This window comes from Planctobacterium sp. AWH2_060 (assembly GCF_056158425.1).
Genome location: NZ_JBSWTG010000001.1, coordinates 57,672 through 115,342, shown reverse-complemented (window position 1 = coordinate 115,342; position 57,671 = coordinate 57,672). Strand labels below are relative to the sequence as shown.

The 57,671-nt window shown below is 46.1% G+C and carries 52 protein-coding genes and 1 pseudogene (2 of these 53 cut by a window edge); 22 read left to right on the top strand and 31 right to left on the bottom strand.

Features of this window, described 5'->3' with window-relative positions; genetic code table 11:
- The 5 genes in view from eda to ACXAD8_RS00510 are tightly spaced (at most 25 nt apart) and all read right to left on the bottom strand, a layout consistent with a single transcriptional unit that may run on beyond the window.
- Nucleotides 1–225: the 5' end (the start) of a bifunctional 4-hydroxy-2-oxoglutarate aldolase/2-dehydro-3-deoxy-phosphogluconate aldolase gene (eda, locus tag ACXAD8_RS00530; protein WP_475223935.1), read on the bottom strand. 402 nt of this gene lie to the left of the window's left edge; 225 of the gene's 627 nt are visible here — the first part of the coding sequence; it begins with the start codon at nt 223–225; its stop codon lies off the left edge, out of view.
- A 25-nt stretch (nt 226–250) separates the two neighbouring features.
- Nucleotides 251–1,279 (bottom strand): pectinesterase family protein, encoded by a 1,029-nt coding sequence (locus ACXAD8_RS00525; RefSeq protein WP_475223933.1) that lies wholly within the window; start codon nt 1,277–1,279, stop codon nt 251–253.
- 14 nt (nt 1,280–1,293) lie between these two features.
- On the bottom strand, nt 1,294–2,223 hold the full coding sequence (locus ACXAD8_RS00520) for a sugar kinase (RefSeq protein ID WP_475223932.1): 930 nt from the start codon (nt 2,221–2,223) through the stop codon (nt 1,294–1,296).
- Nucleotides 2,223–3,713, bottom strand: a complete 1,491-nt coding sequence (locus tag ACXAD8_RS00515; protein ID WP_475223930.1) for a UxaA family hydrolase — start codon at nt 3,711–3,713, stop codon at nt 2,223–2,225. Before ACXAD8_RS00515 ends, ACXAD8_RS00520 begins: the two co-directional genes overlap by 1 nt.
- Entirely contained in the window at nt 3,710–5,176 is a 1,467-nt protein-coding gene (locus tag ACXAD8_RS00510; protein ID WP_475223929.1) for a tagaturonate reductase, read from the bottom strand. Before ACXAD8_RS00510 ends, ACXAD8_RS00515 begins: the two co-directional genes overlap by 4 nt.
- Before the next feature lie 258 nt (nt 5,177–5,434).
- On the opposite strand from ACXAD8_RS00510, the gene ACXAD8_RS00505 reads away from it, so the two are divergent.
- From ACXAD8_RS00505 to ACXAD8_RS00465, 9 genes are all read left to right on the top strand, one after another.
- Complete coding sequence (locus ACXAD8_RS00505) at nt 5,435–6,199, top strand: SDR family oxidoreductase (RefSeq protein WP_475223928.1); 765 nt, start codon at nt 5,435–5,437, stop codon at nt 6,197–6,199.
- A gap of 14 nt (nt 6,200–6,213) precedes the next feature.
- Entirely contained in the window at nt 6,214–7,059 is an 846-nt protein-coding gene (kduI, locus tag ACXAD8_RS00500; RefSeq protein WP_475223927.1) for a 5-dehydro-4-deoxy-D-glucuronate isomerase, read from the top strand.
- Nucleotides 7,060–7,063: 4 nt separating this feature from the next.
- The gene (locus ACXAD8_RS00495) at nt 7,064–8,032 is read left to right on the top strand and encodes a TRAP transporter substrate-binding protein (RefSeq protein WP_475223925.1); all 969 of its coding nucleotides are present in this window, start codon (nt 7,064–7,066) and stop codon (nt 8,030–8,032) included.
- Nucleotides 8,033–8,042: 10 nt separating this feature from the next.
- On the top strand, nt 8,043–8,534 hold the full coding sequence (locus ACXAD8_RS00490) for a TRAP transporter small permease (protein ID WP_475223923.1): 492 nt from the start codon (nt 8,043–8,045) through the stop codon (nt 8,532–8,534).
- Nucleotides 8,534–9,832: a TRAP transporter large permease gene (locus tag ACXAD8_RS00485; protein WP_475223921.1), complete on the top strand. Its 1,299-nt coding sequence runs from the start codon at nt 8,534–8,536 to the stop codon at nt 9,830–9,832. Before ACXAD8_RS00490 ends, ACXAD8_RS00485 begins: the two co-directional genes overlap by 1 nt.
- A 57-nt stretch (nt 9,833–9,889) precedes the next feature.
- Complete coding sequence (locus tag ACXAD8_RS00480) at nt 9,890–10,930, top strand: LacI family DNA-binding transcriptional regulator (protein WP_475223919.1); 1,041 nt, start codon at nt 9,890–9,892, stop codon at nt 10,928–10,930.
- A gap of 114 nt (nt 10,931–11,044) precedes the next feature.
- Complete coding sequence (locus ACXAD8_RS00475) at nt 11,045–11,731, top strand: rhamnogalacturonan acetylesterase (protein WP_475223917.1); 687 nt, start codon at nt 11,045–11,047, stop codon at nt 11,729–11,731.
- A gap of 12 nt (nt 11,732–11,743) precedes the next feature.
- Entirely contained in the window at nt 11,744–12,721 is a 978-nt protein-coding gene (locus tag ACXAD8_RS00470) for a family 43 glycosylhydrolase (RefSeq protein ID WP_475223916.1), read from the top strand.
- 142 nt (nt 12,722–12,863) lie between these two features.
- Nucleotides 12,864–13,499, top strand: coding sequence for an RpiB/LacA/LacB family sugar-phosphate isomerase (locus ACXAD8_RS00465; RefSeq protein WP_229527916.1), 636 nt, complete (start codon nt 12,864–12,866; stop codon nt 13,497–13,499).
- A 55-nt stretch (nt 13,500–13,554) separates the two neighbouring features.
- Here the strand turns inward: ACXAD8_RS00465 and ACXAD8_RS00460 are convergent, their stop codons facing one another.
- The 4 genes from ACXAD8_RS00460 to ACXAD8_RS00445 all read right to left on the bottom strand — a co-directional run bounded on the left by ACXAD8_RS00460 (nt 13,555) and on the right by ACXAD8_RS00445 (nt 20,174).
- Nucleotides 13,555–16,080, bottom strand: a complete 2,526-nt coding sequence (locus ACXAD8_RS00460) for a glycoside hydrolase family 88 protein (RefSeq protein WP_475223915.1) — start codon at nt 16,078–16,080, stop codon at nt 13,555–13,557.
- A gap of 20 nt (nt 16,081–16,100) precedes the next feature.
- Complete coding sequence (uxaC, locus tag ACXAD8_RS00455) at nt 16,101–17,543, bottom strand: glucuronate isomerase (protein ID WP_475223913.1); 1,443 nt, start codon at nt 17,541–17,543, stop codon at nt 16,101–16,103.
- A gap of 37 nt (nt 17,544–17,580) precedes the next feature.
- Nucleotides 17,581–19,053, bottom strand: coding sequence for a glycoside hydrolase family 28 protein (locus ACXAD8_RS00450; RefSeq protein WP_475223911.1), 1,473 nt, complete (start codon nt 19,051–19,053; stop codon nt 17,581–17,583).
- A gap of 215 nt (nt 19,054–19,268) precedes the next feature.
- Nucleotides 19,269–20,174 carry a diguanylate cyclase gene (locus tag ACXAD8_RS00445; protein ID WP_475223909.1) on the bottom strand — a complete coding sequence of 302 codons (906 nt, stop codon included), beginning with the start codon at nt 20,172–20,174 and terminating at the stop codon, nt 19,269–19,271.
- Between the two features lie 411 nt (nt 20,175–20,585).
- Here ACXAD8_RS00445 and ACXAD8_RS00440 point away from each other — a divergent pair, with 411 nt between their 5' ends.
- From ACXAD8_RS00440 to ACXAD8_RS00425, 4 genes are all read left to right on the top strand, one after another.
- Nucleotides 20,586–21,983 (top strand): glycoside hydrolase family 28 protein, encoded by a 1,398-nt coding sequence (locus tag ACXAD8_RS00440; RefSeq protein WP_475223907.1) that lies wholly within the window; start codon nt 20,586–20,588, stop codon nt 21,981–21,983.
- Nucleotides 21,984–22,073: 90 nt separating this feature from the next.
- Nucleotides 22,074–24,776, top strand: coding sequence for a TonB-dependent receptor (locus tag ACXAD8_RS00435; protein ID WP_475223905.1), 2,703 nt, complete (start codon nt 22,074–22,076; stop codon nt 24,774–24,776).
- A 180-nt stretch (nt 24,777–24,956) separates the two neighbouring features.
- Nucleotides 24,957–25,880, top strand: a complete 924-nt coding sequence (locus ACXAD8_RS00430; protein ID WP_475223904.1) for a hypothetical protein — start codon at nt 24,957–24,959, stop codon at nt 25,878–25,880.
- A gap of 378 nt (nt 25,881–26,258) precedes the next feature.
- Nucleotides 26,259–27,176, top strand: a complete 918-nt coding sequence (locus ACXAD8_RS00425) for a hypothetical protein (RefSeq protein WP_475223903.1) — start codon at nt 26,259–26,261, stop codon at nt 27,174–27,176.
- 122 nt (nt 27,177–27,298) lie between these two features.
- Here ACXAD8_RS00425 and ACXAD8_RS00420 read toward each other — a convergent pair whose 3' ends face one another.
- The 5 genes from ACXAD8_RS00420 to ACXAD8_RS00400 all read right to left on the bottom strand — a co-directional run bounded on the left by ACXAD8_RS00420 (nt 27,299) and on the right by ACXAD8_RS00400 (nt 33,740).
- Nucleotides 27,299–28,150 carry a DUF3307 domain-containing protein gene (locus ACXAD8_RS00420; RefSeq protein WP_475223902.1) on the bottom strand — a complete coding sequence of 284 codons (852 nt, stop codon included), beginning with the start codon at nt 28,148–28,150 and terminating at the stop codon, nt 27,299–27,301.
- Nucleotides 28,150–28,803: a hypothetical protein gene (locus ACXAD8_RS00415; protein ID WP_475223900.1), complete on the bottom strand. Its 654-nt coding sequence runs from the start codon at nt 28,801–28,803 to the stop codon at nt 28,150–28,152. The genes ACXAD8_RS00420 and ACXAD8_RS00415 overlap by 1 nt, the downstream gene beginning before the upstream one ends.
- A gap of 245 nt (nt 28,804–29,048) precedes the next feature.
- Nucleotides 29,049–29,240 carry a hypothetical protein gene (locus tag ACXAD8_RS00410; protein ID WP_475223899.1) on the bottom strand — a complete coding sequence of 64 codons (192 nt, stop codon included), beginning with the start codon at nt 29,238–29,240 and terminating at the stop codon, nt 29,049–29,051.
- Nucleotides 29,241–29,473: 233 nt separating this feature from the next.
- Complete coding sequence (locus ACXAD8_RS00405; protein WP_475223897.1) at nt 29,474–30,907, bottom strand: YfcC family protein; 1,434 nt, start codon at nt 30,905–30,907, stop codon at nt 29,474–29,476.
- A 100-nt stretch (nt 30,908–31,007) separates the two neighbouring features.
- Entirely contained in the window at nt 31,008–33,740 is a 2,733-nt protein-coding gene (locus ACXAD8_RS00400) for a TonB-dependent receptor domain-containing protein (protein ID WP_475223895.1), read from the bottom strand.
- 477 nt (nt 33,741–34,217) lie between these two features.
- Between ACXAD8_RS00400 and ACXAD8_RS00395 the strand changes: the two genes are divergently transcribed.
- On the top strand, nt 34,218–35,126 hold the full coding sequence (locus ACXAD8_RS00395; RefSeq protein ID WP_475223893.1) for an N-formylglutamate amidohydrolase: 909 nt from the start codon (nt 34,218–34,220) through the stop codon (nt 35,124–35,126).
- Between the two features lie 184 nt (nt 35,127–35,310).
- Nucleotides 35,311–36,228, top strand: coding sequence for a LysR family transcriptional regulator (locus ACXAD8_RS00390; protein ID WP_475223891.1), 918 nt, complete (start codon nt 35,311–35,313; stop codon nt 36,226–36,228).
- Here ACXAD8_RS00390 and rhuM read toward each other — a convergent pair.
- Nucleotides 36,200–36,448: a RhuM family protein gene (gene rhuM, locus ACXAD8_RS00385; protein ID WP_475223890.1), complete on the bottom strand. Its 249-nt coding sequence runs from the start codon at nt 36,446–36,448 to the stop codon at nt 36,200–36,202. The genes ACXAD8_RS00390 and rhuM overlap by 29 nt on opposite strands.
- A 336-nt stretch (nt 36,449–36,784) precedes the next feature.
- Here rhuM and ACXAD8_RS00380 point away from each other — a divergent pair, with 336 nt between their 5' ends.
- From ACXAD8_RS00380 to ACXAD8_RS00370, 3 genes are all read left to right on the top strand, one after another.
- On the top strand, nt 36,785–37,903 hold the full coding sequence (locus tag ACXAD8_RS00380) for a Fic family protein (RefSeq protein WP_475223888.1): 1,119 nt from the start codon (nt 36,785–36,787) through the stop codon (nt 37,901–37,903).
- 282 nt (nt 37,904–38,185) lie between these two features.
- Nucleotides 38,186–39,496, top strand: a complete 1,311-nt coding sequence (locus ACXAD8_RS00375) for a type II toxin-antitoxin system HipA family toxin (protein WP_475223887.1) — start codon at nt 38,186–38,188, stop codon at nt 39,494–39,496.
- A complete protein-coding gene (locus tag ACXAD8_RS00370; RefSeq protein WP_475223885.1) occupies nt 39,496–39,780 on the top strand; it encodes a hypothetical protein in 285 nt (94 codons plus the stop codon). Before ACXAD8_RS00375 ends, ACXAD8_RS00370 begins: the two co-directional genes overlap by 1 nt.
- A 219-nt stretch (nt 39,781–39,999) precedes the next feature.
- Here the strand turns inward: ACXAD8_RS00370 and ACXAD8_RS00365 are convergent, their stop codons facing one another.
- Complete coding sequence (locus tag ACXAD8_RS00365; protein ID WP_475223883.1) at nt 40,000–40,329, bottom strand: type II toxin-antitoxin system RelE/ParE family toxin; 330 nt, start codon at nt 40,327–40,329, stop codon at nt 40,000–40,002.
- Nucleotides 40,329–40,577: a type II toxin-antitoxin system Phd/YefM family antitoxin gene (locus ACXAD8_RS00360; protein ID WP_475223881.1), complete on the bottom strand. Its 249-nt coding sequence runs from the start codon at nt 40,575–40,577 to the stop codon at nt 40,329–40,331. The genes ACXAD8_RS00365 and ACXAD8_RS00360 overlap by 1 nt, the downstream gene beginning before the upstream one ends.
- A 471-nt stretch (nt 40,578–41,048) precedes the next feature.
- On the opposite strand from ACXAD8_RS00360, the gene ACXAD8_RS00355 reads away from it, so the two are divergent.
- Nucleotides 41,049–42,560, top strand: coding sequence for a Fic family protein (locus ACXAD8_RS00355; RefSeq protein WP_475223879.1), 1,512 nt, complete (start codon nt 41,049–41,051; stop codon nt 42,558–42,560).
- Between the two features lie 759 nt (nt 42,561–43,319).
- On the opposite strand, the gene gcvP is transcribed toward ACXAD8_RS00355, so the two are convergent.
- From gcvP to ACXAD8_RS00335, 4 genes are all read right to left on the bottom strand, one after another.
- On the bottom strand, nt 43,320–46,223 hold the full coding sequence (gene gcvP / locus ACXAD8_RS00350) for an aminomethyl-transferring glycine dehydrogenase (RefSeq protein WP_475223877.1): 2,904 nt from the start codon (nt 46,221–46,223) through the stop codon (nt 43,320–43,322).
- A gap of 167 nt (nt 46,224–46,390) precedes the next feature.
- Nucleotides 46,391–46,780 carry a glycine cleavage system protein GcvH gene (gene gcvH / locus ACXAD8_RS00345; protein WP_229527950.1) on the bottom strand — a complete coding sequence of 130 codons (390 nt, stop codon included), beginning with the start codon at nt 46,778–46,780 and terminating at the stop codon, nt 46,391–46,393.
- A 77-nt stretch (nt 46,781–46,857) separates the two neighbouring features.
- Complete coding sequence (gene gcvT / locus ACXAD8_RS00340) at nt 46,858–47,937, bottom strand: glycine cleavage system aminomethyltransferase GcvT (RefSeq protein ID WP_475223876.1); 1,080 nt, start codon at nt 47,935–47,937, stop codon at nt 46,858–46,860.
- Nucleotides 47,938–48,388: 451 nt separating this feature from the next.
- The gene (locus tag ACXAD8_RS00335) at nt 48,389–49,186 is read right to left on the bottom strand and encodes a hypothetical protein (RefSeq protein ID WP_475223874.1); all 798 of its coding nucleotides are present in this window, start codon (nt 49,184–49,186) and stop codon (nt 48,389–48,391) included.
- 244 nt (nt 49,187–49,430) lie between these two features.
- Between ACXAD8_RS00335 and ACXAD8_RS00330 the strand changes: the two genes are divergently transcribed.
- From ACXAD8_RS00330 to ACXAD8_RS00320, 3 genes are all read left to right on the top strand, one after another.
- Nucleotides 49,431–50,291 (top strand): LysR family transcriptional regulator, encoded by an 861-nt coding sequence (locus tag ACXAD8_RS00330; RefSeq protein ID WP_475223873.1) that lies wholly within the window; start codon nt 49,431–49,433, stop codon nt 50,289–50,291.
- Between the two features lie 80 nt (nt 50,292–50,371).
- The gene (locus ACXAD8_RS00325) at nt 50,372–50,809 is read left to right on the top strand and encodes a MarR family winged helix-turn-helix transcriptional regulator (RefSeq protein ID WP_475223871.1); all 438 of its coding nucleotides are present in this window, start codon (nt 50,372–50,374) and stop codon (nt 50,807–50,809) included.
- A 121-nt stretch (nt 50,810–50,930) separates the two neighbouring features.
- Entirely contained in the window at nt 50,931–51,356 is a 426-nt protein-coding gene (locus ACXAD8_RS00320) for an organic hydroperoxide resistance protein (protein ID WP_475223870.1), read from the top strand.
- Between the two features lie 539 nt (nt 51,357–51,895).
- On the opposite strand, the gene arsC is transcribed toward ACXAD8_RS00320, so the two are convergent.
- From arsC to miaE, 10 genes and pseudogenes are all read right to left on the bottom strand, one after another.
- Nucleotides 51,896–52,324, bottom strand: coding sequence for an arsenate reductase (glutaredoxin) (arsC, locus tag ACXAD8_RS00315; RefSeq protein ID WP_475223868.1), 429 nt, complete (start codon nt 52,322–52,324; stop codon nt 51,896–51,898).
- 24 nt (nt 52,325–52,348) lie between these two features.
- The gene (gene arsH / locus ACXAD8_RS00310) at nt 52,349–53,038 is read right to left on the bottom strand and encodes an arsenical resistance protein ArsH (protein ID WP_475232836.1); all 690 of its coding nucleotides are present in this window, start codon (nt 53,036–53,038) and stop codon (nt 52,349–52,351) included.
- Between the two features lie 29 nt (nt 53,039–53,067).
- On the bottom strand, nt 53,068–53,538 hold the full coding sequence (locus ACXAD8_RS00305; RefSeq protein WP_475232834.1) for an arsenate reductase ArsC: 471 nt from the start codon (nt 53,536–53,538) through the stop codon (nt 53,068–53,070).
- A 2-nt stretch (nt 53,539–53,540) separates the two neighbouring features.
- Complete coding sequence (locus tag ACXAD8_RS00300) at nt 53,541–53,873, bottom strand: metalloregulator ArsR/SmtB family transcription factor (protein WP_475223866.1); 333 nt, start codon at nt 53,871–53,873, stop codon at nt 53,541–53,543.
- Nucleotides 53,874–53,955: 82 nt separating this feature from the next.
- Entirely contained in the window at nt 53,956–54,480 is a 525-nt protein-coding gene (locus tag ACXAD8_RS00295; protein ID WP_475223864.1) for a MerR family transcriptional regulator, read from the bottom strand.
- A gap of 16 nt (nt 54,481–54,496) precedes the next feature.
- Nucleotides 54,497–54,937 (bottom strand): hypothetical protein, encoded by a 441-nt coding sequence (locus ACXAD8_RS00290; RefSeq protein ID WP_475223863.1) that lies wholly within the window; start codon nt 54,935–54,937, stop codon nt 54,497–54,499.
- A gap of 20 nt (nt 54,938–54,957) precedes the next feature.
- The gene (locus ACXAD8_RS00285) at nt 54,958–55,542 is read right to left on the bottom strand and encodes a YqaA family protein (protein ID WP_475223861.1); all 585 of its coding nucleotides are present in this window, start codon (nt 55,540–55,542) and stop codon (nt 54,958–54,960) included.
- Nucleotides 55,543–55,580: 38 nt separating this feature from the next.
- Nucleotides 55,581–56,508, bottom strand: a pseudogene (locus tag ACXAD8_RS00280) (DUF808 domain-containing protein).
- A gap of 17 nt (nt 56,509–56,525) precedes the next feature.
- Entirely contained in the window at nt 56,526–57,116 is a 591-nt protein-coding gene (locus ACXAD8_RS00275) for a DUF938 domain-containing protein (RefSeq protein ID WP_475223860.1), read from the bottom strand.
- Between the two features lie 17 nt (nt 57,117–57,133).
- Nucleotides 57,134–57,671, bottom strand: partial view of a tRNA isopentenyl-2-thiomethyl-A-37 hydroxylase MiaE gene (miaE, locus tag ACXAD8_RS00270; RefSeq protein ID WP_475223858.1) — the 3' portion only. 251 nt of this gene lie beyond the right edge of the window; 538 of the gene's 789 nt are visible here — the last part of the coding sequence; its start codon lies beyond the right edge, outside the window; the stop codon is at nt 57,134–57,136.

Here is a 57,671-nt window from a genome sequence, read left to right as displayed (position 1 = left end):
GCTTTGCTCATCCACCACTGTACCCGCACCGACGATCAAATCCGGTAATTGCTGCTTGATAGCCTTTAACACCTGCAACGACGCCGGAGTTCTCAATACAACTTCCACTAAACGAATATCGGCCTGTTGCATGGCAGCGGCAATCGCCAGTCCGTCATCAACTGAGTCAGCTTGGATAATTGGTAACAAGCATTGATCCTGCATAAGAGTTTTAAATGATTTCATTATTTATCGCCAAAATAGAAAAGAGTTAAAAAGTGGAAATATGACCTGTGTCTGATATTTCAGTCAGGTGGTTACGAAGCGTTTGTAACGCTTCGCTGGGGAGCCAGGTATTGTTAAAAACCCAGGCTTCCAAAGAGGGATATTGCGCCGGGACCCAATCAGTTAAGCGCAGATTGTCGCTGGCCCATGGAAGCGCCTGTGGAAAGCTATTGCCGCTAAAAAAGTAACGGTCTCCGTACAAGTTAGGGCGTTCGCGATCCGGATCTTCAGGATAACGCTTCTTAAACAAGGGCTTGTTTGCCATGCGTTCACTAAAGGTGGAATCTAGCAGGTAAAACTGGGCATCATAATGACGACGCCCTAACCAGAACCCCTGAACACCGTCAAACTGACTGTCACTGACCACCAGCTTATAATCCGGGTTCAGTTCGCCGTCATGCCAAAGTGTGGCAGTTTGGGCGTGGTTAAAGAATTCAGAACGTTCAATCAGTGCGGTGCCTCTGGGACATACCATGTCGGTATAACCTGAAAAATAACAATCGGCGTGATAGTAGCGTCCGTCTTTGTTCCACAAACTCAGCGTATCATCACCATCGGCAATCAAACGGCAATTCTTCAGGATAATGCGATCGCTATTGGCAAACCCTCGGACGGCAAACTGATGTTCAGAAGTATTGTGCTGACGGCCATAGTCGTTTTCCACGGTCAGGTTAATCAGACTGATATCGGAGCCATTGATGTTCACCACTGCCGCGCCCCAGTCATTGTCATGATTACTGCGCCAGTGCTTTCTCAGAATGCTTTGTTTAATAATAGTTTTTTGTGCCGATACGCCAATGATGGCCAAATGATTGCGGCTGATAAACAGCTTTTCCTGATACAGGCCTTCGTCCACCAATATGATAGCCCGCTGATAAATACTACTGGCATTAATGGCAGACTGAATGGTCTGATAAGGTGCCAATTTTCCCACCCGCAAAACACCAATATCGCTATCCAATGCCAGGCACTGAAAGCTCAGAACACAAAACAGCAGTAGTGCTAACCTTCTCATTTTGCTCGTCTCCACTACTGTCCAACAAACGAGGTATCAACTGGCACGATAGCGCCCTTGGCCTGGATTACCTGTCCAGCCAGTTTGTTACCCCAGTTGGCACAGGTTGCGTGATCTTGCTGCAACAGCCATCCGGCAAGATACCCGGCATTGAAGGAGTCCCCGGCAGCGGTGGTGTCTACCACTTGCTTAACAGGCTCTGTAGGATGATGATGGGTTTGATTATTGTGGGTGTAATAACAACCATTGCTGCCATCTTTAATGACGATCTCAGCGATGTCATACTTCTGCAATCGTGCCAGGCAAGCACCAGCATCAGAGTCTGCCCAAAGCTGTTGCTCATCATCGATGGTCAACAATGCCAGATCGCACAAGGCGTACATTTGCTCATACACCCGCTGGGTTTGTGCTACAGATTGCCACAGACGAGGACGATAGTTGCTGTCAAACACCAGTTTGACGCCCTGTTTGCGCAATTCAGCCAGTTTATCCAGCAATAATTGGCGATCCGTTTCCGGTAATATCGCCAGGCTAATGCCCGACAAATACAACGCATCAAATTCACGCAACGTCTCGAAAATGGCGTCGATATCTTTGTGCTGCATAATAAAACGCGCCGCGGCATTGTCTCGCCAGTACTGAAAGGAGCGTTCACCATAGGTATCATTCTGGATCAGATACAAGCCCGCTTGACGGGTTTCATCCCGAAGCACAAACTGACAATCCACCCCAAATTGCTGCCATTGACGCACAATGACATCACTGAGTACATCGGTGCCCATGGCGGTAACATAACTGGTTTGCAATCTGTCTTTGGACACTTGCTTCAGATAAACCGCAGTATTCATGGTGTCGCCGCCAAACCGTTGCTGCATGGCGCCCATAACCTGACCAGAAATCTCCACCATACACTCACCCAGTATGGCGATTTTTGCCAATGCCATTACAAAGTAACTCCCTTTTTCCAGATGGCCACTTCGCGAATTTGATTGCGCTCGTTCTTCACCGGCTCGCCGTTACAGGCCGCCACCAGCAAATCAATAAACTCATCTAACAATTGCGGCATACTGGTGTCCGACATCAACCTGCCAGCATCAAAATCAATCCAGTGCGGTTTCTTGTTAGCCAGTTCTGAATTGGTGGCAATTTTTAAGGTTGGCACAAATCCACCATACGGAGTTCCCCTGCCCGTTGTAAACAACACCATGTGACATCCACAGGCCGCCAGCGCACTGGTGGCAATGGCATCATTGCCCGGCGCATTGAGCAGATGTAGTCCCTGCTCTTTAATGATTTCACCGTATTCTAAGACTGCCTGAACTTTGCTTCGGCCCGCTTTTTGGGTGCAGCCCAAAGATTTGTCTTCCAGTGTGGTGATGCCACCACTTTTATTGCCCGGTGATGGGTTCTCGTAAATAGGCTGATTGTGATCTTTGTAATAACGTTTAAAGCCGTTCACCATATTCACCAGGTCGTGAAAGGTTGCTTCGTCTTTGCAGCGGGACATCAGGATGGTTTCTGCACCAAACATTTCCGGTACTTCGGTTAGCACCGTAGTACCACCGCGAGCGATCAGGTAATCAGAAAACTCACCCAATAACGGGTTAGCAGTAATACCGGATAAGCCATCACTGCCACCGCATTCCAGACCAAAGCGCACTTCTGATAAACGCCCCGGTTGGCGCTTGTCCTGGCGCATGGTTTGATATAACTCTTCCATTAGCTCCAGGCCAGCTTCTACTTCGTCTTCCACATGCTGTGTCACCAAAAATTTCAGACGGTCGCTGGAAACTTCAGTGACACCGGAACGAAACGCTCCAACCTGATTGTTTTCACACCCCAGGCCTACCACCAACACGCCACCAGCGTTAGGGTGTCTGGCCATATTTTGCAGCAACACCCGTGTGGTATCTAAATCATCACCTAATTGCGAACAGCCAAATTGGTGCGGAAACACAAACACACCATCAATTTCCATGTCAGGATGTGACTGAATAAAGCGATTTACCATTTGCGTGGCCATGCCATTGACACAACCCACTGTGGGTACCACCCAAAGTTCATTGCGGATTGCCACTGTGCCATTGTCGCGACGATAGATATTTACCTCGGGCGAATCGTCTTGCAGCGCGGCAAAATCTGGCAAATCAGGTACGTAGCTGTATTCCAATTCATCGTTCAGATTGGTTTTGATGTGGTCGGTATGTACCCATTGGCCTTTGACAATGGCATTTAGCGCATGCCCTATTGGCGCGCCATATTTAATAACATTGTCACCCTGCGCAATATCCTGAAGCGCCACTTTGTGACCTTTTTCAACATCGTCAACCAGCTCTACCCTGATACCGTCAAGCTCGACAGTCTCCCCTTTTGCCAACGGTGCCAGGGCCACCATTACATTGTCTTGTGCGTGTAAACGAATAAACTTTTTCATACTTCCCCCCTCTCTAGCAGAGTGGTTAAAGTGCTTCTGACACCATCGCGTAAAAACAGAGTTAACAGTTCACTGACTTGCTGTTGTAAATCTGCCACCTGAGACAGGTCCTGCTGCCAATGCCATTCTGTGCACAATACCTGCTTGACTAATTCAGTCACCGAAAGAGATTCAGCATCGTAGCCTTGCCACCATTGAGCAAAACTGCTGAGCCACTTTTCTCCATCTGATAACGGAATTTGTTCACCCTCTCGCACACCGCGATAAAACAAAATTTGGCCGGCAATCGCCGCAGCCATGAGTTTTGGTACCTTACCCGACTGGGCAACATACTTTTGTAATTGCGGCATAAGACGGGTGTTGAACTTGGTCATGCTGTTCAACGCGATAGATACCAGTTGATGATGAATAAAGGGGTTTTTAAACCGCTTGATGACATCATTGGCGAAACCCTGCAATTCATCTTTAGGCAAATCCAGCGTTGGGATGATTTCTTCGAACATCAGTTGTTCAACATAACGCGCGTACAGCGCATCATCCATGGTTTCGCCTACAGTGTTCAGCCCCCCAAGATATGCCAGGGGTACCAAGGCTGTATGGGCACCATTTAAAATGGCCACTTTGCGTTGTTTGTAGGGATAAATATCTTCAACAACTTTGATATTGAGACTGCTGTCATCCAGTTTTAGAAAGGTCTTCAGCGCCTCTGGGCCCTGGATCACAAACAGGTGAAAATACTCCGCAGTCACCATAAAGTTATCAAGATAACCAAAGCGCTCCTGCAAAGACTGATGTTCGTCTCTGGGGAAGCCTGTCACAATGCGATCCACCAGGGTTGAACAAAAATGATTGGCGGTTTCTAACCAATTGATGAAGCCCTCGTCCAATTGCCATAACTGACAATATTGCAATACGATTTCTTTCAGTTTGTCGCCGTTGTAATCAATTAACTCGCAAGGAATGATGATCAGCCCTGATTCTTTACTACCGGCAAAGTGTTGATAGCGATGATGTAACCATTGTGTTAATTTTGCAGGAAATGCGGCTGCCGGCGCATCGCTTAACTTATCACTAGCGATAAACTCAATTCCCGCTTCAGTGGTATTAGAAAATATCAGCTTAATATCCGGTGATTCAGCCAGTGCCATATAGCGATCAAACTCTTTATACACCGGAATCTCTTCGTTAATACAATCGATGATGCGAATTTGCTCTACCGCCTCGCCAGACTCGTCAATACCGCGAATGATGCTGGTATAGAGTCCATCCTGCGTATTGAGCAACGGCAACGTGTCGTAATCGATGGGACGAATCACCGCAACCCCGGCTTGCAGATCATTCTCTTTGTTTAGATGATCAATTTGCCAGTCTACAAAGGCACGTAAAAAGTTTCCTTCGCCGAATTGCATGATACGGGTTGGGTAATTTTCAAAAGGAAATTCGGTTCGGTTTAATTTTTTCATCGTCAGCCCCAGCTAAATTCACAGGTCATAAAACATTGCCAGCCTATATGCAGAAAGCGTTCGGGTTCTTTCTCCGGAGGCTGATTACTATTTAAATTACGCGATTTTGCCACCGGTAGCAATTATTATTTGACATTTTGCCACCGGTAGCAAAAAATACAACAAGTTATTAAGTTGTTAATCAGATGTTGACGCTGTATGTCTGTGGCATAGTCCTTATCTGTGAAGGCACCCTCAATTAAAAAATATGGAGTTGTGATGAGTTCATCAATGTTTTCTCTCTCTGATAAAGTCGCATTAGTTACCGGAGCCAGTCGTGGACTGGGCCAAAAAATCGCTGAAGGTTTGGCGGCTGCCGGCGCTCAGGTTATTTGCAGTAGCAGCAGAGACAATGGCTGTGACGAAACCCTGCACAACATTCATGAGGCCGGTGGTTTAGCAACACAAATCGCCGCTGACCTAAGTGATGTCGATTCCGTTACCCGTCTTGCCGATACGGCTCTGTGCCAACATGCCTGTATCGATATATTGATTAATGTTGGCGGCACCATTTTTCGCAGCCCGGCGGTTGAATACCCCTACGAACAGTGGCAAAACGTTATGCGGGTAAATCTGGATGCCAGCTTTTTACTGGCACAGAAACTGGCGCCAGCCATGTTTTCTGCAGGTCAGGGCAAAATCGTCAATATCGCGTCGATGCTGTCTTATACGGGTGGCATAACAGTTCCCGCCTACACCGCCAGTAAGCACGCGGTTGCAGGTCTGACCAAAGCACTGGCCAATGAATGGGGCAGTCACAATATTCAGGTCAATGCTATTGCACCTGGTTACTTTAAAACCGACAACACCCAGGCGTTGCAAGACGACCCGGTGCGCAACCAGGAAATCCTGAATCGTATACCTTCGGCGCGCTGGGGCGAACCGGAAGATCTGATTGGTGCCGCCGTATTTCTTTCTTCTCATGCCAGTAATTACGTCAACGGTCATATTTTGGCAGTTGATGGCGGCTGGTTGGCACGCTAAAGGAGTGTAAAACAATGACCCGAACTCACTTTGAAAACCGCTACGCCATTGGCCCCAATGAAGTCAAAAATATGGATACCGGGCAACTTCGCTCGGCATTCCTGGCAGACCAGTTAATGCAGGAAGACGCCATTAGCTGGGTTTACACCCATTACGAACGTTTCATGGTAGGTGGTGCGGCACCGGTACACAAAGCCCTAACGCTGGACACTTTAGACGCACTAAAAGCGCCTTACTTCCTATCTAACCGTGAAATTGGCATTATCAATGTCGCCGGTGATGGCGTTGTGATTGCCGATGAGGTGCGCTACGAACTGGGCAACAAAGAAACACTGTATCTGGGTAGAGGTACCCAGAATGTAAGCTTTGAAAGTGTTGATCCACAACAACCGGCACGCTTTTATCTGAATTCAGCACCGGCACACAAAACATATCCCAGTAAAAAGGTCACCCTGGCTGAAGCCAATGTATTACAGCTGGGTAGCCTGGAAACCTCTAATGAGCGCAATATTAATCAAACCTTGATCAACAAGGTCGTGCCCACCTGTCAGTTACAAATGGGGATCACCTGTTTAAAATCCGGCAGTGTCTGGAATACCATGCCGGCACACCAGCACGACCGTCGCAACGAAGTCTATTTCTATTTTGACGTGCCCGAGTCACAGGCAGTCTGTCACTTTATGGGGGAACCTGAAGAAACTCGTCACCTTTGGGTACACAATGAACAAGCGGTTATTTCGCCGCCCTGGTCTATCCATTCCGGATGTGGCACACAAAATTACAGCTTTATCTGGGGTATGGCAGGTGAAAACCTGGACTACGACGATATGGATAAGTACCCACCCGAAGCGCTTAGGTAAGATTATGATGATTAAAAAATCCCTACTGGCGCTCTTTGTCCTGCTACTCAGCGCCTGTGGTCAGCAATCGGATAAAACCCGATTAACCCTGGCCCACACTTTAGATACCCGCCATGTAGTGCACATTGCGATGGAGCACATGGCTGAACGTCTGGCTCACTATTCCGGTGATACGATGGAGTTGGTAATTTATCCCGGTGGCCAATTGGGATCAGAGCGGGAGCTTGTGGAATTACTGCAAATTGGCAGTTTGGCAATGACCAAGGTATCTGCCAGCTCCTTAGAAGGGTTTGTACCTGAAATCAAAATCTTCAGTCTGCCTTACCTGATAAGGGATCGAGAGCATTACTGGAAAGTACTCAACAGTCCAATCGGTCAATCACTGCTGGATAAAACTAAAATAGCCAGACTCAAGGGCATGGGCTATTACGATGCCGGTAGCCGCAGTTTTTATACTGTCGATGGGCCGATAAATAGCCCTGACGATCTGTCCGGGAAAAAAATCAGAGTGTTAAACAGCCCAACCTCCATGGCGACGGTAAACGCGCTGGGTGGTGCTGCAACCCCCATCAACTGGGGTGAGCTATACGCGGCACTGCAGCAAGGTGTGGTGGATGGTGCTGAAAACAACCCACCCAGTTATCACCTGTCCCGACATTACGAAATAGCTCGCTACTACAGCCTTGATGAACACACCTTTGTCCCGGATATCATTCTGGCCAGCTTACCGGTGTGGGAAAACCTGAATCCGCAACAGCAAGGTTGGTTATCGCAAGCCATGGCAGATTCGGTGGAATACCAAAAGACTCTGTGGCAAAAGGCATCCGATGAAGCATTAGCCACAGTGCAAAAAGAAGGGGTTATTGTCACCTACCCCGACAAAGCGGCTTTTCAGGAAAAAGTGGCGGAATTTCATCAGTCTTTCGCTGGTACGCCGGTGGGAGATCAGATTATCAAAATTAAAAACATGTAGGTAAACCATCATGTCTCATCTATTACATCTGATCTGTCAGCTTCTGGAAAAGCTCTTAATGTTCATGATGGCCGCCATTGTGGTAGCCGTTAGTTGGCAAGTGTTCTCTCGTTTTGCACTGCGCTCCCCAAGTTCAATCACCGAAGAGCTGGCGCGCTTTCTGTTAATTTGGATTGGTATTTTGGGCGCAGCCTACGCTTACAAAACCCGAGCACATCTGGGTCTGGACTTATTTTTGGAGAAACTCAACCCCCAGGCACAACGCAAAGTGCGTTTGTTAATCGAGGTTTTGGTAATGTTTTTTGCCCTGAGCATTATGGTGTTCGGTGGCATTTCGTTGGTGAGCATCACATTAGAGCTCAACCAAATTTCCGCGGCAATGGGTTGGCAAATGGGCTGGATTTACAGCGTCATCCCCTTTTCTGGTGGGCTGATCACCCTGTTTTGTATCAACAACATTAAACAATTGCTGTTCCAGTCAGTCGCTAAAGGAGAACTGTAATGGATATCACTGCACTGATTCTGGTGGCGGTATTTTTTGCCCTGCTGTTCATAAATGTCCCTATTTCTATCTGTATCGCATTGGCCACCTTACTGGCGATGTTGTTTCACATCGACTTCGTTCCCGCCACTACCACCATTGCCCAGCAAATAGCAGGCGGTATTGACAGCTTTGCGCTGTTAGCCATTCCGTTTTTTATTCTGTCTGGTTTGATAATGGGACAAGGGGGCATTGCACGCCGTCTGATTGAGTGTGCCATGGCCCTCATTGGCGCACTGCCGGGCGGTCTGGCACTGGTCAACGTGATGTCCTGTATGATGTTTGGTGCTATCTCAGGTTCCGCCGTTGCTGCCACATCAGCTATCGGCAGCTTTATGATCCCAGAGATGAAAAAGCACGGCTACAGTGAAAACTTTTCAGCCGCTGTTACAGCCACCTCCGCTACAACGGGAATGCTGATCCCACCGTCGAATATTTTGATTATTTACGCCATCGCCAGTGGCGGTGTGTCCATTGCAGCCCTGTTTATCGCCGGTTATCTACCTGGCATTTTGCTGGGGCTGGCACTGATGACCGTCTGTGTAATATACGCTATGCGCAACAATTATCCCGTGGCGGCGCGTCTGCCGTTGAAAGTCGCTATGCAAAAAGTGCTCGCAGCCCTCCCCAGTATGTTACTTATCTTTATTGTGATTGGCGGCATTATCATGGGGGTATTTACTGCCACTGAGGCGGGAGCTATCGCTGTGTTGTATGCACTAGTGTTGTCAGTGGGTATTTATCGGGAAATCGATTTTAAAGCCTTGCCGGGTATTTTACTCAAAGCCAGTGAAACCACCGCAATCGTGATGTTGATCATTGGTGCTTCATCAGCGATGTCTTGGCTGTTGTCTTATGCCCATATACCGCAAACCATCAGCGACTTTCTACTGACTCTGAGTGACAACCCCATCATGATCCTGTTGCTGATCAATATCATTTTAATCCTGGTGGGCGCCTTTATCGATATGACCCCGGCGGTATTAATATTCACACCGATATTTTTACCTGTCGCCATGGAGCTGGGCATGTCGCCAATTCAATTCGGTATCATGATGGTCTTAAACCTGTCTATCGGGTTGGTATCACCACCGGTAGGCAGCGTTTTATTTGTCAGTTGCGCTGTAGCTAAAACTTCTATTCATCGCATCATCAAACCCATGTTACCGCTCTATCTGGTAATGTTTTTGGTGTTGATGCTGGTGACCTATGTGCCTGCGATCAGTGAAATACTGCCAAGATGGTTTGACCTGATGTAATGCACACAAAAACCTGTGATAGACTCGACGAAAAGGCATAAAGCATTGACAATAAAAATGGATAAAAAAAGCAATACCACCATCAACGATGTCGCCAGAGTTGCGGGCGTTTCCAAGCGTACCGTTTCACGAGTCATCAACAATTCGGCTCTGGTGGGAGAAAAAACCCGCGCAAAAATTCAACAGGTTATTGACGAGTTGAATTTTCAACCGGACAAGCAGGCCCGGGGACTCGCTTCCAAAAGATCTTACTTGTTGGGGTTGATTTACGACAACCCGGACGCCCTGTATATCGATCAGGTGCAACGTGGCGCATTGGAAGTCTGTACCAAACTGGGCTTCGAATTAGTGGTTCACCCCTGCCATTGGAACAATGCCGATTTTATTGATGATTGCATCAGCTTTATTCAGCGTTCCCGTGTTGACGGCGTGCTGATTTTGCCACCGGTATCGGAAAGCCGGGAGTTGGCCAAAGCCCTACAGGAAAGAGATTTTCCGTATGTGCGAATTGCTTCTGCGGATCTAGACGATCACAGTAATATCGTGATTTCTAATGACAGGGTGGCTATGTCCGAAATTGCCGATCACCTGTTGGCGTTGGGCCATGATGATATCGCCATCATTTCTGGTCCCCTACACTTTTGCTCATCAACAGAGCGTCTGGAAGGTTTGTGTAGCGCTTTAAAAGAAAAAGGTCACGAAGTACCCAAAGCTCGTATTCTGGAAGGACAAAACAGCTATGAAAGCGGTATAGAGTGCGCCAAACAATTGTTTGCATCTAAACCCTATCCAACGGCTATTTATGCCAACAATGACGAAATGGCCGCGGGTGTCATGCGAGCCGCGAAAGACTGCGATATCGCTATCCCAGAACAACTGTCATTAGTGGGATTCGATGACAATATCATCGCCTCCAGAATGATACCTTCACTAACGACCATTCGCCGGCCGGTTGAACAAATCGCGTCATTGGCCACCAAAAAGCTGATCCGCTCCTTTGCCTCAGAAGCCAGCAATGAGACCCTGGAATGGGAAGTAACACCTTACCTAATTGTTCGTGAATCAACCATTTCACCACCAGAAAAAGAGATTTCCTGAATGTCATTCACTCGCCATAAAACACGCCACTTTAAAGCATTGGTTTTCAGTAAAACACTGCTGTTAGCTGTTTGTCTGATTTGGAGTTCTGGGCTCTTGAGTCAACAGTTGTTTATGGCAGGTGATTCTACGATGGCCATTAAGCACCCAAAAGATCTGCCGGAAACCGGCTGGGGTGTACCTTTCAGCCACTTCTTTTCAGACCAATTAAACATTGTCAATCTGGCTAAAAATGGCCGTAGTACCCGCACCTTCATGAGTGAGGGCTTGTGGCAACAGATATACGATAACCTACAGACTGGTGATTTTGTCATTATCCAGTTCGGTCACAATGACGAGGTTGAACACAAGAAAGACCGATACACCACACCGGTACAATATCAGCAGAATCTCACCAGCATGATCCGCCAGGTACAGGAAAAACAAGCCCATGCGATATTGATGACACCGGTAACCCGTCGTTACTTTAACGAAGAAGGCAGCATAAAACTCACCCACCCTTACAGTGAGTATGTCAGACAGGTGGCGGAACAAACCGGGGTGTTATTACTGGATATGGATACTCTCACCCGCGCCTATTTTGAAGCTCAGGGCGATGCCCAATCCCGCATGCGCTTTATGCATATTGCCCCCGGATTACATCCCAATTATCCCAATGGTGTGCGCGACGATACCCACTTTAATGAATTAGGTGCACGAGAAGTTGCGCAACTGGTATTACAGCAATTGCGCTCACTGCAGCATCCACTACTGCAATACCTTCGGAAAACCGATCCCAAACACCTGAAACTCAGCTACTAAAGGGCATTTATCATGTACAAGAAACATTATGCGGCAGCTGCCGTAGGGATTCTGCTATCTCAAAATCCTGCTATAGCCAACCCACTGAACCTGGGAGAAGGCCTCAGAACCGCCGATCCATCAGCCCATGTCTGGCAAGATGGTCGACTTTACCTCTATACCAGTCATGACATGGAGTGCCAGGCGGACTTTCACATGCAGGATTGGATGGCGTTCTCTTCAGAAAACCTGAAAGATTGGACCAATCACGGAGTCATTCTCAGCCTTGACGATTTAAGCTGGGCGGACAACTACGCGTGGGCACCGGACGCGGCCTACAAAAATGGTAAGTATTACCTGATATTTCCCGCCGGGACGGGCTTTAAAGACAGGGTAAATCCGGAGAAAAGTACCAAATGGATGGGTATTGGCATTGCCGTCAGTGACTCCCCCACCGGTCCATTTAAGGATGCAATCGGCAAACCCTTGTGGACCGATCCCTATGCCAATGATCCCAGTCTGTTTATTGATGACGATGGCACAGCCTGGTTGTATTTTCATGGCAAAAATCACGACTACTATGTAGCAAAAATGCAGGATGATATGCTCGCCATCGACGGGGATTTTATCAAAATGGATATGGGCGGCTATGAGCCTAAAATGGAAGGCCCCTGGGTATTTAAACGCGGCGACTTTTACTACTACACCATGCCGGAAAATAATCGTGTACTCACCTATTACATGGCCACCTCACCCACCGGCCCATGGCAATATAAGGGCGTTATCATGGAGCAGGAACATCAGGCCAATAATCATCACTCAATTGTGCAATATCAGGGACAGTGGCTGTTATTTTACCACCGTTGGTATCAGGCCACTGACTCAGACTGTCACAAAAGACAGCGCCATTCTACGGCCGAATACCTGTATTTTAATGAAGATGGCACCATTCAGCCTGTAAAACGCACAGACAATGGTATCCGCGATTTTGCCGACAAGGTTATGAAGTAGCCGTCTCTTCGCCCTATGCCGATGACAGCGAACAAGTCGATTGTTATGGGTTATTCCGGGATTAATTTGCAACATAATGCCACCGGTGGCATTATGTTACCTGAATCAAATCATTCTTTTTTAACACTCAGGAGTTTGCAGTATGAAAATCGCCTTAATGAACGAGTTTAGTCAGGCCGCCAAAAACCCGATTGTACTTGAACAATTAGAAGCTGTTGCTTATGACCAGGGCCACAGCATTTTTAATGTGGGCATGGACGGTGATAATGACCACCGTTTGACTTACATTCACCTTGGCATCATAGCCAGCCTGTTGTTAAACAGTAAAGCCGTCGACTTTGTGGTTACCGGTTGTGGTACCGGTCAGGGCGCTTTGATGGCAGCAAATGCTTTTCCCGGTGTGGTCTGTGGTTATTGTATCGACCCTTCTGATGCTTACCTGTTTGCCCAAATCAACAACGGTAATGCCCTTGCCCTGCCCTTTGCCAAAGGCTTTGGCTGGGGTGCGGAGTTGAATATTCGTTATATCTTCGAAAAAGCCTTTACCGGTGTAACAGGCCAGGGCTATCCGGCTGAGCGCAAAGAATCACAGGTAACCAATGCCGGTATTCTCAGTCAGCTCAAACAAGATGTGGCCAAAGATTATCTTGAAGCACTGAATAGTATCGATGAAGAGTTGGTGAAACAGGCTGTTGGTGGTCCGCGTTTTCAGGATTGCTTTTTCACCCATTGCCAGGATGAAAACATCGCTGCGTTTGTCAATAAATTCGTAGCCTGAAGATAAGAAATCTGAGAGGGGGTAAGCGCCTAAAGCGCTTATCCCCTTTTTTAGTTTAACGCACAGGTTGCAGCATTTGCTGGATGGCAATACCGGCTAAAATGAAGGGGCCGGTGCCTTTCGGGTCATTCTGCCAGACCGGCTCAGACATATAATATTGATAGCTACCATCACGGCCAAAGCCTAATCCAGCCACATAACACTGATTGGTCATACTGATCTCACCATTGTCATGTACCAGCACAAATTCGCTGATCAGTCCTTCATAGGCCTTTTCTGCAACAGCCTGATACTCAGGCGCAATGTAACCATTAGCTACCGATTTCGCCAGAAAGTACACAAACATGGCACTAGCACTGGATTCGCGGTAATTACCGGTCGCACCTGGCATATTCATAATTTGCCACCAGGTGCCGGTTTCATCCTGACTATTGCTCAGAGCCAACGCCAACTCTTCTGACATGGTGAGCAGTGGCATACGCAATTGTGCTTTGTCTTCAGGAATAATTTCCAGCACATCCACCAGTGCCATGGCTAACCAACCTAAACCCCGCCCCCAGAAATGAGCAGACAAGCCGGTTTCGGGATCGGCCCAGTCTTGCTGTTTGGCTTCATCCCAGGCGTGATAATACAAACCTGTTTTAGCATCTTTGAGATAATGGTGGGTAAGTTCAAATTCTTTAACCACTTCTTCCAGACTGTGACCATCTTCAAACATCAAACTGTATTCCGCCAGGAACGGCATGCCCATATAAACGCCATCTAACCACAACTGGTGAGGATATTTTTTCTTGTGCCAGAAAGCGCCCTCCGATGTTTTCGGATGGGACACCAGTTGCGCCCTTAAGATATCAGCCGCTTGTTTGTATTTTTGTTCCCCGGTTTCTTTATACAAAGCCAGCACCGAACGACCAGGAGCTACCGAATCAATATTAAAGTTCGACTGCTTATAGCGTTTGATGTTGCCATCATCGCTGATAAAGCTGCCTGTAATTTGATGCAGAGCCTCTTTGTATTTAACTTCATCGGTGGCTTTCGCCAATTCGTAAAGCGCATAGGGATAAAGCCCGACAATATCATACTCAAACTTAGGCGGTCGCTGTCGATTCACATCCCAGCCGTCATACGCATAAACAAAGCCCTTGCGCTGTAATTCACTGTCCGCCAACTGTTGACTCCAGTAAAGCGGCTTTTCCAATGCGGGGGATTGTTGTTTTGCGGCTATAGCGCGCTGTGTTTTTAATCTAACTCGTACCGGTTGCGTTAGCTGTTCAGCGGTGTTGTTCAGATATTCAATAAAGGCTTGCTTATCGGCAATACCACTTTGAGGTTGCCAAACAGCCGCAAAAGAATAGGTTAATTGTGCGGCCATAGGCTCGGATTCGGCACGCTCCTCTGGCGATAAAATCGCCAGATAATTTGCCTCATCCTGGGTAACCTCATCCAGCAATGTACGCGGAAAGAATACCGCCATGCCCAGCATACTGCCATCCAGTGCTTGCTTTCCCCAACTGGCAATATAGGTATAAGCCGTGCCAGTAATGTCAGTATTACCCTGCAATAATTCGGTGTCTTTATGTTTTACCACACCCACTGCCATTTGCGACACAGACTGTTGAAAGTCCAGTGTTACATTCACCAGCGGGCTACCAGCCTGCATGGCAAAGGTTGCCGCCAGATCTTGCTCCCCGGCGGGACTTTTCCAGCCCTGATAATCAATGCTGAAGGCGGATTGTAAAGCACTATTGTCCAAAATAGTGGCTGTGCGTTGGCTGGCATCACTGATCAGATGTAACGTCTCATCCTGCCACAGGCCGAATCCGCCGGCCCCTAATGAGCTTCCTACTTTGAGGATATCCATGCCCCAATCCTGCATATCATGGTATGAAGCATAGCCGTCCTGCCCTACCTGTTGCAGTGCCACATCTGTTGTCAGCTTACCGAAAATATCAAAGCCATTGCGGTGATCCAGATAAATGCGATAACCAACCTGATCAGATTCAATACCTGGACCTTCGTAACGTATCCAGTTTGAATGGTCCGTATAGTGCTCCGGTGGGCTTACCTGTTGTTGATTAACAAACTCACCACCCACATATTCTTTAAACTGGGTATCGGTATATTTTGAATGGGCCTGCCATTCGCCACCTTGTTTTGTGGCTATTTCCGCCTGTGTGCGTTTCACCGGTGCAGAGTTTTGGGCGCTGTGTGTTATTTCAATATGCCGGGTTTCAGCCGCCTTCAAAGGCACTACGACATAAAGCCCGTCGGCATGGCCATCTAAATCTTTATCGGCCTGCTCCGCTTGCAGCGTTTCGTTGCCGCTACTCACGTTAAGCTGATGCGACTCGCCGTTCAGACCCAGGTCATAATAACTAAAATAAAGTACTTCATCCGGACGGGCAAAATCCGACGGATTGTGCAATTCGGCAATGGCCACAAGCTCAGACTCTTTGCCAGTAGCAGGCTGCGCAGCGTTATCACTCGCCTGTATTTGCTCAGCATTGTTACATCCTACCAACCCGGCGCATAGGATGACCGACGATAACACCAGGGTAAGCGTTGAGGTAGCAAATTTCATAATCTTCTCCCAGCAATTAATTAAAACTTGTACGCCTTTTTAACCAGGCCATAAGTCAATTGATAAGCAATCTGTTTTGCTTCATCGAAGCTAATTTGATGATTACACACCAACTCAGCCAGGTAGCGACAATCCACTCGTCTTGCCACATCGTGTCTGGCAGGTATAGACAAAAATGCCCGGGTGTCGTCGTTAAAGCCAACAGTATTGTAAAAACCGGCTGTTTCGGTGGTTTGTTGCCTGAAACGCAGCATGCCAGCCGGGCTGTCGTGGAACCACCAGGCTGGTCCCAACTTCAAACTCGGATAATGCCCAGCTAGCGGAGCTAACTCACGGCTGTAGACGGTTTCATCCAAGGTAAACAAGATAATATTAAGGCGAGGATCATTGCCGTATTTTGCCAACAAAGGTTTTAAGGCATTGACGTACTCAGTGCCTGTGGGAATATCAGCGCCCTTGTCCCGGCCAAAACGATCAAACACCTGTTGATTATGGTTGCGGTGTGCGCCGGGGTGAATTTGCATCACCAGGCCATCTTCAATGCTCATACCCGCCAATTCGGTCAGCATTTGCGCGCGGAAAAGCTCTTGTTGTTCTTCATCGGCCTTGCCATTAATGCAGGCAGCAAACAAGGTTTCGCATTCTTGTTTGGATAGATCGGCAGTGCACGCCGTCGGGTGCCCATGATCAGTGGCCGTAATACGGCCGACCTCTTTAAAATACGCACGACGGGAGCGAATGGCATCCAGGTAACCCTGCCAGGTTTGGGTATTTTCGCCGGTGATTTCACCTAACTTTTCAATATTAGCGACAAAATCTTCTCGACTGGCATCCACTACATCGTCCGGGCGGAATGTACTCACAACCCGCTTTTCCATTTCCGTACCGGCAATATTGCGATGGTGCGGCAAGGCGTCAAGAGCGCCCTCTGTGGTAGCAATGAGTTCAATATTGAATTTATCCATCAGTGCCCGCGGACGAAATTCCGGTTGCACCAGCTGACGGTTAATTTCGTCGTAGTACTCCATGGCGTTTTCGCTGCAGAGCTTTTCATCAAAGCCAAATACGTTGGCAAAGGTAGAATCTAACCAATAACCCGACGGAGTACCGGCAAACAGAAAATAGTTTTGGGCGAATATTTTCCAGATTGCTACCGGATCAGCCTCTCTGGATGCCTGCAAGTCGCCTTTTAAGCCATGCTGTGGAATGCCCAGTGTTTCCAGTGGGATGCCCTGGCTATAAAGCATACGAAATACATAATGATCAGGCTTAATCAGCAGTGCGGTTGCATTGTCAAAGTTCTGATTTTCGTCAAACCAAGAAGGATCAGTGTGTCCGTGTGGGCTGATGATGGGCAGATCCTTAACGTCCTGATAGAGTTCTCTGGCCACAGCCACCACATTGAGTTCACTGGAAAGCAGACGATCCGGATGTAAATTAAGTTTAGTTCTGGTTTGACGCATGATGCGATCCTATTGCTAATGGCCCTAACGGCCTTGTTTAACTGTTTGAAATTAACTGTGCAGCGTCAATCGTCTTGCCGGCGATACTGACATTGTGTAATTCAAATTGATTGATATTCCTGACAATTGAAGATTTCGGCGACTCATTGAGAAAGTGGCAATTTTTCAGGGTCAGGTCATAAATGGGCTTGCGTTCAAAGCCCTGAATATTAAAGGGACGAACCAAAATGTCCCGGCATACCAGGTCTTCTATCACCACATCTCGCACGGTGGGATCAAATTTCCCGGCATCGCCTTCTTCGTAATAAAAATTAATCACTATGGCGGTTTTGGCTCTGCCCACGGTAATGTTTCTGTAGCGGAAATGCTCAAGATTACCGCCTCTGACAGAGTTAGTTTTGATACGAATAGCGCGCTCAAGATGCGGACTATCCATCACACAATTTTCTACGTAAAGATGATTCACGCCACCGGAGATTTCACTGCCCACTACAACACCTCCGTGGCCTTCTTTCATGTTGCAGTTGGCGATCACAAGGTTTTGGCAAGGCGTATTTAAGCGGCGTCCGTCGTTATTGCGTCCGGATTTAATTGCGATGCAATCGTCACCGGTATCGAAAATACAGTTTTCGATAACCACATGATCACAAGACTCGGGGTTACAACCATCATTATTGGGTCCGTGACTCAGGAACTTCACTTTGTTTACCGTCACGTTTTTACACAACACCGGATTCAATAACCAAAACGGGGAATCCTTAATAGTGACACCTTGCACCAATACGTTTTGGCAATCGTAAGGCTGAATAAAGGGCGGTCTCAAAAAGGCTCCGTCGGCGTACTGACGCTGTGCTACCGGAACGCCGTCTTCCACATCCTGCATCAGCTTTTGTCGCGCGGGTTTCTGGTCTTCACCCGGGATCAGATCCCAGTGCTTTTCCTTATGCGGACCTTTCCAGGGCCACCAGGTTTGGTTATCAGCGCCACCAGAGAGAGTGCCCTCCCCCGTTATCGCAATGTTGGTTTGTTTATAGGCATAAATAAGCGGTGAATAACCCATTAACTCCATGCCTTCCCAACGAGTAAACACTGCAGGCAAGTAACGCTCAGGCTCAGGTATAAAGCGAACATCGGCGCCCTTTTTAATCACCAGGTTTACATTGGAAAGCAGGTGAATAGGACCGGTGGGATATACGCCCGGCGGTACAATGACTTTGCCCCCTCCCTGTTGATGACAGGCAGAAATTGCACTGGCGAAAGCCTGAGTATAATCGTCTGATTGGTTCTCTGGCTGATAGTCAGTTAACATAAAACGCTTCGGGGAAAATGTCGGCACTGTCGTGTTTTTGCGAATATCATCCGCTCGCCGCCAGTCATGCACCGAACTGTCCGCATTGCCCTGCGCTGAATCATCGGCTTGTACCAGAGGTATGGTTACACAGCCGGTAAAAACCGACGAAGCGGTTGCCGCAAGAACCCCTTTGCAAAGCTGTCTTCTGTTAAACGTCATAGTTTACCTTTCTGAATTTAAACCCATTTTTGTCCTTACCATGCCAGCTTAATGTGCCGGGCACCAGACAAGTCCTGTTTGGACACAATGGCTATTAGTGTTTCTAAATAATGTCTGAACCCAAATTGCCACCGGTGGCAATTATTCCTTATGGCCCTCAACATTGTCAATATTTTGTTAATGCAAATTTGCCGATATAGAATGTGCTACTTGCATCAGGAACCATTAGCATTCAGCGCAAACTCGCCTTTCTGGATCCGTTGCCACCCCAAAATCAGGTCTTCCACCGACAAATTGTATTTGCGGCTATCAATGGCTTCGGCCGTTAAGAACGGATTGTCCAGATCAATAATTTTCCGTTGTTGCAAATTCGCTTGCTGCAAAAAGCGCTGCACTCTGTCGCTGCTATAAAAAAATCGGTCAAACTCACCGTCCTGCAGAGCGTTCTTCAAACCGCGTTCAATATCCTGTGCCAGTTGAGTCCGGTTTTTATTAACAAAAAAATAGGTGGGCAATGGATAGCGAATGATGAGATGTTTCTCTACAGCTAGCTGTAAATCTTTATTAGCCTCGGCTTCCGTCCAGGCTTCTGTTGCCCCTCTGGGAAACGCATCAAAACGTCCCCCTTCCAACATGTGAAACAAGCCTTTCTTTTTAGAAGATAGCTCCACAGTAAAGCCGGCGGAGCGCAAAATATCGCCGTCTTTCCACCCCCGGCCCTGCCCCATACTAATCTGACGAAGTTGGCTAAGTTCAGTAATCTGACTGAATCTGGAGACATCTTCTTCCCGAACAATCATAAATCGCAGACTCATCAGCCCCCGGTAACCATCAATGCGCACCGGAATAAAGGTCTCCTCCTGCTCAGGCGAGGTTCCTCCCCAAAATACTGCAATAGTGCCATGCAAAGCTGCCTGATATTGAGCATCTTTAGACAGACGCTCATTGGTCTGTATAAACTGATATGGCTTATCACTGTAGCTCAATGCCAGCTTTAACAGATTCAGCATATAGGTATTGTTTTGAGCCCTTATTTTGTTGATGCCCACATTCAAATCTGAGGCAATCACACTTACAGACAACGTCAGAAACACCAAAAGAAAAACCACTTTTCGCAACATAACCTGTCTCACTCTCAACTATTTTTACTTCGCAACTATTGGTTCTGAACCGGGGGTAAAACCCAATAATTCTGTAATTCCATTCTGCCAGGCAATTTTTCTGATTCTTGTCGAAAAAGATTCAAAACCGAACAATTGCCACCGGTAGCAATTGTTTAACATCGCACCATCCACTGTCAACATTGAATTAACAAATTAATAACGAGAATTCAAAATAATCTATATATATCAATAACTAAAAAGCAATAAATTGTTCCATTCAGAGATTAACAACAGCTAAATTCAAAAATAAATAACAAAAAATTTACAAAAACGTTTGCCACCGGTAGCAAGTTTGTATAGATTAAATGTGCCACCGGTGGCATGAAGCCTAAGACCAGTTGATTTAATTTCAGTAATTGTGAGCATAAGATGCAGAAGCAGAAGATTACCAAGGTCAATTTTTACAGCAGCATAAAATTATTTCTCTATGCCAGCCTTTTGACGGTGAATGGTACAAGCAACGCGAATCAACAGCACAAAATAGAAGAAGCTGTGTCTCATATTGTCCAGCAAATTGAGCTGCCCAATATTCCCGCTCAAGAATTCCTGCTTACCCAGTTCGCTAATTCGGATTCACTACAGAAAGACATTTTACCGGCTCTGAATCTGGCAATTGCCAGTGCTGCAGAACAAGGCGGTGGAAAAGTTATTGTCCCCGCCGGAAAGTGGTTTGTTGGTGGTCCAATTCATTTGCAAAGCCGCATTGAGTTGCACCTGGCAGAAGGTAGTCACCTGCTGTTTTCAGGCAACCCTGATGACTATCTACCCGTCGTAGAACAGCGCTGGGAAGGCACAGAGGTTTTCGCCTACTCCCCGCTAATCTACGCCAATAATGTTGAAGATATTGCTATCACTGGTACTGGCATTATTGATGGCAATACAGACAGTCAGTTTCACGCCTGGTATCAGCAACAAGATGCAGATATCCGCGCCTTGAGAAAACAGGGTTTCCATGGTGAACCATTGGCCAAACGGGTGTATGGCAAGGGCCACTATCTGCGCCCAGACCTACTGCAAATATTGAACGCAAAACGGGTTTTACTGGAAGGTTACACTGCTCTCAATTCTCCTTTTTGGGTTAATCATATTGTTTATACCCAACATGCCACCTTACGAAATCTCAAAGTAGACAGCCATTTTCCCAACAATGATGGTGTTGATGTGGATTCCAGCAGCCTGGTATTAGTGGAAAACAACCATTTTAGTACTGGTGATGATTCTATTGTAATCAAATCAGGCCGGGATCTGGATGGTCGTAACATCGCCAAACCCAGTCATTCTATCGTGGTGCGCAATAACACTATGGGTGGTGAAGATGGTCTGGGCCTGGGCAGCGAAATGTCCGGTGGTATCTATGACGTGTATTTTATCAACAACACTATGGTGGGCGGCAGCGCAGCTTTTCGCTTTAAGGCCAATCCAGACCGGGGCGGTAAAGTAGAAAATATCTACATTCAGCAAGCCACTGTAGGCCAATACGATCACCTGTTTTGGTTCCAATTAGATTACCCCAGTCAGTGGGGTGGCAACTTCAAGACCCAATACAATAATATTTTCTTTAATAACATCAATGCAGCTCAGGTAGATACCGTATTCTTTATGCGGGCCCCCGATGATTGGCCGCTGGGCAAGGTGCAATTTCAGCAAGTTAATGTAGAAGACGCAGAGCATATTTTTGATGTTATCAATGTCACCGAGCTCCATCTGGACAAGGTAAAAATCGGTGAGCGCCAAATTACTGGTCAGCTCCAATGGCTGGCGAATTAGTAATGACCCCTAACTGCAACACAACATACTTCACTTTTGTTAAGCACTTTATTGTGCCTACATCAGACTATACTTTCTTGGGAGGAAACAATGAAACACACCAAAACTAAACTCGCAGTACTGATTGCTCTCAGTCTGTCCAGCGCAGGTTTGAGCGCACAACAGGCTGAAACCGAAGCAGCAGAAAACAGCGAAGCACAGAATCTGGAAGTCATCGAAGTTTCTGGCTATCGTGGTTCGCTGACTAAATCTTTGATGGAAAAGCGCTCTGCCGTGAACTCAAAAGAGTCAATCGCTGCGGAGGATATTGGTAAATTCCCAGATTTAAACATCGCTGAATCCATTCAACGGGTACCAGGTGTTGCTATCTCGCGGGAAGGCGGCGAAGGCCGACAAATCACACTAAGAGGTTTAGGTCCAGCCTTTACTCGTACCACCTTAAACGGCATGGAAATTCCAGCCAGTACCGATGGTACTGATTCAGGAGGCGGCGTAAATGGCGGTCGTTCTTTTGACTTCAATGTCTTCGCTTCTGAGTTATTTAATCGTGTTGATATTCAAAAGTCGCCAACTGCGTCGATGGAAGAAGGTGGCATAGCCGGTACCGTAGATCTTTACTCCGCCAAGCCTTTTGATAATCCTGGCTTTCATATTGCGGCATCTGCTCAAGGGGGTTACAACGAAATCACCGAAGAAGTCGATCCGCGCATGGCGTTTATGATCAGTGATACCTTTGCAGACGACACTTTTGGTGCCTTATTATCCATTGCTCATTCAGAACGTACCGTGCGTCAGGAAGGCTTCGGTACAGTTCGCTGGACAACGCCTGTTCGAGATGGCGGTGGTATTTTTGCAGATACCAGCAACACCTCAGTTACTGGCTCAACGAATACCGGTCCATGTGAAGTAGACGGTGAAGCGGTTGATCCGGTTAACTGCCTGTGGACACCGCGCCTGCCCCGCCCCGACTATTTTGGCAACGAGCAAGAGCGTTTGGGTGTTACGGCTTCATTTCAATATGCTCCCAATGATGACCTGGTGATCACCTTCGATACATTACAATCGAAACTGGACAATGAACGTACCATGTACAATTTCTTCGAAATGTTCCGTAGTACCTTCGATGAATTAACTCCAACATCGATTACCGTACATCCCAATGGCAAACAGGTACTGGCCGGTACCTACGAAGGTATAAAGTCCCGTATCGAAAGTCGTCAACAAATTTCCTCCACGGATTTCAGCCAGTACGTGCTATCAGGTACTTACAACATTAACGATAGCCTGAGCATGGCAGCCATGTTTGGTACCGCAGAGTCTGACGCTCGTTCCGAGCAGTATCGTTACAACATGACCAACAACACTGCCCATACATTCAGCTTTGACTTCAGCAACAATGCGAATGTGCCTACTGTTGATTATGGTTACGACGTCAACGATGCCAGTTTCTATAATTTGTCTGATGGCCGCTTAAGAGCCACCGACGTACTGCGTGAAAACGATACAGCCAAGCTCGACTTCACCTATACCGGTGACGAAGTCACTATTAAATCCGGTTTCGCCTTTAATGATCGCGTCGTAAATTACAGCGAAGAACAAATTAACGGCTTCCCGGACCAGGATTCTGCAGTTGGCTTTACTGAGCCTATGCCGGTAGACGGGTTTGGCAGCGGCTTTGATGGCCCATTAAGCTCATTTATAGTAGCTGATTTTGATGCGATCAGCAGTCAATTGCTGGACAAAACCTGGACACCTCGAACAGCCCAAACCTGGAAAGTTCAGGAAGAAACTGCCGCGTTCTATTTGGAAATGAGCTCAGATTACGACATCGCAGATATGGTATTACGTAGCAACTTCGGTATGCGATACGTAGAAACCACAACCACTTCAACAGGCCTGATCCAATCGGATCCGGTCAGTATTGAAAACGAATACAAAAACTTCTTGCCAGCAATGAACCTGTCGCTGGATGCCACGGATGAAGTAGTCGTGCGTTTGGGACTATCTCAAACCATCACCCGCCCTAGTCTGAGTTCACTTAATCCAGGCAACCCGAGTTTTGACTACATCAATGGCCGAATTAGCTCAGGCAACCCATTCTTAAAACCCTTTGTCTCTGACAATGTGGACTTTGCTATTGAATGGTACTTCCAGCCGGAAGCATTGGTTGCAGCGAACTTTTTCTACAAGGATGTAACCGACTGGATCAGAAGCGATCGGGAAGAACGTTTAGTTGATTCGGCATACTATCCTTTTATTGACAACGATCCGCAGTACGACCCACAAATCGCACTGGATCCGCGTACCATACCTTATGAGCACAGTACCAGTGTGAACAGTGATGAAAACACCTTAAATGGTATTGAATTAGTGTACCAGCAACCGCTGACCTTCCTACCTTCACCATTTGATGGATTAGGTGTGGTGGCTAACTACACCAAGGTGTCTAGCTCAGGCGATATTACCGGGTTGTCAGAAAACTCCTTTAACTTCACTCTTTACTATGAGAAAGACAACTACGGTGCCCGAATCTCAGCAAACAAGCGTGACGATTACATCACTGACTTTACTGGCAGCAATGGTAATGCTCAGCATGGAACTACAGGTCCGACGCATATCGATTTATCAGCATACTATAACTACAGCGATAACCTGACGGTCACGCTGGAAGTGATTAACCTGACCGATGAATATGAGCGCTTGTTCACTACAGGTGACGGTACTTTAAACCTGATGCGTGAATACAACCACACCGGAACACAAGTGTTTTTCGGGGTGCGTTACAACATGTAATAACCTAACTACTCCACACCCAAAACCAGGGCTAATATGCCCTGGTTTTTTAATTTTCACCTTCATTGTATTTTTCGCCACTACAACCAAAGTTGAATACAGAATTACAGGTTAAGTCGCTAAGCTTTGCTCTGATAAGTAATTTCAGACTCCAGATTACTGAGACAATTGGAGTGCGACTTGATCAACAAAAGAGTATTGCAAAGCCTAACAATCAGCTTACTGTTATTGTTTACTACGGTAAGAGCTGACGACCATGCTCTTTTAACCTTTGCCGTTCCGGAAGACAAACTGGACGAACGCAGCGACTTTCCGATAAAGCTACTCAATGCCATCGTAGCGGAACAAAACGCAGAACTCAGTATCAAAGCTCTCCCCATCGAAGCCACGCAATACCGGGTTCTTCACCTGTTAAAAAAAGGGTTTATTGATATCGCCTGGTTCGCAGCGAACAACGAACGTATAGAGCAATTTCACGCCATTGAAATTCCCATCGCAAAAGGGTTGTTGGGTTACAGAATGTTGCTGGTCCATGAAGCCAATGGCCTCGCCTACACGCCAATAACAAAAATAGAGCAGCTGAGGAGCTATACCTTTGTGCAGGGAATAGGCTGGCCGGACAACCAGATTCTTAGCTATCACGAACTAGATTTGTTAACGGTGAGTGATTACCACCGCATGTTTAAGCTGGTAGATATGGGCCGGGTCGATATGTTTCCACGCTCCATCATTGAAGTCTGGAATGAATTAGATGCTCATCGCGAACTGAGCGTGACGGTTAACGATTCAATTGTATTGCACTACCCTCTGGCGCAATACTTTTTCTTCAGAAAAGAAAACCTGCATCAAGCCGATATTGTGCGTCAAGGCTTTGAAAAGCTTATCGCATCAGGTGCATACGACGTCCTGTTCACCGCCCATTTCGCACCGATATTACGCCGCTCAAATCTGGCCACCAAACAGGTTATTGAATTAAATAATCCCTTTTTTGAAATACCGGATGCGCAGCGGGCCTATTTTTATAGTCAGGATGACAGCGGTACCGGGCATGCAATGGCAAGTAATCGTGCGACTGCAAAAGATTCAAAACTAGCTGACCTGTAATCATATGTATCGCACCGAGTGTGCCATTTTCAGTCCAAAAATGAAAATAACTGTGGCCGGCAAGAAGTTGCCCCTGCAATTCATTAGCATTAACAGGTCGTCAAAATTACATCCCTGAAGGATTTTAAAAGTTTAAACCAAAACTCTTCAAACCTATAATATGACGCTTTATATTTACACAGCCATTTTCTAAATTCGAATTAAACAACCCCGCAACGCAGAGCCTTCCCTCATTATTATCCGATACGGCACTTTTTTGGACATTTAAACCGAAACGACATTTTTTATGTGTACATCCTGCCAGGCATGAAATTGGCGAGTTTTTTGCTGAAGTAAGTTTTCCTACTATGAAAGCTACCGGTAAACAGGAAAACAAAGATGAAAATTGAAAATAGCGTGCATTGGCCTACCAGAGCACAATCAGGCGTATCAAACGAGCCCATTTCAGCATCAGAAAATGAAAACAATGGCGCTTCAAAAGGTATTGCGATTGGAACGGGTACCTCATTGATGCACAACCTACCGTTACCACATGAATTACAGAAATTTGAACCGGCTCCAAAAGCCCATGAATTAAAACTAAATACACTTTCACCCGAAGACACAAGAGCAATGATGTTAGCTAAAGGACAGCAGCGAGACGTTACTGCTATTGCTTATGTAGATGGAAAGCCTGCAATGATGTTTGGCGAAAATATCACCAGCAAAGATAAATTCAGTAACATTGCTCTGTCTAGCAACGGCAATCACAGTCAGGCAAAACAGGCATTAAAAGAACAGTATGGTGCACGAGTTGAAATTATAGAATTTTCACCTACGAGTGCACCAACTAACGCAGAAGCTTTCGAACTATTCAACCAAAAGTCCTATAGTGAATTGGTCGAACGTGAATACCAATTGGAAAGACAGAGTCAAAGTAATGCTGCAAAGCAACAATTGGAAATGCATCAAAAACATCTACAAAGGCAAAATACACCTGTTGATGCTTTATTAACGATTAATGGGGCCATTGTTGCCAGTTTAGGGGCAGACAATTCGACGGATTTGTACCGAGGAAACCTACTTATGTCCCTTGACGAAATGGGATTAAGCAGAGATGTTGCTAAAGCACTTTATGATGAGACTTTGGGTAAGAAACTATCGACAGAGGAACTAGAATTAATTTTCGAGCAAAACTTACCGGGCCAATATAAATTAGAATCCCCCCACTCCGAAGAATCGCTAACCCGTGAACAAATAACCAACCAAGCGCGATCTCAATATGCCCAAAAGGTTGAGGAATACAATAGCATATAACCGAATGAAAACCGGGTAACCGGAACTAAAAAAAACAACGAATAGGGTCTTTGACATCAGACAACTTCGCGAGCCACATACAACACAAGCTCATAGAACCACTGACTGTTAGGCAGAGCCCTTTAACTGACAAATGCATTTGACACTTTTAAGACAATCACCCCCACAAATATCGCAATGGAATAGCTCAGCAAAGTGCCCAGCAACATGTATTCGGTTAATTTCATATCTTTGCTTTTGGTCAGATCGCCAAAGCGAAAAATGGTTTTAGCGGCTACCAGAAAACCGATTGCCGAAAACTGCCCCAGCAAGATAAACCCTAAAGTTAAACAACGTTCGATGTAGCCTATGTAGGCCCCGGCCTGAGCTAAGCCAACATTCTGTTGCTGTTTGCTGCTACTCTCGCCATCTGTGGTAGCTTCCAGAGACACGACCACTTTGTTAAGCGTTGGTTCTTCAACTGTTACTTTGGTGCCAGATGGCTGTTCTTGTGCCCCACTGAACAAGGCATCCGTGTGTTTTTTCAGCATCATGGCAATCAGAATCGAAGTGGGCCTGCACACCAGTAAAAAGCCGAAAATAAATAGTAAGTTTCTGGCGCTGAACAAGTCACTAAGCCATCCCAATAGCTCACTTAAGCCGATTGCCGACAACGTCACCCAAGCCATAAAAATAAAAACGATGTGCAGCCCCTGATCAATCAAAAAATAAATCAGGGCTGGCGGACGATATGATTTCCAGACATCAGTGAGATAATGACTCACACTCAACATCAGCACAATAAGGAAAGACTGCCAGTGAATGAGGTCTGCAATCCAGATAACCAGCAGATAAAGCGCACTGTGCACCACAACATGCTTCAGCAAGCCGATGGAACGCCAGCCATGTTTAAAGCGGCATTCTACCCATTGCAGAGGTTGCAGATAAAAATCCCCGATAAAGTGGGCCATCAACAACAGTAGTAATAATTCCATTATTCAGTCTCCATGGCTGCTGATACTTTTTGTGCAATATTGTGAAGGAACGCTTTTACCAGATCAGCACCGATATTAGCCAGTCGATTACTGATGTTTTGCCGACTGGTGCCGGTCAGACTAGCCATCTCCTGATGAGAGACGAAATCCAGCTCTATGGCCTGATGCAGCAATGCAGCCTGGGTTTGGGTCAGACGATTTAACTGATGGCTTATAAAACTCGTAAGTAGTGCAGTATCCTGCTGTGCTAAAGGATGCAGAAGCGCTTGCTGAAAATGCACTGATAACTCGCCTTTGGCGGTTTTCTCCAGTTCACGCCCTGACAACACATGCACTTCGCCATAGGAAGTATTGGGGGATTCAGTGATAACCGAGGACGAACCAAAGGCCAAAGACAAGGTGCATTGTACAGGTTTGTTTTTGCCAAACTCGCATTGGTACAGCGCCAGCTTTAACAGCAAACTACTCTTCAACGCCAGCAGCGGGTTGGGGTACTGCACCTGAAAACCATCTCCGCGATAGATTTCACCAGAAGCCTGATACTCTGACTCACACAGCGCCAATTGCTGCTTCAGGCAGCCAATAGCAGCCTTATAGGTGGTTTCAGACATTTTAGAGGAATTAACCAAATCCCCCGTCAATACAGCTATCATGTGCTTTTCCTGTTTTCTGCCATAGCAATCTGGCAAACAACTTCATTAAAGCAACACTATCTGATTGCAAATTAATAAGCAACTTTATTTAATTGCTATAAGGTAGGCAATCTTATTTTATTGCAGACTTTCTGGAGTAACATAGCTAATGCTCTGAACAATTGCCTCAACAGAATGGACAATCTCCAACAGAACACCAACTTAATTCCAACGGCTGGCCTGGCAATAAACTGAGTCGCTAAGATTCAGTCATACCCCAATATAGCGTCATATTCATTTTCATCATGACTGACCAGATCCATGGTTTTTAGAAATGAGAGGTAATCAGCACCATGTTCAGGTGTGTAGTGAAAATCATGTATTTGCACTGCTTTAATAGCACCAGGCTTATTTTCAGCTCCTGAATTTAATCTCTTAAAACCACCCAACTCTGACATAACATTTTCCTCATTTTAAAATCATCAATCACAAGAAAAATATTAAATAATCATAGTCTTAAAGCAATAATATACGATTAATTAATAGCCTCCAAACCCTGACTCATGAGGTGGTTTGTACGACACCTACCCGTTTAATTCACGGCGGTGCTCTTACCATTACATGATATAAAATGTCAGAATAGAGGAAACGCAAACTCGCTTACACAAAGCAAGTTGCGCTCATCAAAAGACTAATAACTAACAGCTAAACAGAGCAGCACCACGGCTGCCGCAGAGAAGATAAACCACAAGGGCAATACAAACTTGAACCAACGTGTCCATGAAATGCCCGCCGTGGCCAGATAAGCCAACAGGGTGCCAGAGGTGGGGGTCAGCAAATTGGTAATGCCGTTACCAAATAAAAACGCTGTGACGGTTTGCTGAGAAGTAACACCAGAAAGTTGCCCCAAAGGGCTCAGAATTGGAATACTTACGGCCGCCTGTCCGGATGTTGATGGGATCAACACATCCAGTAATAACTGGCTAACAAACATACCGGTAACAGCGGCGTATTTATTCCCTTCGCCAATGAAGCCAGACATCCAGTTCACTATGGTATCCAACACATAAGCATCACTTAGCACGATTGCCACTGCCGAAGCTACGCCAATTAAAAAGCTGGCCAACAGCACTTTTTTCATGCCCTCAACAAACACTTCAGCGGCTTCCGATGGCTTGTAACCACTGATCAGGGCCAAAAGAATACTGATCAGAATGTAGTAACTGGTGATTTCCTGATGCTTCCATTGCCATTGATTGGAGGCTATGGCCAAAAAGATAATGCTGATAAACATCACTGCCAGCATCAACAAATGGCGAAACGGAATGGAAAAATGAGGTGTATCTATGCTTATCTGAGAAGCTGAATTAGCTTTGCGCAATTTATAGATCATAAAGCCAACACCCAGTACCAGAAACACCGCAAAATATATGCTGCGCTGCATTGCCCCGCTAAAAATGGGCAATCCCACCAGCGGTTGTGCAATCGTGAGTGGCAGCGGATTAAGAATAGAAGCGATGTAACCCACCTTCACTGAAATAGTCAAAATAGCAAAACCATATATGGGATCCAGCCCAACCTTTCTGGACAGCGCCACCATAATGGGGATCACTAACAAATACTCAGATGCCAACCCCAGCATAGTGCTGCCAAAACTAAAAACCGTCATCAGAATGATGGTCAGCGCAAATATGTTGCCCTTAACCAGCCCGATAAGCTTGTGTAAACCGTTATCAATAGCGCCTGATGATGTGAGGATGCCAAACATGCCGCCAATCACTAACACCATGAAGATAAGTCCGGAGGCCTTATCCAGCCCTTTGGGTATAGCCTGCAACAGGTCGGCAACACTGGCCGGAGTGGCGCCCTCAGTATCCTCTCTATCCTTCACCGACAATAAATGGCTTATGGAAGTATCTTTTTCAACGAGCTGAAAGGTGCCGGGAATAACCACCTTACCGTCGCGTTGATATCTCCCCGAGTCCACCAGGTAAGTGAGCGCACCGGCAATAAGTAAAATAAACAACAGAATAACCAGCGGATTTCCTTTTACAGAAGGCTCCTTTGCTACCTGATTGTCAGTATCAACGGCACTTTGACTTTTCATTAGGGAAATCTCACTCATATCAATACACCCACCCGGGATATTTAAAACAACTATCTAAAATCACAAAACGAAACTTTGCGGATGGGTTTAAAATAACCCACCCGCAGTGGTCTCGGCTTTAAAAGCGATAACTCACCTTGGTATACATAAATCGACCAATGGCGTTGTAAGTGTTTTGATCAAAATTAATGTTGGCATTGGTTCTGGATGTAGGTGGTTGTTTATCACCGATATTGTTCACCCCTACAGTCCACGTCCATTGCTCATCAAACTCATATACTGCATTAATGTTGTGATACACGGTAGTACCTATATGCAGCTCCTCACCCTGGAAGGTTTCTGTTGTATCACCGATATGGCGCAGCGAGTAAGCTAACGTCATAGGCCCTCTCTCATATCTAGTCGAGAATGAACTGCGCCATTCAGGATAAGATTCGCGGCTGCGCGCTTGTCCCAACTTGTCATCCACCACGGTTGAACCATCAGACAGTACCGAGGTTTCTTCATAAGTACTTAACTTTGAAATGGTTAAACTGAAATCCCAGTCACCCTGCCAAAATGAATCGGTATAGCGGATAACGCTATCCACTCCAGCCACTTTCAGGCTGTTGAGGTTGATAGGACCGTCGATGATTTCCAAGATTTCGCCGCTGCCATCACGGGTAATAGAATCACAAGCCCGCCCGGTATTGGCACAGGTGTCCAGAATACTTTGTGCTCCCACCGTAGTAATAGAGTTATCGATTTCAATATCAAACCAGTCCAGGGTAACGCTAAAACCATCAATTGACGAGGGTTCGTAAACGATACCATAGGAAATGTTTTCTGACGTTTCAGGTTGCAGTAAACGATTGCCCCCGGTTCTTAATTGCACGTTGGAATCAGGCTGAACATAGGAAGCGGGTACACCTGCACACCCCACCGAGGAATTATCGCCGGAGCAAGGATCAATTACCGCAGAAAAAGTAAAGCGCTCCCCTTCAAATAGCTCAAGAATTGACGGTGCTCTGAACCCCTCAGCCCAGGTGGCACGCAAAGAAACATCTTCGACGGGCTTGTATTGAATACCCGCTTTACTGTTCGTGGTACTACCAAAGGTACTGTAGTCTGAATATCGGGTTGCTACAGATAACTCTAAATACTCTGCCATGGTAGCTTCGCGCAACAAAGGGATAGCCAGTTCGACATAGGCTTCATTCAGATTGTAGCTGCCATCTGTACCGTAGCGCGGCGATGAAGAGGTGGTTCGGTAGGTATTGAGCAGCGGCGTAGCGTTAATGGTACTGTCTGGGGTATCCACACCTTCTTCCCGGCGATATTCGATACCGGCCGCCAGGGCTACTTCACCAGCGGGTAACTCAAACAACACACCTGAGATGTTAGCGGTAAAATCCAGTTGTTTTGCTTCGTTTTCGTCTCTTCCGGTAAAGTTGATGTAATCAATCACGTCATCAGACAGCGGATTAAACAAATTAATCGGTACACAACCCTGGGCCAAACTGCCTACATCAACATCAAAAGCGGACGCATCACAGGCTTGTAAACCCAGTGCCAATTTATCTAAATGCAGTTGGTTGTTTGAAGTAAATTCACCTTTGTTACTGGCCACCGACAAAAACGCATCCCAGCTCCAAAACTCGCCCAGGTCCACCTCGCCTTCAAGGCCAACACCAAAACGCAGCGTTTCCACTACCTGTGCATTAACCCGATAATCATTTTCAGTAATAAAGGAGGTATGCTGAAAATCACTGCCACTAAACTCCACACCAAATGGGTTAACCAGTGGATTGTTGGGAATGGAGAACCCTCTGGAGCCTCTTATCGATGATAATACCGGGGAAAACTGTTGATCAGATTCACGACGATTGTACAGTGCTTCAATACGCAGTTCAGTGCTTTCAAACGGAATGATGGCTTGCAGGTAGGTAGAAAACAACTCCTGTGGCCCGACAACATAGTTATTGTGGTAGCGATTGTACCTGTCATCTGAGGTAGCCGCTCGCCAGGAGTCCAGATCATTGCCATCCTGACCAGCGTTTCTGGTGATCCCAAGTGTTGGGATCTCGAAATCTAAAACTGATGCTAAATTAGCTTCTCTGAAAAGCCCTTCCGGGGTTCCAGATGATAAACCGTTCAGGGGAACGGCTGTTAGTTCCCGATCCTGCGTATAAACCGGCTCACTGTCTGAATAGCTCACCGAAAAGAGTACATTGGCATCACCGATGTCGTTGCCCCAAAGCATATCCAGGTTCAGCGTTTCTTTGTCACCATGACTGGTTTCGCCATAATAAGCTGAGATCTCGGCTCCCACATATTCATCATGGGTGTAAATGTTCATTACGCCGGCAATAGCATCCGCACCGTAAATCGCGGTAGCGCCGTCTTGCAACACTTCAACCCGCTTTACAATCGCCTTAGGAATGGTATTTAAATCTACAAAATCCCTAAAACCCCTGGTACCGGCACCATTTACCCACCGGTGACCATTCACCAGAATCAGCGAGCGGTTTTCACCTAAACTGCGCAAATTCAAACTACTTGAACCATGACTGGTGCCCGCTGAACCATTGCCGTTCAGACTGGCACCCACTGAGGGTAACTCCTGCAGAATTTCTCCCAGAGAAACAACACCCTTTTGATTCAAATCTTTCAGCGAAATATCCTGCACAGGACTGGGTGAGTCACTACTTCTTTTGATGCGGCTTCCTGTCACCTGAACCCGCTCTGGTGCATCTTCATGGTTTTGACCATGCTCAGCAGCAGAAGTACTTTCCTGAGCGAATACGCTGTTGTTTAATCCCAGCAAAATACTCAGGGCAATGATACTCAACCGAGGTTTACGTACATTCATTTTCTAACTCCGATTTGGTTGTGTTGTTTTTCTGTTCGTTTCACCGATTAAACCGAATATAGAAAACGCAAAAACCTCATGCAATAAAATTAATTTACATCATACACTGATAACTTTTTGTCATACATCAACAGCTATATCTACTCAAGTTAAGCTCACTGAAAATGGATATTATTTTTCCACCACACCAACCTTGCTCACGTTGAATATTCAAATCCAAGCAACACAGGTGATAACTATTTGTCATGCACCAATCTAAAATAATCATATTATTGAATAGAGATATAAGACAGCTAATCTAATTAGTACGATTAACAACCAGTGCTTTTCTTTAATAAAAATACTGGTATGCACGCAGTTATCGACACTGAAAAAGCATCTGTTGCAGGCTACAACAATAACCTGACAACGCTCAGTGTGGAATGACTAAAACACCTGGATAAGGTTGCGTAAGACATTTTAGTTAGGTAGTAGCAAATGGAAAATAGTGTTATTCAAGACAGTAGTAATCCCCAATTGAATGAGGGGATGAAGAGCTTTGCAATCATCCCACCTGAAACTGACCAATCTGTCATTCCGCTGCTTATTGACAGTCCACACAGCGGCCGTGTTTTACCCGATAACTTTAAAACCAGTGCCTCTAACAACGCACTGTTATCCGGATGGGACGCCTGGATAGATGAGCTATTTGGTGATTGTAGCTATTTTGGCGCCACCATTATCCATCAACACATATCCAGAATGGTGATTGATTTGAATCGCAAGTACGACGATATTAATCCCGAACTACTCAGCGACAACGCTGCAACAAGTGGACTGGATATTAACCCTACCGCATACAGCACAAGGGGCATGGGGCTTATCCGTCAGTTTGCATTGCCTGGCATTCCTGTCAGTGAGGGAAAGCTGTCCGCCCAGGAAGTAAAAAGCAGAATTGATGACTATTACTTCCCTTATCACAACGCGATAGAAAGCAAGCTAACCAGCTTCAAACAACGATTTGGTGCTGCCTGGCACATTGATTGCCACTCCATGAAATCCATCGGCAATGCCATGAATATTGATGCGGGCCTGCCGCGTGCAGATATTGTGCTTAGCGACAGAGACGGCGCTACGGGTGATCCGGCGCTGATCAATTTAATGGCTAACCACTTTCGTGAACTGGGATATCAGGTTGCATTAAATAATCCCTACAAAGGTGGCTACCTGGTACAAGCCTATTCTGATCCCCAACACCGTATTTATTCGATGCAAATCGAATTAAACCGTGCCCTGTACATGAACGAACAAGCGTTCAGCAAGAAGGCTGAGTACGAAGCTCTCAAAGCTGATATCAATAACGTTTTACAGCAAGCTGCAAACTATATAAAACAGGCAATATCATAACAATGTAACCCAAAAGCGGTTTAATAAGGCGCTTTCCCCTGATGGATAACAAGAGGAATAAACCGATAAAAATCTGACTCTGCGATTCTTGATTAATGCATTGCTGGATACCGGCATATCACTTAACATCGACAAAGGCTGGAATCCCAAACACCAAAAAAGCAGAACGAATCACGAGACTTTCATGAAACTAAACAGCAACTTAAACCTCAAAAGTCTGGAAGCCTTTACCACCATCGTAGAGACAGGTTCGGCAACTGAAGCAGCGCGTGTTCTGGGTTTAACACAACCTGGTATCAGCCGACAACTGGCCAGCCTGGAAGAAGTTGTGGGGTTTCAATTGTTTTATCGCGAAAAAAGTCGCTTACTGCCCACCGAAGAAGCCCATATTCTCTATCAGGAAGTCACCTTATTCCTCAATGGTGCCAACCGCCTGACAGAGCTGGCGCACAATCTGTTTTTCTCCAACTCGGGAACCTTGAGAATTGTTGCCCCCAGCTCCTTTATCACCGGTCCGCTACAAGACATAATCGCCAAGTTCATCGTGAATAACCCAATGGTAAAGTTTGTACTGGATACACAAAGCCCGGCCTCCGCCAGAGAGCTGATAGCCAGACGCTCGGTTGATTGCGGTTTTGTACAATTACCCGAAGAACATCCCGGCATAAAGACCGAACCATTAATTGAAAGTAAGGCGGTTTGTGTGTTGTCAAAAGACCATCCACTGGCCAGTCTGGAAAAGATCTCCATTGAGAATCTACGGGGCCAAAACCTGATCGTACTGGGCAAAGGTAGAAGTTCGCGGGAGCGCATCGACGTGGAATTCAGAAAGCTCAATGCCCGCATGAAAATCATCCTCGAAGCACATACTGTCGCCGTCGCCTGTAGCTTCGCCAAAAAAGACTTGGGTATCGCCCTGGTCAATGAACTACTGGCACAGCAATACCTGAACGACGGCCTCGTAGCCCGCCCCTTGCTGCCCACCATCAAATACAGCTACGGCTTCGCCACTTCTGAACAGGGTAAAATGAGCCGCCTTACCGAATCATTTTTAAAATTCTGCCTGTCGGAGTTTAAAACAAAGGGGAAAGTGGGACCTTAAAATCAACGCGGTACTGTTTATCATAACGAGCAACCGAGCACCTTTTAAAAAACTCAGCGTTTAATAGCCAAAGACGAAATCGCATACCTTTTTGAGATTTAACCCTATAACCTACTGAAATGATGACATCCAGCCTGTGGTGAACCAACTGATAGTCTTTCTCGTGCTCAGCAGTTGTTGCAATTATTGCAACAACTGCATCTCTGGTTGACTTTTCCACCTAAATTGGTGTCCGAGTTTATTTAAGCACTACACTCCCATCCGGTTGTACTCTTCGGCCGATAGGACAACAGCATTACCTTTTGTTCTAATTTCTACGAATTCAGATTGCACTTTTTTTCAGTAACTCGTCGAAATTCGCTACTGCTTCGTTGGTTTCAAAGGTGAACTTCATGTACTCCCCAAAAAGGTCCTCTACAGTACCCCATAAACGATAAATTCCAAATTAATTGATGTGAATAACAGCCCTAATCAAATCATATTTTGATTTGATTAATCATTAAAATCACATCACAATATGATTTGATTAATAAATTAATCGCATCAAGAGTGGTATATGTGGATATGGCAACAGGCTGATTGGCCGTCATTTAAATGGGATAAGAGCACTATTGATGCACTGCTCAGAGACGCGCGTTTTAAACAAGGCGTGATGTTGGGCAAGATGAGTAGTCAGTCGATACAGCCTGTACAATCCATGCTGGATACACTATTGGCCAATATCGTTCACTCCAGCGCTATTGAAGGAGAAAAACTAAACGCATTCTCTGTCCGTTCATCATTGGCAAATAAACTGGGATTAACTGAAGAAAAGCCCTTCCCGACTACGCAGCAAACCGACGGCCTTGCAGAGATCATGCTGGATGCGGTAAATAACCTGGATACACCATTAACCCTTGAGCGTATTTTATACTGGCATACGCGATTGTTCCCAGAAGGCCATTCTTTGCTCAATCCTGTCGAGGGTGGCCGATTACGCGGAGATTCTCCCATGCAAGTGGTATCGGGTAGAATTGATAAACCAGTAGTGCACTTTGAAGCACCTGAACGAGAACGTCTTGATAAAGACCTTAAGCAATTTATTCAGTGGTTTAACGACTCAAGGCAAGACAATGACCTCGATCCCTTGTTACGTGCTGCCATCACTCATCTGTGGTTTGTAACCCTGCATCCGCTTGATGATGGTAATGGGCGAATAACGCGATTGCTAACAGATTTAGCGCTGGCGCAAGCAGAGCAACAGTCGGTGCGCTTTTATGCCATGTCGGTAGGCATCATGGAGAACCGGAAAAGATATTATGAAATTCTGGAACAAACCCAAAGAAACAATCTGGATATCACGCCCTGGCTTACCTGGTTTTTCAACACACTCGATGCCACTTTTGATGGCGTATTACAAGATATAGAACGCACAGTGTTTAAAACCAACTTTTGGCGCAGTGTCGATATTGCCCAATTAGCTAAAGAGCAGGTAAAAGTGCTCAACAGAATGCTGGACGGTGATTTTGCTGATGGCATCAATACCTCGCAATATCACAAAGTAGCTAAGGTGAGTAAACCGACGGCCACACGTCATTTGGCCGCGCTGGTAGAAAAGCGCTGTTTGCAAAAATCTGGCGCTGGCCGCAGCACCCGCTATCAACTGATAAAACCGATCGCTTATAACCAGGGCTAAATGGTCCTGGTTTTAAAATGACTTTGAAGTAGCGTTTTGGCCACGACCATACAATTGTGAATTCTTGCTTATGAGAATCTATGTGTTTCGCTTCTTCAAGTTAATATTTCTCTTATAAATAGAGCGGGATACCGCCCGCCCCCACGCGCGTCATTTCAGCAATAACGTAAGGCCAAAATGTTTGGCTTAATAAACAAAAAATGCCAATCTGGCACCATATTGTTTGCCAAAACAAACATTTAATGCTTAAATCAGAGCATAATGTTTACTAAAGCAAACAGTATGCTTAATTATACACTGCAAATTTATACTGATGGCATGTGGCAAGATGCTGCGAATATTAAAGTGCACGAAACAGATAGCATCGTGGAACAAACAACAGCTTATCGTCTTGAATACGCAGTTGAACACTTCAATGAGGTTGGCGCTTCAGCGTGCAGCATTAATTGCCCGGTTGAGTTAGCTGAAACTTTTCGACAAAGGCCTTGGTTTGGTTACCTGGAAGACATATTACCCGCAGGTGCAGGCCGCCGGTGGTGGGTAAAACAGTTAGGTATTGCCGATTTGCCCATCTATGAACAAAAGCTTGCGCTGTTAAAACATGCAGTCATCGCCCCTGTGGGTAACCTTAGAATAAAGGAATGTGTAGAAGAAGCCTCGAATAATATAGAGCAGATCTATTTCAGCACCGAAGATGTTGCCAGTAAAAACAATGACTTCCTGACATATGCCCAGCAGCTTGGCGCTGCCAGCGGCGGTGCCACAGGTGCGGGTGGAGAAGCCCCAAAACTGCTACTTTCCCGGGATCATGATGATCAGATTTGGATAGACACCTTACAAACTGATGATGTGCAGGGTTGCATCAAATATCTGGTTAAGTTTCCACGTGGAAAAGCAACTGACATAGACAAAGACATACTGAGAGCTGAATACCATTTCTACCAGGAACTGCATGCTATCGGGGTCGAAACCATCGACACTGAACATATGCAACTCATTGAAAGTGAACATGGCCCTAGCCTTTGGTTACCGCGCTTCGATATAGAAAGCAATAATGGCCAGCGCGCTCAACATGGATTGGAGTCTATCTATTCACTGATGAAAAAGGCCGAAGGTAGCTTACGGCACCAGGATGTATTCAACTGTTTGAGCAAGGTACTGAATTGCTGCTCAGAAGAAGACCATAACCAGTTTGCAATCGAATATCTTTGGCGTGATCTGCTAAACATTGCATTTTCAAACACAGACAACCATGGCCGAAACATGTCTGTTATCAAACGGGGGCAAGACATTGAGCTAGCCCCCGTCTATGACTTCGCTCCGATGAAATTTGACCCAGAGGTTATTACCCGTTCAACAACCTGGGGACAACCACTTGAAGTCGGCGGAGAATATGATTTTCCCCAAATTGTAGCCAGCCTTGATGGGATTAGCCCCACTATTGTCCTGGAAGCATTAAAGCAAAAAGCCACGTCATTAATTGGACTGTATGAGCGATTGAAAGCCCGTGGTGTGCCACTGAGTATTCTTGACGCTCCATCAGCTCGATACAGAACACTCGACAAGCAACTTCAAAACTGGGGGGTAATGTGATGGATGCATCAAATCTGGAAGATAAGCTAACAACACTCATCGCCTCCCATATACGCGGTGAACTCACCAGAGGTGAGTTATTGAGAACACTCCGAAAAGACATTCTTCGTATGAATCAAACCCGTTACTGTAGCCTTGTAGGTATTGGCAGGAATGCGCTTGTTGATATCGAAAGGGATCAGGGGGAGCCGACTGAGTCAATCGTAAGCAAAGCCTTCGCCCCATTTAAATTAAAACCTGTGATGATTCGCCCTGATATTGAGTTCCTGAAAAGATGCTTATAAAAAAGGCGAGCACATCAGGCTCACCTTTCAAACCAATAAGCTAATTCCTTAGTCAGTCAAAAGTTTTAATTAAGTTACACAAACTTCATTCGAAACTGACAAACGGCTGCTAAAGTCGTTTTTTTGTTTTTGATGCCTGCCTGGTCGCCTAAATATAAAATATTTCTATATATATCATATAGCTTACCCAATAATTAACTTACTAAAAACCTACTATTACTAACTGATATCAGAATCAATACTTTTAATCCGAGCCTGATGCTTCTCAGGGGCAAGGTTGCTAGATAAGATGCCCACGAAGACCACATCATTATCCCGCTTGAGGTAATAGAATACGTGTTTGCCGTCGGGAAAACGGTATGCACTGCTGGAGACTTCTTCAATCAATAATCCCAATTCAGGATTATTTGCCAGAGATTGCATTCGGTTGCGCAAAATTTCCTTGTATTTTAACCACTGAGGCTGGCCCCACTTTCTAATGGTATATTGACGAATTGATTCCAAATCCCGCCTGGCATGGCCTCGCAGTAAAAAAGGGATGTCTCCCACTAGTCGTATTTCCCGGAATCCAACTCATCCAGAAAGCTATTGCCTTCCTGAAGGTCATCCTCGTCAATATTTTCAAAGCGAGATTTGACCAGTTCCATTTTTAGCGCTTCCATACGGTTATATTCTTCTGTTGAGAGAACAACTGCTACTGCGGTTCCGTTCTTCTTGATTTCTACCGGCTCAGATTGCACTTTTAATAGCATTTTACCGAAGTTGGTTTTGGCTTCGTTGGCATTCAGGCTAATCATAAAAAAGCTCCCAATAGGATTTCCAACATTCTAACTCACAATACGAATAGTTCAAATCGAATGATTCAACCAAAACGAACTAGCATTTCTGTTAATTCATGATTGGTGGCTATAAATCAGCCACAATAAAAAACCAGGGTTAAATGGCCCTGGTTTTTTGAAGGTTTCGAATAAGCGTATAGCTTATTCTTCTCTGTACGTCTCCACACTCGGGCAGCTACATACCAGGTTTCTGTCACCGAATACGTCGTCGATGCGGTTAACCGTTGGCCAAAACACATCCTGCGGCCATAGCAGGAGAGCTATGTTTCTTGTATACCCTCTTCAAGCTAATGAGCATTAAAGCCTAAAAACAAAAAAGCAATAAAACCTATAAATTGAATGACATCAAAGCCTATAAATGGTAAAACACTAAAACCTATAGATGAATGTGATAACTGGTAAGTATCCTAAGTGGTAGTGGGAGCGAACATGAATGACATATCACAAAAACTAGCGAATTCGCTTGAACAATTACAACAACTTCAAGGGTCAGGGGTTGTTGCCATCCAGTCAAAACAACTCAGCAGAGTGCACCGAGAGCGGCTATTGAAGCATGGGTTTATTCGCGAAGTTATTCGGGGCTGGTACATACCGGCGATGCCAGATGAAAAGCCGGGAGACAGTACGTCTTGGTATACCTCTTTTTGGGATTTTTGCGGCGCTTATTTCTCGGAGCGATTCGACAATTCCTGGTGCCTATCAGCTGAACAATCACTTAGTCTGCATATCGGCGATAGAACCGTGCCTCAGCAACTGCTCGTACGATCGCCCAAAGGCAATAATAAACCCACTACCTTTTTGCACAACACCTCGATTTTTGATGTCAGGTTGAATTTACCAGCCTCAGAATATATTGAAAACCTGGAAGGCCTTAATGTTTATAGCTTGGCGGCAGCACTTGTTCATTCTTCTGCGAATCAGTTTCAAAATGCCCCCATCCAAATGCGTACCGCCTTATCGATGGTGACAGATGCATCCGACGTATTGTCGGTTTTACTCGCCGGTAATCACAGTGTGATTGCAGGCCGATTAGTTGGGGCTTTTAGAAATATTGGCCGAGATCTGATTGCTGACAATATCTTAAAGGGCATGCAAGCGGCTGATTTGAAAGTGCAGGAAGAAGATCCTTTCGCAGAGAAGGTGCAGGTGAGATTTGGTCGTCGCGATGTCTCGCCCTACGTTAACCGCATACGGCTGATGTGGGCCCAAATGCGCGAAAGTGTTATCGCACATTTCCCTGAACAAATACAACAAAGCGTCGACGTCGAAACCTACATGGCCGAAGTGGAAGATAAATACGTCACAGACGCCTACCACTCACTGTCCATTGAAGGCTATCGGGTGACTCGCGAATTGATCGAGCAGATTCGCTCTGGCAACTGGCGAGTTGAAGATTCAGACGAGAGTAAAAGACACTTAGATGCCATGGCTGCCAAAGGCTACTGGGATGCGTTTCAGGAAGTTAAAAAAGACGTGTTAGCAGTATTAGAAGGCAAGAACCCTGGGAGCGTATTGGAACAGACGCACAGCGATTGGTATCTCGCCTTATTTGGCCCAAGTGTGGCCGCCGGTATTATTAAACAGTCTGACTTGGCCGGTTACCGGTCAGGGCCTGTCTATATTCGCCAGTCTATGTATACCCCACCAAGCAGAGATGCGGTTCGCGACATGATGCCGACACTCTTCGACTTGCTCGCAGAAGAGGAAAATGCAGCCGTCAGAGTGGTACTGGGGCACTTCATTTTCGTCTACATCCACCCTTACTTTGACGGAAATGGCAGGATGGGCAGATTTATTATGAATTTAATGATGGCCTCAGGCGGTTACCCTTGGACAGTGGTACCTGTCGAACGTCGAATTGAATATATGCAAGCATTGGAAGCGGCCAGCGTCGAACAGGATATTGTGCCTTTTACACAGTTCTTGGCATCGCTACTTTAACAAAGGGCTGGTTATCGCAACGTTTGGCAGTTTTGGTTTAATGTTTAGCTTTTCTCTATATGACACAATGGTTTAAGTTGGGTGGCATCATTTATTATAAAAAGGCTGTGCTTGACCGTCACGCCTTACAATCCAGGGATTCCTTACCTGAACTACTCCCTTAACGTCTGCGCTAATATTGTACATGTTGAACTCCTGAATATTTTTGTGTGGAAACTTTAATATTACCTGAATTATTGGGTCGGGGGAGTCCAATTATCTCTAGTATGTCATTTATAATTCAAATGACTGAACTCTCTTGATTCACTTAGCAGATTTCCTCTGCAACTCTAAAGTTATACCAATTCCAATAAACATTTACCCAGCTCAGTGGGAGTTGAAACGCATTTATTCACTACATCCATGTAGCTCACCTGCTTCGCAGGCCAGCTAAAGCTGTTCTATGCTGTTCCAGTCAGCATTTGGTAGACAAGGAGGATATTTGAAGGTCGAGTGGGCTAAATCAAAAACATCCAACACAGTATAAATGCGTTTCAAACCCATCGAAGACGCGCCTCAGGAACATTATTTCTTTGTTGTGCGAAGTTCACAAGACCACCAGTATTATTTCATTCGCACGCCTCGAACTAATGTCCCTGAGTCTGCGCTGAGTGTTCAAATGTTTATTGGAATTGGTATGACTAGTCAGAAAAAAAGGCGAACCATCTCTGGTTCACCTTTTCGTATTCAAAATTTTAATTGCAGTTAGTCACGTATCACTTATTCTTCTCTGTACGTCTCTACACTCGGGCAGCTACATATCAGGTTTCTGTCACCGAATACGTCGTCGATGCGGTTAACCGTTGGCCAGAACTTGTTGCGGGCCACGGCTTCGGCTGGGTAAGCGGCCAGCTGTCGGTCGTAGCTGCGGTTCCAGTTGCTGTCGCAGATGTCGGCCAGGGTGTGTGGTGCATTGTGCAGTGGGTTGTCGATGGCATCCCATTCGCCGCTTTCCACTTTGGCGATTTCTTCGCGGATGCTGATCATGGCATCGCAGAAACGGTCCAGTTCGGCTTTGGCTTCAGATTCAGTGGGCTCAATCATCAGCGTACCCGCTACCGGGAAGCTCATAGTTGGCGCGTGGAAGCCGTAGTCATTTAAGCGTTTGGCCACATCCATTTCAGTCACACCGCTGGCTTCTTTCAGCGGACGCAAATCAATAATACATTCGTGAGCTACGCGGTCGTTGCGGCCACGGTACAAGACTTCATAGTGTCCGGTAAGGCGCTTGGCGATGTAGTTAGCGTTTAGCATGGCCATTTCAGTGGCTTTTTTCAGGCCTTCGCTACCCATCATCTGAATGTACATATAGCTGATTGGCAGAATTGATGCACTACCCCATGGCGCTGCCGAAACGGCACCATTGCCTTTGTTGCCTTCTACCACATTGATTACAGCGTGGTCTGGCAAAAATGGCGCTAAGTGGGATTTAACACCAATGGGTCCCATACCTGGGCCGCCACCACCGTGTGGAATACAGAAGGTTTTGTGCAGGTTTAAGTGGGAAACGTCTGAGCCAATCAGGCCAGGCGAAGTAATACCAACCTGGGCGTTCATGTTGGCACCGTCCATATACACCTGACCACCGTGCTGGTGCACGATGTCGCAAATTTCTTTGATGGTTTCTTCGTAAACACCGTGGGTAGACGGGTATGTCACCATGATACAAGACAGGTTTTCGCTAACCTCTTCGGCTTTGGCCTTCAGGTCTGCCATGTCGATGTTACCGTTCTTATCACAGTCAACTACTACCACCTTCAGGCCAACCATATTGGCAGAAGCTGGGTTGGTGCCGTGTGCTGAGCTTGGAATTAAGCAGATGTCACGGTGAGCATCACCGCGGCTTTGATGATACTTCTGAATCGCAATCAAACCAGCATATTCGCCCTGAGCACCTGAGTTTGGTTGCATACAAAGGTTGTCGTAACCGGTAATTTCAATCAGCCAGTTGCTCAATTCGGTGATCATCTCCTGATAACCCTGAGTCTGATCGACTGGTGCAAATGGGTGAACGCTACCAAACTCTGGCCAGGTTACCGGGATCATTTCGGCAGTGGCGTTCAACTTCATGGTACATGAGCCCAGTGAAATCATAGAGTGATTCAGCGCCAGGTCTTTGTTTTCCAGAGATTTGATGTAACGCAGCATTTCAGTTTCTGAGTGATACTGATTGAAGACTTCATGAGTCAGGATATCGCTGGTACGCTTCAGCGCTTCAGGAATTGATTTGCTGCCCTGAGACACAATGCGTGCATCCAGTGCCCCCACTTCCAGACCGTGGTTTTCACCACAGAATACGTTGAACAGCTCTTCCACGTGACGGCGCGTGGTGGTTTCATCAAAGCTCACACCCAAAGCGCCGTCTACGTCGGTTCTTAAGTTAATTCCGGCATTTAACGCGTTAGCAATAATGCTGGCTTTTTGCTCTTCGCTGACGTTAACACTGATAGTGTCAAACCAGGTGTCGTTGCGCAGCTCGAAACCTTTTTGAGTTAAACCTTCAGCCAGAATGTCAGCAAAGCGATGAATACGGTTGGCGATAGTTTTCAGGCCTTCTGGACCGTGGTATACCGCATAAAACGACGCCATGTTGGCTAACAATACCTGTGCTGTACAGATGTTGGAGTTTGCTTTTTCGCGACGGATGTGTTGCTCACGGGTTTGCAACGCCATACGCAGTGCGGGACGACCACGGGTGTCTTTAGAAACACCGATAATACGGCCAGGTAGTGAACGTTTGTGTTTGTCACTGGTGGCAAAAAATGCGGCGTGTGGACCGCCATAGCCCATCGGTACACCAAAACGCTGTGCTGAACCCAACACAACATCAGCACCCAGCTCGCCAGGCGCTTTCAGCAGTACCAAACTCATGATATCCGCAGCAACCGCCACGATACCTTTATTGGCCTGAACGGCAGCAATCAGGCTGGATAAATCGGCAATTTCACCAGTGGTGCCGGGATATTGTAACAAGGCACCGAAATAATCACCGTCAGCGGCTTTTTCAGCAGCGGCGATTTCCACTTCAAAACCGAACATTTCAGCACGGGCGCAAACTACGTCGATAGTTTGCGGATGTACGTTGTCCGCAATAAAGTAGGTATTAGATTTTTTGTTTTTGGAAACGCGTTTAGCCAGTGCCATCGCTTCAGCTGCAGCAGTCGCTTCGTCCAGCAGTGACGCAGAAGCCAGCTCAAGACCCGTTAAGTCAATGGTGAGTTGCTGGAAGTTTAACAGTGCTTCTAAACGGCCCTGGGCGATTTCAGGCTGATAAGGCGTGTAAGCTGTGTACCAACCTGGATTTTCCAGTACGTTGCGCAAAATAACGTTGGGGACCAGCACATCGCTGTAACCCATACCGATGTGAGAGCGGAAAAGCTTGTTCTTTTTAGCGACCTGCTTGAGGTTAGCCAACGCCTGCGCTTCAGTTACCGCCTTTCCCACGTCCATCTGTTCAGGTAAACGGATAGAACCAGGCACCGTTTGTTGCATCAAATCGTCCAATGACTCTGCACCCACCGTGGCCAGCATTTCGGCGGTTTCAGCCTCGCTTGGGCCAATGTGGCGGCGAATAAAATCTTCGGTTTGTTCTAATTGAGATAATGAGAGAGATTGCTCAGACATGATGCTACTTCAGTTTCCTATGGGTCAGACCCGTTTTGTTAAAGTTTCAAATTTGAAGGTCAGAGCCATTTAAAAAGTAGCTCTGACCTTGTCATTCTTTTACGCGCTTACTAAGAAAAAGGGCCAGAGATGTTTAAAAACGGCTCTGACCCATAATCACTTGACGATTAATCTTCGTCGATGCTGGCTTCGTAGCCTTCGGCATCCATTAGGTTTTCCACTTCGGCTTCGTCTTCGGCTTTGATTTTGTATAACCAGCCGTCGCCGTATGGGTCGGAGTTAACCAGCTCTGGAGAATCTTCCAGGTCTTCATTAACTGCTACGATTTCGCCGCTGATTGGTGCGTATACGTCAGAAGCTGCTTTTACAGACTCTGCAACCGCAACGTCGTCACCGGTACTGACTTCGTCACCTACATCTGGCAGATCGACAAATACCATATCACCCAATAATTCCTGGGCGTGCTCAGTGATACCCACAGTGAAGACACCATTACCTTCGGGACGAACCCACTCGTGAGTAGTGGCATAACGTAATTCAGCAGGAATGTTACTCATTGTTTTTCCTCGGATAGTTCTTTAAAAATTTGATGAATTAATCGGTTCTATAACGGTTCAGTTTAGCAAAAGTTAAATTATAAAACTGACTTACCGTTGCGCACAAAACTGGGTTTTACCACATTTACTGTAACCCACTTTTTGCGCATTTCCACTTCAACTGTGTCGCCAACGGTTTTAGGTACACGTGCCATCGCAATACTGTGCCCTAAAGTAGGTGAAAATGTACCTGAGGTAATAACGCCCTCACCGCCTTCGGCTTTTACTTTTAAACCTGCGCGCAGAACGCCCTTTTCAGTCATCACCAAGCCCACCAGCTTTTCATTACCGGTAGCTTTTAATTCGGTTAACGCAGCACGGCCTACAAAGTCACGGTCTTCCGGTTCCCAGGTCACTGTCCAGCCCATGTTAGCGGCAAGAGGAGAAATAGTTTCGTCCATATCCTGACCATACAGATTCATGCCTGCTTCCAGACGCAAGGTATCACGTGCACCCAAACCACAAGGTTTTACACCTGCAGCTAAAAGCTTGTCCCACAATGCTGCTGCCTGGCCTTCAGACACAATAATTTCGTAGCCTGCTTCGCCTGTGTAACCCGTAGTGGCAATAAATAAGTCTTCTGCCTGAACACCGAAAAACATTTTCATGCCTTCGACGGCTGCTTTTTGCGCATCAGATAAAATGCTGCCCACTTTTTCTTTGGCATTTGGCCCCTGCACCGCGATCATCGCCAGCTCAGGACGCTCAGTGATAGATACGTCGAAACCTTCAGCGTACTTGTTCAGGTGGTTTAAATCTTTTTCTTTGGTAGCAGAGTTAACCACAACGCGATAATCCTGCTCGTTGAAGTAATAAACAATCAGGTCGTCTACTACACCGCCCGCTTCGTTAAGCATGCCGCTGTACAACGCTTTGCCTGCTACCTGCAATTTATCAACGTCGTGAGTCAACAGAAAACGTAGGTAGGCTTTAGCTTCAGCTCCTTTTACATCCACGATAGTCATGTGAGATACATCAAACATACCGGCGTCCTGACGCACAGCGTGATGTTCTTCGATTTGTGAACCGTAATTAAGGGGCATTTCCCAACCGTGAAAGTCCACCATCTTAGCGTTGGATTCAAGGTGTTTGGCATGTAGCGGAGTTGTTTGCAGCATGGCTTGTTCTCTCGTTGTATTCTGCTTTGCTTGAGGGCATTTAGTGGCGCAAATTATAGGCGCTTAAGCGGCAGGCAACAAATTGCTTTTACAAATACACTCATAATATTTTTAAATACATTAAAGCTATGACATTTAACTATTTAATAGTTATAAATCGAATAGTGCTTCAAAAATGAATAAAAACCCCAGCGTAAGAAGGATTAAGCGCAATCTATTGAAATAAAAATAGTATAGGAGGAATAAATAGCGGTCAGTGTTCGTCTATTTTTTAAACGAATAAAAAAGCACGCAAGATAATACGTTAACCAAGGTTATGAAAATATAAGTGACACACTGCTAACTGCGAGCTTTTTGGCGTCCGGCACAGACCAGACGTTTTTTCTTTTTTCAAGGGGTCAGAGTTCTTGAAACGCTCACTTCAAGGGGTCAGAGTTCTTGAAACGCTCGCTCAGTTGGCACTGAGCTGAATTGGCGCACTTTGCTCCGGTAATTGCAGTAATTGTGAATTTGACCAACTGGTATCCGGGAAAAAGGAAGTACTAAACCCGCCCTTTCCGTCTCTGGCTACCTGCAACAATCTATCGCCGTGTAGTTGATATTGGGTTTCTCTTTCCATCCAGGCGCTGACACTCATCACGATATAAGCCCGGCCTTTACCATTAAAAGAAATGCGAGAACGCAGCGGCGTGCCATCTTCTGTCACTGTTACTAAAAACTGCCCTTCAAATTTGTTCACATAGCCGCGTGTTTGTTTATCATCAATGATGGCTTCCAGTGGCAAATCAAATTGCAGTACGGTTTCGCCTTCCTTTACCTCGTCAGTTGCCATCACGCCCACGTATTCGCTGGTTAAAATGAGGCGCTCTAAACTATTTGCCGCCGAAATCATATTTTGAAAATCAATGGCATCGAGATTTTCCAGGGCCATCATAGTGGGCGTGTTGATCTCTTCGTTTTCAGTTTTCGCCAGTTGCTCTTCTTCTACTTTAACCAGCAAATCCTGAGAGTAGTGAACCTGCAAGCCACTGCCGTCATCTGATAATGCCAAACTCGCCTCACCGGTTCTGATGCGCTGATCTTTACCTTCACCTCGAATATTCTCAACCTGATTACTAAATTGCGCGTTGATGGGCGTTGTACCCTGCAACTCAGTAAGGCGCTGTTGTAATAGTTCCAGTGAACTGGCGTGGCCAAAAGCGCTGAATCCGAGCAACGCTATGGCAGTAAAAATAGACGACTTTTTCATGGGTTCCTTGGGTTTTTATTGGCAACGCAACATTAGTGTGGGGCTGAGTTTAAAAGTTCCCTACTTTTAAAGAAAGCCTCTGGTACAATTGCTAACAATTTTGCCGACTGCCATTCAAGGGGTCAGAGTCCTTGAACCGGCGTTGCATTATTTTTTCAAGGACACTGACCCCTTGAAACAAATGATTAATCTCCGTTTTTGATTTCAAGGACTCTGACCCCTTGAATTGGGTGAAGATTTTGCGATGAAACAACTGTCACTGGAAAACCTGCGTACTTTTGTGACTGTGGTGGAGCTGGATGGATTTTCCAGAGCCGGTGAGGTTTTGGGGCGCTCTCAGCCTGCGGTGAGCTTGCAGATCAAGAAGCTGGAAGAGCAATTGGGCACCCGATTGTTTCAAAAACAAGGGCAGCGCCAGGTAGTAAATCACGCCGGGCGAAAACTCTATGATCTGGCGGTTCCACTACTTAAACAAAACGACCAAATCTTTCAGTTTTTTGCACAAAAGCCGGTCAGCGGTAATCTGAGATTGGGCATTCCCAGTGAATTCGCCACGCAACTTTTACCCTCGATTATTGGTTCATTCAATAACATGTACCCGGATGTTACGCTGGAAGTGACCTCATCGCTTAGTGCTTCTTTGTTGCAAAAACATCGTAGCTCGCCGTTTGATGTACTGCTAACTATTGCCACCGATACCCAAAATGAAACCAGCGATTTTACCCTGTCTGATGATCTGGTATGGGTGGGCTCAGATAAACACGCCCGTCGCAACAGCTCGGTAGACTTAGTAGTAGCCCCGGAAGGCTGTCGGTATCGGGAACGATTATTAGCCGGCCTGACAGAGGCGGGATTGCATCATCATATTCGCTACACCATTTCAGACATCACCGGTATCAGTGCTGCGATTCAGGAGGGCCTGGGGATCACGGCACTGGCCAGAAGCACCGTGCCTAATCACCTCAGTATTATTGAAGATAGCAGCTTACCGCAGTTGGGGAAGATTGCCATCCAGCTCACTGTGCGTCGACAGCGCAATAAGGATGCGGTAGACAAGCTGGCGGAATTTATTCAAAGCCGCCTTGCAGTAAACCTCAACCATTAGAAGCCTGTTGAACAGTATTTACGCATTGAATCTCAGGCTATGGATTGCTACGCTATCGCAATAACTATTAGTGTATCAAGATGAGTAACCGAAATCCTCTGGCGCTGGATAACCAGCTCTGCTTTGCCCTGTATTCCACTTCGCTGGCCATGACTCAGGCATATAAACCTCTCCTGGACCCATTGGGACTAACCTACACTCAATACACCATAATGCTAATTTTATGGGAGCAGGATGGCGTCACCTTAAAATTTATTGCACAACGTCTTGGACAAAAATCAGGCTCTCTTACTCCGGTGATTAAAAGGATGGAGTCTCAGGGACTGGTAAAACGCATCCGAGGCAAAGAAGATGATCGCGCATTAAGTATCGCCCTGACCGAACGCGGTAAACAACTGAGAGAGGATGGATTGGCGGTTAATCGCTGTCTGGCTGAAACCTGCGGTATTTCACTGGAAGAAGTTGCAACATTAAAAAGCCAATTGCTCACCTTAAAAGACCGTATTTCCAAAATTTAACTTGCGCAACAATTGTTATTGCGATAACTTAAATAGCAACAAAGCTCTTCGGAGCTTTTTTAACAACCATTTAGTTATCGCGATAATCTTTATTTGAATAACTTAACAAGCAAGAGATCCCATGAATCCAGTTTATACAACCTCAGCAACCTCAACCGGTGGCCGTGATGGTCAATCAGTATCTGAAGACAACCGTCTATCCGTTACCCTGAGCACACCCAAGGAATTAGGTGGTGCCGGTGGCGAAGGAACTAACCCGGAGCAATTATTTGCAGCTGGCTACTCTGCCTGTTTTATCGGTGCAATGAAATTTGTCGCCGGTGCAGAAAAATTGAAATTACCGGAGGACTTGTCGGTAAAAGCCACCATAGGCATTGGTCAAAACGATAAAGGCGCTGGATTTGCCATTAGCGCCGCCCTGTCTGTCAGCTTGCCAGGATTAGAAAAAGACGTCGCAGAAGCGCTGATTGCTAAAGCTCACCAGGTCTGCCCATATTCCAACGCTACCCGTGGTAATGTGGATGTGCAGGTGACATTGGCAGCATAATACCAATCCCAAACTACTAACAAGCGCCGTAACAAAACTTGTAGAATTACAACTTCTCAAGCTTAAATCAGGTAGCTTATCGTAGTTTGGGTATTCTCAACGGGGTAGATATCCCGCTCTAATTATTCTGCTCAATTTCCCGAAACAGCTTAGTCTCAGCTGAATTGAAAAACTGTTTAAAGATTGAACAATTTTTCAAAATGACCGATAAGGAAAATAAGACAGTCAGTTAACCAAACTTGCTACCTGGAGGGTCTACTGATGAATAACGCAATACAAAACCTTACCTTTAAGCTCAATGTTTGCAGCGTTAAACAGAAACTTTCGAGACTACTCGGGCGCGTTCAAAAGCAACGGCACAGCTCATACGTTGGCAGAAAAGGCCCACAATTCGGGCTGGGCCAATTAACTATATCAGCACTTGGTGAACTGGCTTTTCGGTTGTTGCAACTGGGCGTATATTGTTTGATGCTGTTAGCACTGCTTCGAGTATTGGCCCAGTCGCTTATATTTCGTCAAACCTGAAAATAGCTGCCGATTTATTCTGAACCGCCCGTTCGATTGCCTTTGGCATCCAAAATCATTTCACCGTCTTCTTTGTAATAAGGCCCTTTTGGCCAATTATCTAACAAATCCAACACGGCTTCACTAGGCCGACACAAACGCACACCCTTTTGGGTCGCTACAATGGGGCGATTAACCAACACTGGGTATTCCAGCATGGCTTCCAAAATCACCGCATCTGAAACACTTTCCTCCAGTAAACCTAACTCTTCTGCCGGAGATTTAGTGGTACGCAGCGCCGTTCTGGGGGTTAGACCTGCTGCTGCGAATAATGCCTGTAGTTGTGGCTTGCTCCAGCCTTGCTGCAAATACTCTATAACAACCGGTTCATAACCTGCATCCTGAATAATTTTCAGTACGTTTCTCGAGGTACCACATTCTGGATTATGATGTATGACTACCATGGCTCTCTCCATCTTTAAGGATTATTACATGTTGCGCTGATTGACACGCTGCATCAGCTTTTCTGCGGATTCCACCCGCTCAGAATAGCGGTCAACAAAGTAATCTTTATTACCACGCAGCAATAAAGTGAATTTCATCAGCTCTTCCATTACGTCAACAATGCGATTGTAGTAACCCGACGGTTTCATACGATCATTATCATCAAACTCTAAAAAGGCTTTTGCCACGGAAGACTGATTTGGAATGGTCACCATGCGCATCCAGCGACCCAGTTGTCGCAATTGTTGTACTACATTGAAAGATTGTGAGCCACCGCATACCTGCATCACCGCCAGGGTTTTACCCTGCGTGGGGCGCACCGCGCCTAAAGACAAAGGAACCCAATCAATCTGGCTTTTGAAGATACTGGTCATGGAGCCGTGGCGCTCAGGCGAACACCACACCTGCCCTTCAGACCAGGTCATCAGCTCTCTTAATTCCTGAACCTTAGGATGATCTACTTCTTCTGTGTCGGTTTGAGGCAAGCCATGGGGATCGAAGATCTTCACCTCTGCGCCAAAATGCTCAAGAATTCGGGCGCATTCAGCAATTACCAAACGGCTAAAAGAACGCTCCCGGAGAGAGCCATGCAACAATAAAAACCTGGGAGGATGCGCAAAATCAACCGGTTTAACCTGTTCGAAGGTTGGGATTTGCAATTGTGCCATATCCATATTTGGCATGTTTTTATCTTCGATATTCACTAATTAGCTCCCAATTTGGCCAGTTCTGTTTTTAGTGTTTCCGGGGTGTGATTAGCAGCAGCCACTTCGGTCAGCGACAAAACCCGGGTTTTAATCTCTTCGATACAGTCCATAAAGGCCTGCTTAATTTCTGCTTCGCTGCCTTGCAGTTTTGACGGATCAGATAGTCCCCAGTGGACTTTTACTGATTTTCCGAACCATAGTGGACAACTCTCTCCAGCGGCAGAATCACAAACAGTGATCACCAGGTCAGGGGCAAAATCTTCAAACTCATCCCAGGACTGGCTTTGCAAACCAGCGGTGGCATAGCCAGCTTCCCTGAGATATTTAATAGAAAGTGGATGAACCTCGCCAGCAGGCTGACTGCCCGCACTACGGGCTTCAATCAGGCCATGAGCAAGTTCATTGGTTATCGCCTCAGAAAGGATGCTTCGACAGCGATTGTGAGTACAGATATAGAGAATTTTCATCATTAATCCTGTGGGCAACAATTTAATTGAGATTGCAGTCGTTGCAGACTGATGTCATAAAAGTCCTGATTATCCCTGGCGGCCAGTGCAAGTACCTCTTTGGCCCAGGGTGCCAGATTAGGGTGTAATCGGTAATAAACCCATTTGCCACGGCGCTCGTCCTGCACAATTTCACAACGGCGCAGATCCGCCAAATGTCGGGAAATCTTGGGTTGTTCCAGGTCCAGTGCATACATCAAATCACATACACAAGCCTCTCCCACTTGCTGAATTAACAGCAGTGATTTAAGGCGCGTATCGTCCGCAAGGCATTTAAAAATTTGTAATGGGTTCACGACATAAACACATATGTTTTTTTACATATATGAATATTCACATATATTGAAACTTGCGTCTATGAAAAATTTGCAGCAAAGGTCAGTTCGCTCTAACGGAACGCGCTTTTATGCGCTGAATTTCTGGCTCATCAATGCCGAGACTTTGTAAAAACCGGGTATGTGCCTCTGGTTCGGCACGTTCAAACTCCCGATGCCATTGCCACATAGCATCATCGTCCATACCGCAATTGCGCAGAATGGCTACCCACTGCGCCTTATTCAGGATTTGTCCTGAGTCCTTTAATTGCGAGTTGTTTAACATCGCAAGCAGCCTGTTTTGCTGCTGTTTTAACTGGCTTATTTGCTGACTGATGAGTTGGCAGCGCTGCCGTAAAATTTCACTGGTATCGCCCCCTTTCTCCAGCAACAACCTGATTTCATCCAGTTTGAGACCGGTATCCCTGTAATGACAAATCTGCTTTAATCGCGCTCTGTCCCGTTCAGAATACAAGCGATAACCGGCATTGCTTCGCCCCGATGGCGATAACAATCCAATGCGGTCATAGTGAAGCAGCGTTCCCCTGGATAAGCCATGTTCACTGGCCAGTTTGCCTATGCTGTACATTCTGCTTCACCTTAATTTAATAGCCTTTATCCGGGTTAAGGATGGAATTTCGCGCCTTGTCACTGTGTAATCTGTCTGCCTGATAGTATTGCAGTACTAAGACTTTATTATCGTAGATTAAATCTGGATTGTTCGTTGTAAAATCAGCCCAACTAGTGCCTGGCTTTGTGGCTAATCGGCTGGCTATCAATTGCACCATAAACCAGCTTAATGTTTTGTGAAACTTGTCTTTTGCGCCCAGCGACTCTGCATAGGCCTTGATGCCATTTAACACCTTTTCAGTGGCAATCTCCTGAGGATAACGTTGTAACATCAAAAATGTCAGTCGGATATGACCAAGATGATCAAATTGACTGGCAGGTAAGCTACAGTCTTCGAATTGTTGAATGAATATCTCGTCGTCTCGGGTAAATTGATAAGGCTGATGCATAGGGTTTTCTCTCAATAAAAACTCCATGCTGAACTGTATAGCGGTGATCAGGTAAACTGAAAATAAAGAAATCCGATAAACACAATGGTAAATGCTCCGGCCATGGGGTACTTATAGCGTTTGAACATTTTGCCAGCGGCCGGGCCAAAATAATAAACCAATAGCGCCAGACCAAAATAGCGGATACCACGAGCCATGAGTGTGGCAAGCAGGAACAACATGAAAGGATATTGCGCTACGCCCGCCCCCAACATTGCCACCTGAAAGGGGATGGGCGTTACACCTACAGCCAGAATATAAACAAAGCCCTGCGCTTCGATGGCGCTGATCACCTGATCAAAGGTTTGTTTATCGCCAAATAAACGGTAAAGATGTTCAGCCCACTGCTCGTAAAACACCATTCCCACCAGGTAGCCGGTGATGGCACCAATAACACATCCCAGCAATGCACAAGCTGCTAACCAGTTAATTTTTTCCCGGTTGTTGTGCATCAAAGGGATCAGTATGGCTTCCAGCGGCACCGGGATCAGAATGGACTCCAAAAACGACACCAATACCAGCACAGGATAAACCACTTTAGAGCGTGCTAAAGTCAGAAGTTTATCGGCAAGACGGCTGTTAACAGTATTCATACAATTTCAGAGTCCCCAATACCACCAGTTAACCTGGATTAAGAGGCTACTTTAAAGCGGCTTATACCGCACCAGAGCAACAAGCACAAACCACCAGCGACAACACCAACAACCAGAGAATTCATCAAAGATACTAGCCCGGCCCAAAAACCGCTAGTGCCCACCACGCCAGACACAGCTTGCATTAATGCTTCTTCCATGTGATGCAGAAACGGGATATCGTGCACTAAAATACCACCGCCCACCAAAAACATGGCCAGGGTTCCCACCACAGACAAGGTCTTCATCAAAAAAGGCGCAAAGGCTAATATTCCCCTTCCGATGGCGGTTAAGAGTCTATTGCTCCGTTCCAGTAGATACAGTCCAAGATCGTCCAATTTTACGATACCAGCCACCAGGCCATAAACGCCAACAGTAAAGGCCAGAGCTAAGCCACTTAACACCAGAACTTGTTGCAGCATCGGTTGCTGTTGCACCGTACCCAACACAATAACGATGATTTCTGCAGATAAGATAAAGTCAGTGCGTATTGCCCCTTTTATCTTATTTTCTTCGAATGCTTTTAAACTTTCAGCCGAGGTTTTTGCCGCCTGCAATAATGCCTGATCATGCTCCTTATCCTCCTTTGCATGAAACAGCTTGCTGAAAGACTTTTTCAAAGCCTTCGAAACACAAATACAAGCCGCCTATAACCAGCAGTACAATAATAAGTGGCGGATAAAAGGCACTGATCAACAAGGCCGACGGCACCAGAATAAACTTATTAAGGAATGAGCCTTTGGCTACCGCCCAAACCACCGGTAATTCTCGCTCGGATTTAACGCCTGACACTTGTTCAGCATTTAACGCTAAATCATCGCCTAATACGCCCGCGCTTTTCTTCGCGGCCACTTTGGACATAACCGCCACATCATCCAGAATAGTGGCGATGTCATCGAGTAATGCTAATAGACTACTTGCTGCCATTTTTGTTGCTTCCTTTTTTAGGCTTTTACCCAGACCAACATTAAATTGTTGGCCGGCATGTTAATAATCTCTTTGAGTGTCAGACCGCTTCCCTGAACCCAAGCTTTAAGCTCATCGATATCCCGATAGCCGCCATATCCCTGAGCAATCAATTGTTGATGAAAGGCCCGGTTACTGTCGCTGTTAAATTGGCCCTGCTCAGTGAATGGCCCATATTGACAGAAAACTCCACCGGAAGGTAAATGTTTTGCTACCAGTTGCATTAACAACCGAATTTCATCTTCTTGCATGATATGCGCGGTATTCGCAGTATAGATAGCATCAAATATTCGGTCTGGCCAACTGTCCTGCCCGATGCATAAGGCGATAGGGGGACGCAGGTTTTCGCAGTGGGTGTCTGCCAGCCAGGCGTTGATACTGGGGTGATTTTCCGGTACATCAGAAGTTTGCCACACCAGATGTGGCAATTCGGGAGCAAAGTAACTGGCATGCTGCCCGGTGCCAGAGCCAACTTCCAGCAGTTGTTGTTTATCCGCAAAATAGTTTTTTAGTTGGCTTAGGATCGGGAGACGGTTGTTTTCACAAGCCTGGCTGTAGTGTTTTGACATAGTAACTCTGAAGCAATTTACATTGCCTCAGAGGATAACGCATGAACGGGCGCACCACTATGAAATTTAAAATCTTCATCGGGAGAGCTGATCAGTTGTGCTTCCACCTTGCCAAAATAAGCAATGCGCTCAGAAATGTCAGATCCGGCAATATCTTCGGCCAGCGTAAGATAATCCTGATAATGCCTCGCTTCGGAACGCAATAATGAAATGTAAAATTCGCCAAGACGTTTATCCACCAGCGGTGCCAGTTTCGCGAATCGTTCACAGGAGCGGGCTTCGATATAAGCGCCACAAATCAGTTTATCTATAAAGGCATCGGGCTCGTGGTTTTTGGTGTGGCTTAACATACCTTTCGCGTAGCGGCTGGAGCTGATGTAATCATATTCGTATCCCAGATCATAGATGATTTCTAAGACCTGATAAAAATGATGTAACTCTTCTTTAATTAACAACACCATTTTGTCTATGAGCGATTGACTAAATGGCTTGTCACCACGAGGGATCATAGATTTGTTAAGGCGATTGTGTTCCGCCAGTGTGCGCCAGTCCCCT

Bases quoted from the DNA above. Each gene is read 5' to 3' on its own strand.
- ACXAD8_RS00525 (WP_475223933.1), bottom strand. From the start codon at position 1,279: ATGAGAAGGTTAGCACTACTGCTGTTTTGTGTTCTGAGCTTTCAGTGC.
- ACXAD8_RS00520 (WP_475223932.1), bottom strand. From the start codon at position 2,223: ATGGCATTGGCAAAAATCGCCATACTGGGTGAGTGTATGGTGGAGATT.
- ACXAD8_RS00515 (WP_475223930.1), bottom strand. From the start codon at position 3,713: ATGAAAAAGTTTATTCGTTTACACGCACAAGACAATGTAATGGTGGCC.
- ACXAD8_RS00510 (WP_475223929.1), bottom strand. From the start codon at position 5,176: ATGAAAAAATTAAACCGAACCGAATTTCCTTTTGAAAATTACCCAACC.
- ACXAD8_RS00505 (WP_475223928.1), top strand. From the start codon at position 5,435: ATGAGTTCATCAATGTTTTCTCTCTCTGATAAAGTCGCATTAGTTACC.
- kduI (WP_475223927.1), top strand. From the start codon at position 6,214: ATGACCCGAACTCACTTTGAAAACCGCTACGCCATTGGCCCCAATGAA.
- ACXAD8_RS00495 (WP_475223925.1), top strand. From the start codon at position 7,064: ATGATGATTAAAAAATCCCTACTGGCGCTCTTTGTCCTGCTACTCAGC.
- ACXAD8_RS00490 (WP_475223923.1), top strand. From the start codon at position 8,043: ATGTCTCATCTATTACATCTGATCTGTCAGCTTCTGGAAAAGCTCTTA.
- ACXAD8_RS00485 (WP_475223921.1), top strand. From the start codon at position 8,534: ATGGATATCACTGCACTGATTCTGGTGGCGGTATTTTTTGCCCTGCTG.
- ACXAD8_RS00480 (WP_475223919.1), top strand. From the start codon at position 9,890: ATGGATAAAAAAAGCAATACCACCATCAACGATGTCGCCAGAGTTGCG.
- ACXAD8_RS00475 (WP_475223917.1), top strand. From the start codon at position 11,045: ATGGCAGGTGATTCTACGATGGCCATTAAGCACCCAAAAGATCTGCCG.
- ACXAD8_RS00470 (WP_475223916.1), top strand. From the start codon at position 11,744: ATGTACAAGAAACATTATGCGGCAGCTGCCGTAGGGATTCTGCTATCT.
- ACXAD8_RS00465 (WP_229527916.1), top strand. From the start codon at position 12,864: ATGAAAATCGCCTTAATGAACGAGTTTAGTCAGGCCGCCAAAAACCCG.
- ACXAD8_RS00460 (WP_475223915.1), bottom strand. From the start codon at position 16,080: ATGAAATTTGCTACCTCAACGCTTACCCTGGTGTTATCGTCGGTCATC.
- uxaC (WP_475223913.1), bottom strand. From the start codon at position 17,543: ATGCGTCAAACCAGAACTAAACTTAATTTACATCCGGATCGTCTGCTT.
- ACXAD8_RS00450 (WP_475223911.1), bottom strand. From the start codon at position 19,053: ATGACGTTTAACAGAAGACAGCTTTGCAAAGGGGTTCTTGCGGCAACC.
- ACXAD8_RS00445 (WP_475223909.1), bottom strand. From the start codon at position 20,174: ATGTTGCGAAAAGTGGTTTTTCTTTTGGTGTTTCTGACGTTGTCTGTA.
- ACXAD8_RS00440 (WP_475223907.1), top strand. From the start codon at position 20,586: ATGCAGAAGCAGAAGATTACCAAGGTCAATTTTTACAGCAGCATAAAA.
- ACXAD8_RS00435 (WP_475223905.1), top strand. From the start codon at position 22,074: ATGAAACACACCAAAACTAAACTCGCAGTACTGATTGCTCTCAGTCTG.
- ACXAD8_RS00425 (WP_475223903.1), top strand. From the start codon at position 26,259: ATGAAAATTGAAAATAGCGTGCATTGGCCTACCAGAGCACAATCAGGC.
- ACXAD8_RS00420 (WP_475223902.1), bottom strand. From the start codon at position 28,150: ATGGAATTATTACTACTGTTGTTGATGGCCCACTTTATCGGGGATTTT.
- ACXAD8_RS00415 (WP_475223900.1), bottom strand. From the start codon at position 28,803: ATGATAGCTGTATTGACGGGGGATTTGGTTAATTCCTCTAAAATGTCT.
- ACXAD8_RS00410 (WP_475223899.1), bottom strand. From the start codon at position 29,240: ATGTCAGAGTTGGGTGGTTTTAAGAGATTAAATTCAGGAGCTGAAAAT.
- ACXAD8_RS00405 (WP_475223897.1), bottom strand. From the start codon at position 30,907: ATGAGTGAGATTTCCCTAATGAAAAGTCAAAGTGCCGTTGATACTGAC.
- ACXAD8_RS00400 (WP_475223895.1), bottom strand. From the start codon at position 33,740: ATGAATGTACGTAAACCTCGGTTGAGTATCATTGCCCTGAGTATTTTG.
- ACXAD8_RS00395 (WP_475223893.1), top strand. From the start codon at position 34,218: ATGGAAAATAGTGTTATTCAAGACAGTAGTAATCCCCAATTGAATGAG.
- ACXAD8_RS00390 (WP_475223891.1), top strand. From the start codon at position 35,311: ATGAAACTAAACAGCAACTTAAACCTCAAAAGTCTGGAAGCCTTTACC.
- ACXAD8_RS00380 (WP_475223888.1), top strand. From the start codon at position 36,785: ATGTGGATATGGCAACAGGCTGATTGGCCGTCATTTAAATGGGATAAG.
- ACXAD8_RS00375 (WP_475223887.1), top strand. From the start codon at position 38,186: ATGCTTAATTATACACTGCAAATTTATACTGATGGCATGTGGCAAGAT.
- ACXAD8_RS00370 (WP_475223885.1), top strand. From the start codon at position 39,496: ATGGATGCATCAAATCTGGAAGATAAGCTAACAACACTCATCGCCTCC.
- ACXAD8_RS00360 (WP_475223881.1), bottom strand. From the start codon at position 40,577: ATGATTAGCCTGAATGCCAACGAAGCCAAAACCAACTTCGGTAAAATG.
- ACXAD8_RS00355 (WP_475223879.1), top strand. From the start codon at position 41,049: ATGAATGACATATCACAAAAACTAGCGAATTCGCTTGAACAATTACAA.
- gcvP (WP_475223877.1), bottom strand. From the start codon at position 46,223: ATGTCTGAGCAATCTCTCTCATTATCTCAATTAGAACAAACCGAAGAT.
- gcvH (WP_229527950.1), bottom strand. From the start codon at position 46,780: ATGAGTAACATTCCTGCTGAATTACGTTATGCCACTACTCACGAGTGG.
- gcvT (WP_475223876.1), bottom strand. From the start codon at position 47,937: ATGCTGCAAACAACTCCGCTACATGCCAAACACCTTGAATCCAACGCT.
- ACXAD8_RS00335 (WP_475223874.1), bottom strand. From the start codon at position 49,186: ATGAAAAAGTCGTCTATTTTTACTGCCATAGCGTTGCTCGGATTCAGC.
- ACXAD8_RS00330 (WP_475223873.1), top strand. From the start codon at position 49,431: ATGAAACAACTGTCACTGGAAAACCTGCGTACTTTTGTGACTGTGGTG.
- ACXAD8_RS00325 (WP_475223871.1), top strand. From the start codon at position 50,372: ATGAGTAACCGAAATCCTCTGGCGCTGGATAACCAGCTCTGCTTTGCC.
- ACXAD8_RS00320 (WP_475223870.1), top strand. From the start codon at position 50,931: ATGAATCCAGTTTATACAACCTCAGCAACCTCAACCGGTGGCCGTGAT.
- arsC (WP_475223868.1), bottom strand. From the start codon at position 52,324: ATGGTAGTCATACATCATAATCCAGAATGTGGTACCTCGAGAAACGTA.
- arsH (WP_475232836.1), bottom strand. From the start codon at position 53,038: ATGGATATGGCACAATTGCAAATCCCAACCTTCGAACAGGTTAAACCG.
- ACXAD8_RS00305 (WP_475232834.1), bottom strand. From the start codon at position 53,538: ATGAAAATTCTCTATATCTGTACTCACAATCGCTGTCGAAGCATCCTT.
- ACXAD8_RS00295 (WP_475223864.1), bottom strand. From the start codon at position 54,480: ATGTACAGCATAGGCAAACTGGCCAGTGAACATGGCTTATCCAGGGGA.
- ACXAD8_RS00290 (WP_475223863.1), bottom strand. From the start codon at position 54,937: ATGGAGTTTTTATTGAGAGAAAACCCTATGCATCAGCCTTATCAATTT.
- ACXAD8_RS00285 (WP_475223861.1), bottom strand. From the start codon at position 55,542: ATGAATACTGTTAACAGCCGTCTTGCCGATAAACTTCTGACTTTAGCA.
- ACXAD8_RS00275 (WP_475223860.1), bottom strand. From the start codon at position 57,116: ATGTCAAAACACTACAGCCAGGCTTGTGAAAACAACCGTCTCCCGATC.